This window comes from Solidesulfovibrio carbinoliphilus subsp. oakridgensis, from assembly GCF_000177215.2.
GTDB classification, from domain to species: domain Bacteria; phylum Desulfobacterota; class Desulfovibrionia; order Desulfovibrionales; family Desulfovibrionaceae; genus Solidesulfovibrio; species Solidesulfovibrio carbinoliphilus.
In genome coordinates this window covers 3,220,780-3,277,978 of sequence record NZ_CM001368.1, presented here as the reverse complement: position 1 = coordinate 3,277,978, position 57,199 = coordinate 3,220,780, and the positions used below count along the sequence as shown (strand labels likewise).

Below are 57,199 nucleotides of genomic sequence, written 5' to 3'. Positions count from 1 at the left end.
GCCCTGCCTCCGGTGTGGCCTGGCACGGCTGCCTGTCCTCGGTTTCTCCCTGGGCCTCCAGAAAAATGTCGAAGAAGAGAAACGAGATGCTCAGCGCCAGGGGTCCATACAGCAGGCCCAGAGGGCCGAACAGGAGGATGCCGCCGAGAATCGAGACAAACACCCACACCAGGGACATCCGCGCCTGGCCGCGCATGAAAAGCGGCCGCACGACGTTGTCGACCGAATTGATGACCAGCAGCCAGTACAAGGCGAGGAAGATGGCCATTTTCCATGATCCCGTGGCAACGAGATAAATAATGGATGGGATCAGGATCAGGCTCAAGCCCACCACGGGAATGAGCGAGGCGATGACGGCAACAGCCCCCCAGAGGAAGGGGGTTATCCCCGCGATCCAAAGTCCGACGCCGGTGACCAGGCCGATGGCTAGGCTCGTGCCGAGGCCTCCCAGGAGCACGGACCGGGAGACGGCTTTGAACCGGGCGATGATCGCATCCTCCTGATCCCGCCGCAGGGGGGAGGCCCGGCGCAGCCTCTCGGTGAGAAACTCCCCCTCGGCCAGGAGATAGAAGAGGAACATGACCAGGACGAACAACTGTAGCCCGATGTTGGCCACGCCCTTGCCGGCCCACAAGAACCAAAGCCCAATGTCTCCGCCCGAGGCCAACGCCCAGGCCTCGATTTTATGCAGGTCGATGGGCGACGCGACGAGGTAGGCTTTGGCCCAGCCAGGCAGGGGGAGCGTCCGGGCCCAGGCGACAATGTCGTGCAGCCCCCCGGCCTTGAACCAGGCCGCGGCCGTCTGGACGAATGTGACCGCCTCGCTGGTCAGCAGGGTCAGCAACCCCGCCAGGGGAAGGAGGACGAACAGGACCGTCAGCAGAGTCAGGGTGGTGGCGGCGAGCAGGCGCCGCGCCCTCATGAAACGCGGCAGCCACGCCCCCAAGGGGCGCACCAGGGTGGCCAGGACCAGGGCGATGACCATGGCATGCCGGAAAGGCCACAGAAGCGTCGCCATGATGCTGACGGCCGCGAGGAAGGTGGCCAGCAGGAACGGTCGGTAGAAGCCTGGTGTGTTTCCCATTGGCCGTGCACGCCCTTGTTGCGTTGCTGCCCTGGCAGGAGAGGTCCGGGCTTTGGGGAAGAAAACGGAGGCCTGCCCCCGGATTTCCGGGCCACTGCCAAACCGCCGCATTCTCCTATAAACGCCAGGCGCCTCCGGCCGTCAAGGCGCGGTGCAAGACTGCCACCGGCCAGGAGTTCCCGCGGGGATGCCGGAAAAGCGGAGGAAGTCCTTTCAGAGCGCACGCCCACGGGCCTTAGGAAGGATGGCAGCAGAGCGACAGAGTAGGAAACAAAGGGAAGCGGCAAGACCCTGCTTTTGCAGGATCTTGCCGCCATTGAAATCTTGGCGTCCCCAAGGGGATTTGAACCCCTGTTAGCGGCGTGAGAGGCCATCAATATAGATTCCCGCTCAATTCCCGCCCTTTCCCATCTATCCCTATAATATCCTAATTTACTGGATAAATTTCTCTCTCACCTTCCCCTTGACTCCTCCCCTGTCATCTGTATTTTTGCCTTAGCTGTTGGGTATAGTGTTGGGTACGAATTCCAGGGGGAGGTTATCGGCATGCCGGCGAAGAAACGCTTCAAGACTTCCTACCCGGGCGTCTACTACGTCGAGGGGCAGGCCGTGGCCACGGGGAAGCCCGAGCGGATTTATTACGTCATGTACCGCCGCGATGGGAAGCTCATCGAGGAAAAAGCCGGCCGCCAGTTCCAGGACGCCATGACCCCGGCCAAGGCGGCGCGGATCAGGGCGGAACGCATTGAAGGCAAGGCTCCGTCGAACAATGCCCGCCGCGAGGCCGAGGAAGCGGCCAAAGCTGCGGAGGTCGGACGCTGGACCCTGGCCAAGCTGTGGACCGAATACGCTTCCCACAAGCCGGAGAATCACGCGCTATCGACCGACCGAAGCCGCTTCGAGACGTACATCAAGCCCGCCTTCGGAGAAAAGGAGCCGGCCGAGGTTCTGACCCTGGACCTCGACCGCATGCGCTCCCGACTCCTCAAACAGGGCAAGTCCCCTCAAACCGTCAAGCACGTCCTGGCCCTGTTCAAGCGCCTTGTCCGCTTTGGCGTCAAAAAGGGCCTGTGCGACTCCCCCGACCCGCGCAAGCAGACGATCAGCATGCCACGGGTGGACAATGAGACGACGGAAGACCTCGACGCAGACGAACTGGCCCGACTTGTTCAGGCCATCGAGGACGAACCCAACATTCAGGCCGCCAACTTCATGCGGCTGGCCATGTTCACGGGCATGCGGCGCGGCGAGCTTTTCAAGCTCGAATGGCGGGACGTGGATTTCGAGCGGGGCTTCATCCATATCCGCCATCCCAAGGGCGGCAAAAGCCAGAAAATCCCCCTCAATGACGCGGCCAGGGCCGTGCTTGCGTCCCATCCCCATGTGGAAAATTCGCCCTACGTCTTCCCCGGTCAGGGCGGCAAACAGCGCGTGACCATCCAGGTCGCAAGCAACCGCATCAAGGCCCGGGCCAGCCTACCTGCGGACTTCCGGCCGCTGCACGGCCTACGCCATCTTTTCGCGTCCACGCTGGCCTCATCCGGGCAGGTGGACTTGCTGACCCTGCAAAAGCTCCTGACCCACAAAAGCCCGAACATGACCAAACGCTATTCCCACCTGCGCGACGACGCCCTCAAGCAGGCGTCCGGCGTAGCAAGCGACCTCTTGGGGAACATCGGCAAGCCTGGGGATTCCACGGGCTGCAAGGTAGTTTCCCTGGGAAAAGAGCGATGATAGAAAGGACCCAAGACCGCAAGCCGGCCATCCCCGTGATCGCTGGCGAGGAAGGTACTCCCGTGAACATCCGATACCAGACAGACGAACAAGGCAACCGCGTCGCTGTGGTCATCCCGCTTGACGAGTGGGAGGCCATTCGAGAACGCCTCTCCGGGCACGACGCCTGCGCTACTCCGATTGAAGACTTCGGCATGACCCCTGCCGAGGGCAAGGAAACGCGGTCCCGCCTGGAAGCCTTCGCCCCGGATTGGGATTCCTCGGACATGGACGCCTACGACCATTACGACGACGCGAGAAAGAACCTTGAAACGCGGTGACGTGGCCCTTGCCGTCTTCCCCAACACAGACGGCCTGACGGCCAAGTTGCGGCCTGTCGTCATCATTCAGGCGGACGGACTGGACACGGGTTTGCCACAAGTCCTGGTCGCCATGGTGACAAGCAACCTGCGCCGACAGGGGAAGCCCTATCGGGTGTTCATCCCCCTGGCCAGCGCCGAGGGCCGGGCATCGGGGCTGCTCTCCGATTCCGTGGTCATGGCCGATTGTGTGGCGACGATTGCGGTCAAGGCCGTCAACCGGGTCATTGGCCGCATGGGCCGGGAGGCCCTGGACCGCGCCTTGAAGGTGACGCTGGACCTGTAGCCGCCATGTCAAGGTCCAACCCAAGGAAGGCCACTACATGGGCATTCAATATTTGACGGATGAATCAGGACAGAAGACGGCCGTTGTCATCCCCCTTGACGAATGGGAAGCCCTGCAAGCCGAATTGCGCGGGGAGGCCCTGCTCTCCGCCAGCGATGAAGAGGACCGCCGCGAAGCCTATGACGCGCTGGCGCGGGGCGAGGCGTTGGACCTCGGCCGGGCCATGGCCGATTGGTAGCCGCCATGGGGCGTGCACTGGTCATCAGCAAAAAAGCCAACGCCTTCATTGTGTCCCTGCCCGAATCGCAACGGAAGAAAATCAAGGAGGCCGTCACACGGCTCCTGGCCGGCGACTTCGAGGGCTTGGACATAAAGAAGTTGCAACCGCATCCCCATGACTTTCGGCTCCGGGTGAGCGGGGTGCGAATCCTGTTCACCTCGGAACCCGAACGCCTTTTTATCTTCAAAGCCGGGCTTCGGGGCGATGTGTACAAATAGAAAGTCATTCCTGAAATTGCCCTGGGCCTCCTCCCCACAACCAACGGCCGTGTCCCGTTGTGGTCTGGTCTTGGGCAACTCCGATGGCTCATAAAAAATCCACTGTATACAGAAACGTCCTTCCAAGCATTCGTCGCACGGAATGGCTCCAAGGGTTCAACCCCTGAGTTGCCTTCCGGTTGTGTTGCCCTAGCCGACTACGCAGCCATACGACGACTCAGCCAACGTAGCGCGCCATTGGCCGCAAGAATAGCACCGTGTCGAAAGGTGCCTTCACGTGGCAATAGACCTGGAGACCGCAGGCTACTCCCAGCCATGCCTCACCGCCTCAGGGATGGTTCTTGACTCTTGAAGAGTGCTGTTTTGCGTGGTACGTCAATGGATCAACGACTATGATGGAATTCGTTTAGTGACGCTTAATGATAGCTTATGAAGCTTATCATATTGCCGCGTGGCAAAAAAAGTATCGGGATCGAAACTTTTACAAGATTATTCCCAAGGCTGTTTATAAATATAATTATCAAACAAAATCAGCATGTTAGTTTATTTAGAAACGAAAACCGGACCATCCGTAACCATATAAAATGATTAGAAAATAACCGGTGGTTCTAGCCCGGCAGCCCCCTTGACGATCCTTCGAAACCCGATAGGATTTTAAAGAAGGGAGTGCGAGTCCGTAGCCCGCAAAAGGAATACGGCCACTTTTCACGTAACAGACTGGAATAAATTTATAAATTTTACAACCTCACCACAGCCCAGAAGTCTTCCCGAAAATAGCCAGGGATTTCAGGGGAGAAGAAGACCAGTCCGCCCCCGCAAGAAACTCACTGAGAAGCCCAAAAGAGGGGACGCCGACCAATGAAGGAAACAGGAACCCGTCAAGTGGAAATCAAATAAAAAAACCGGGGCGAGGAAGTTCTTCCAGGCCCCGGCGGACTCGATGCGGACGGAAGCGCCAACTTCCGACAGCCCATACCAAGTGGTATACACAGCCTGAGCTGTACCGCACCTGCCCGCCCCCCGCAAGAACTTCGTAGCCACTTGTCTACCCTTGTCACCTCTGGGCATCTGCCTTGACAGGTGAACGGGAGCTTGTGCCCTCGCCCCCAAGCATCCCTTTTGGGGGAGAATCCATGACCCATTCTCAGATCTTCGGGGAGAAGGAAGCCGCTGCTTACGCCAAGGTGTCGGTGAAGACGCTGCAAGCCCGCCGGGCTGCGCACAAGGCCCCGCCCTACCTCAAGGTCGGACGGTCTGTCCGCTATCTCAAGGAAGACCTGGACGCCTTTCTCGCCAGTTGCCGCGTTGACCCCGAGGCCAGGAACTAGGGGGGGTGACGATGCGACATGAGAAAGCCTCTGCCAGGATTGGCCAGGGCAAGAAAAGTGTCGTGGAAAGCTTCCGTTCCACCCTTTGGGCCGCCATCGTCAAATTCTTTGTCCTGCTGGCCGCCATCGGCCGGGCCGGGGGTGCACGATGACTATCCCCAGCACCATGCCCCCCATCCCCGACGTTACTCCCGTCGCCGTCAGCATGCTTGAGCACGCCCTCAAGTATGCTGCGAGCGGTAAGTCCGTCTTTCCCTGTTGGGAGCGCGACGAAACCGAGGCCGAATATCAGGCTCGGCTGTCCACCATGCCCGAGGACAAGAGGGCAGCGGCGAAGAGGTGGGAAGCCAAGAACCCCCGCGTTGCCGGTGGATTCAAAGCCGCAACCACGGATGAGTCCAAGATTCTCTTTTGGTGGCAGCGGTGGCCGGACGCGGCAATCGGATGCCCGACCGGCCCGGCCCTCGGCGCTTGGGTGCTCGACGTGGACTTACCAAAAATCCCCGGCGAACCAGACGGACGCGATACCCTGGCCCGGCTTGAGGCTGACCACGGGGCGTTGCCAGCGACCGTGACACAGCGCACGGGCAGCGGTGGAGAACAACGGTTCTTCAAATGGTCGCCAGACGGGCCGGAGATCAAAAACACAGGCAGCAAAATCGGTCCCAAGCTCGATACCCGGGGGGCTGGTGGCTATGTCATTATGCCCCCGTCCCTGCACCCGGCCGGCAACCGCTATGCCTGGACCAGTAATGGCGTGGAACTGGCCGAAGCCCCGGCATGGCTGATCGAGCTTATCCTCGTCAAGCCGACCCCTGAGCCCCGGATGGAGCGTCAGGCCTCGACCAGGACCGCAACAGGCTACGGACGGGCTGCGCTTGAAGCCGAGGCGTCAAAGGTAGCCTCTGCGCCTCAGGGCCAGCGCAACGGGACGCTGAACGCCGCCGCCTATTCCTTGGGCCAGCTTGTCGCTGGGGGAGTGCTGGACCAGGGAGAGGTGGAGAGCGCCTTGCTCGACGCCGCCAATGCCGCCGGCCTGACCGATGGAGAGGCGCGGGCCACGATCCGCAGCGGCATGACGGCCGGAGAGAAGGAGCCGAGGGCCGCACCCACTCCGGCCCCCAAACCCGTTTCGAGAAATTGCGACAGCGACACCTGCGACAGTTGCGACAGTTGGCAGGAGCTGGAACCGCTTACCGTGGACACGGGTTCGCGACCATACCCGTTGGACGCGCTGCCGACCAATATTCGGGCCGCCGTGGCCGCCGTGATCGGATATGTGCAGTGTCCGCCGGCCCTGGCCGCCATGTCCGCGCTTTCCGTCCTCTCTCTAGTCGGTCAGGGCATGGCCAACGTGCGCCGAGGCCCGCGACTAGAGGGGCCGTGTTCCTTGTTTTTGCTTGGCCTGGGGGAAAGCGGAGAGCGTAAAACCACCTGCGACACGGCGTTCGTCGCTCCGATCCGCCTGTGGCAGGGCCACAAGCAGGACGAGGCTTCGCCCCGTGTCATCGCCCATGCGGCGGATGTGCGCTCTTGGGAAGCTGAGCGGCGGGGCATTGAGGAAGCCCTCAAAAATGCGGCCAAGGCCGGCAAACCGACTGACGAATTGCGCGCAAGGATGCGTTGTGTGGAATCGGACAGGCCGCAAGCGCCCCGTATTCCCCGCCTGTTTTATTCCGACGTGACCATAGAACGCCTGCGGGCCAAATTGGCCGAAGTCTGGCCAAGCGCCGGACTTGTTACTGCCGAGGGAGGCATTGTCTTCGGCGCGCACGCCATGAACGCGGACAACATCATGCGGACCATGGGCGCTATCAATGTCTTGTGGGATGGCGGCCGGTTGGAGGTGGACCGCGTGACCAACGGCGACTTGGTTGTGGAGTCCGCCCGCCTGACGGTCTCGCTCTTTGTCCAGCCGGATGTGATCCAGACGTTTATGGATAAAAACGCGGCCCTGGCCCGTGGTTCCGGTTGGCTGGCCCGTGCTCTGCTGGCCCACCCCGAATCGACACAAGGCAATCGGCCCTTCCAGGATGCCCCGGACGATTGCCCGCCGATTGCCGCCTTTCACGCCCGCCTCTCTCACATGCTCGATGCCATGCCCCTTCCCAACGCGGCCGGGGGCCTGGACCTGCCGTTGCTCGACCTCTCGCCCGAAGCCAAGCGCATATGGGTGGATTTTTACAACGCCATCGAGGTGGAGCTGCGGGCGGGGGGCGAATTTGCCGACGTGAAGGACGTGGCTTCCAAGACCGCCGACAACGCCGCCCGGATGGCCTGCCTGTTTCATCTGTTTGAAACAGGTCCCCATGGGCAAATCGGCGAATCGCACCTGGAGGGTGCCGCCGCCATTGCCGCTTGGCATCTGTACGAGGCCCGGCGTTTTTTTGGTGAGATAGCGCTCCCGCCCGAATTGAACGCGGCCGTCAAACTCGATGAATGGTTGCGGCGATACTGCCGCACCAACGGCGTACCGGCTGTCCCGACACGAGACGTTGCCCGACTTGGGCCTTACCGGGTGCGGCCGGAAAAGACTTTCCATGCAGCCATGGAGGTCTTGAAGGGCTTGGGCCGCGCCCGTTTGACGAGAGACGGCCGGCGCAAGCTGGTTCAGGTCAACCCGGCTCTGCTTGGGGGTGGTCGGTAATGCTGCGAGAACTGATTTCCAGATTCACCAGCCCGGGTCCGCCTCCGCCTGTCCTGTCGCAAGTGTCGCAACGCCCGCGAATCCTTCTTGCGAAGCCCGCAACTGTCGCAAAAGTCGCAACTGTCGCTGTCGCAATAGTTGAGAACTCCAAAATCAAGGGCACTGGTCAGACGGGGGTGGAGAGCAAGGAGGCTTCGGCCCTTGCCCCCGAGACGGGCCTTGACTGGTTGCCGGGCCCGCCCACCGATGACGGATCAGACGTGGCGGACTGGTCGGCCAGCTTCGACCTGTGCGACGTATGCCGCTCTTACGGCGTGCGAATCGTGCGGGCCTGCGAACGCATCCTTGCGGTCTACCCGCCCTCCCTCAACGCTGACATGGTCGATTACGCCGAGGGATTACTCGACGACGCCCGGTCCTCCCTTGCCGCCCATAGGGACAAGCTGCCGCATCTGACGCCGGCCGATGCCGCGACCGCCATCAACGAAATCATGCGCCAGCACAGGGGGCTTCGGTTTTGCCGGGGCGACGACGGGAGCCGATGGCCGCTCTATCCGACGACCTGGACCGCCGGCCAGAAGGCGACCGTGCAAAGCCTTTGGCTGGTGGCGGGCGATGCCCTGGACGCGGATTCCTTCGAGAGGGTGGAACCGTGAAAATCATCTGCGACACCAGGGAGCAAACGGCCCGGCAGGTCCAGCGATAGGAGCAACCGACGATGACCAAGAAGTCGAAAAAGATCCCGGCCCCGACTCCAGCCGTGGAGCCAACGCCGATGACCCAAGCCGAGACGGAACGCTACGAGGCGTTTATGACGCGCCGGCAGACTACGCCCAAAGCTGTGAAGTTCGTGGTGAAGGAAGGCAAGAGTGGTAATGGCTCCGTGACGCAAGATATGGCACATGGGCCAGAAAATGCCCTGGCGGCTTTTTCTGCGGCGGCTGGCTCGGTTGACTCTGACTTTTGCTGTAGGCTCATCAACCAAGCGGTAAATGCTTCAACAACTGGTGGCCTTGATACTGTAGGGCATTCCAACGCCATAGCAGCCACCATGACCGGGCTTGCACCGCAAAACGAGTTGGAAGGGATGTTGGCAGCCCAAATGACCGCTTGCCACAACGCGGCCATGGAGTGCTTGCGGCGTGCCTGCGTGAAGGATCAGACGTTCGAGGGGCGCAAGATGAACATGACCTTCGCGGACCGGTTCCTGCGGACCTTCGCCGTCCAGGTGGAAGCCCTCGGCAAATACCGCAAGGGCGGCCAGCAGAAGGTGGTGGTCGAGCATGTCCACGTCTACCCGGGCGGCCAAGCCATTGTCGGCAACGTCAACCAGACACCCGGGGGGGAGGGGGCAGAGCATGGAAATGACGGATCAACCCCATGTCAGCAAGCCCTTGCCGCACAACCCGACGCCATCCCGCGTCGACTTGGCGACGGTCAGGCAATGCTCTGCCCGGTCCAAAAGGACGGGGGAGCCCTGCCGGCAACCGGCCATGGCGAACGGTAAATGCAGGTTTCACGGCGGCAAGAGCACAGGCGCGCCTCGGGGGAACCGGAATGCCTGGAAGCATGGCGGCTATTCCGTCGAGGCCCAAGGGCATCGCCAGGAACTACGGCAACTGTTGCGAGAAGCCCGGCAAGCCCTGGACGACATGGAGGAAATGCAAAGGTAGGCGGCGGGTCCTTCCTGGCGGTTTTCAAGCGGATGCGCGGAGGCGCGATTTCTGCCCAGGCACAGAATGAAAAAAACAGTTGAATGTTGACACCCGAGCCGGGGCGAAAATTGAACAAAGTTCAACCGGCTGAAAATCCGCATGGTGTCTATGTTTCAGGGCGATTCAGAGACCGGGAAAGTGTGTTTTTTGCTTATGATTTGGGAAATATTTCGGAGGTGCTGACGTGGGCGGATTTGGAAGCGGACGGCCCGGCTGGCGGCCCATTGCCGAGCACATGCTGCGTCTGGACGTGCGCCGGCTTTATCGCGAGGGCTGGCTACGCCCAGGGCTGGCCTTCACATTGAAATGGTCATGGCGCGATGAGCCTGCCGGAAATATCAACATCGTCACCAATACCGATTCCATCCGCCTCATTTACACGCACGGCAGCGGCGAGAACCGCGAGGCCATGGACTATGCCGTGAATTTGGACCGGACCCCCTGCCACTACGGGGGGACGCGGACGTGGTTCCTCTGTCCTCGCTGTGGCCGGCGGGTTGGCGTCCTGTTTGGCGGCAAGCGGTTCCTGTGCCGATACTGCCAGGACGTAGCCTACGCCGTCGAGAACGAGAACAAATTGGACCGATTGCTGCGGCGGTCAAACAAGCTGCGGGAGAGGGTCAAAGCCAGGGCTGGCACGGCGTACCCGGTCACGTTTAAGCCCAAGGGGATGCACCAACGCACCTTTGACCGTATCAGGTGGGAAATTCAGGAACTCGAAGCGGGCTTTTGGCTGGCTGCGGCTGAAAAGTTCAATTTCACGGTCTGACTTGTCGTCCCGGGCGGCCCGGGGCTGCATGGGGATCACAGGCACTTCCAGGCCCTCTACCATCTCTGCCTTGCGGGGAAAGTGGTCACTCCGAAGTCGCCACATGGGTAGCCAGGCAATTCTTCACGCCAGGGTGGCGACTGCCGGGATGGGGGGGGGTAAAAAGTCTGGTCCCCTCCCCCTGCAAACCGACATGGCCCAATCACACACAGTTTTGGTCTGATTTTGGGGTGCTTTTTCTCGCCTCGGTCCTACCCACGCGGACCAGGGCAACGGGGTAGGCGCGGGGCCTCATGCCAAAAGGACCTGATCTGACTTGCCGGCCGCCCATGAGGCCTTGGCGGGCATTCCCGGCTGACAGCCGTGAGCCTATTGGGTATGACCCTGCCCATCCGTCAACGCTTTAAAAATCGGAATATTCCTGCCCCATGCCTACCCTGACCTGGCTTACCCGCGAAGAGGATTTGAAGGCCGCCGGCCGCGCCCCCTATCGGCTGTTGGAACCCGTGGAAACCTACGGCGACCCCGACACGGAGAATATGTTGATCCAGGGCGATAACCTGGAAGCGTTGAAGGCGCTGTTGCCGTATTATGCGGGAAAGGTGAAGTGCATTTATATTGATCCACCATACAACACAAAAAGTGCATTTGAACATTACGACGACAACATAGAGCACACTACGTGGATTTCAATGATTTATTCCCGCCTAGAACTGTTACGAGATCTTTTGTCTGAAGATGGAAGTATATGGATTTCTATTGACGACCACGAAGGACATTATCTTAAAGTATTGATGGACGAAATATTTGGTAGACAAAATTTTTATACAACATTCATTTGGCAAAAAGTCGATAGCCCAAACGACAACAAAGTCCCCATAACTCCCGATCACGAATTTATTTTATGCTACGAAAAAAGCAAGGATACTGCCATTTTCTTAAAAAAAGGGGATATATCCGTACTGAATGCATATTCAAGCACTGACCAAAATGGGAAACGATATAGAGACAGATTACTAAAAAAGAACGGAAAGAATAGCTTGAGACAAGATCGTCCAACGATGTTCTATCCTCTACAAGCGCCAGACGGAACAACAGTATACCCAATCCATGACGACGGAAGAGAAGCGAACTGGGCTTACGGGAAATATAGCGTAAATAAAATGATTGAGAATGGGACCTTAATATGGAAACAGCGCAACAAAAACGGTAACAATGTATGGGTGCCTTACACTAGAGAATTTGCACCCACAAATCCAGAACGTCCTCACCCAACAATTCTTCTTGATGTAAAAACGACACGTCAAGCAAAATCTCATCAACGAATGGTATTACCCAATGCACAACAATTTGACACAATCAAACCGGAACAGCTAATCCAGCGAATCTTTGAGATTGCATCAACTCAAAACGATCTCGTTCTTGACTCCTTCCTCGGTTCCGGCACAACCGCCGCCGTTGCCCACAAGATGGGCCGTCGCTACATCGGCGTGGAAATCGGCGACCATGCCGTGACGCACTGCATCCCGCGCCTGCAAAAAGTCATTGAGGGCGAACAGGGTGGCATATCCGAAGCCATAAACTGGCAGGGCGGCGGCGGCTTTCGCTTCTACCGCCTGGGTGAAACCGTCTTTGACGAAACCGGCGGCATACGCGCCGGCATCGCCTATGACCACTTGGCCGCCCATATCTTCTTTTCTGAAACCGGCACGCCGCTCCATGCCCCGGCCGACGCGCCGCTGCTTGGCGTCCACAAGGGAGTGGCCTACTACCTGCTTTACAACGGTGTGCTTGGCGACAAGCGGGCCAGCAGCGGCAACGCCCTGACCTCGAAAATCCTGGCCGGAATGCCGCCCCACGACGGCCCCAAAGTCATATACGGCGAACGCACACTTCTTGCCGCGTCCCGCATGGACGAACTGCGCATCACCTTCAAGCATACCCCCTACGACATCAAAGGGCGCTGACATGTTCACCCTCAAGAAATACCAGGAAGAAGCCCTAGAAGCCCTGAAAACGTTTCTGGCCCAGGCCCGCCTTATTGGCCCTGGCGAGGCGTTTGCCCGCTACGTGGCCGACAACCGCACCGACCGCAGGCCGCAGCGGTACAGCCCGATAAAAGGGCTGGAAGACGTTCCCTACGTCTGTCTGCGCGTCCCGACCGGCGGCGGAAAAACCTTTCTGGCCGCCCAAAGCGTCGGCATCGCCGCCAGCAACTCCATGGACCGGGACTATCCCCTCGTGCTCTGGCTGGCCCCGACCACAACCATACGGAAACAAACCGCCGATGCCCTCAAAAACCCTTCCCACCCCTGCCGCCAAGCCCTGAACGCCGCCTTTGGCCTGGACCGGGTGGCCGTGTTCGACATTGCCGACGTCAACAACATACGGCCCAAAGACCTCACCGACAAAGTGTGCATTGTCGTGGCGACCTACCAAACGCTGCGAATCAGCGACGCCAACAAGGAGAAGCGCAAGGTCTACGGCCACAACGAGAATTTCGAGGCGCATTTCAAGGCGTTCCCAAACACGGCTCCCGGCCTGGACCGCGACCCCAAGTCAGGGCAAGTCCTTTATTCTTTCGTCAACCTCATGCACCAGATGGGGCCGCTGGTCATAGCCGACGAAGCGCACAAGGCGATTTCCGACCTCTCCGAGGAAATGCTTCGCCGCATCAATCCGGCCTGCATCCTGGAATTCACGGCAACGCCCGTCGAGAGCAACATTCTCTTTCGCGCCTACGCCTCCCAGCTCAAAGCCGAAGAAATGGTCAAGCTGCCGTTCGCCCTCTCCGTCCATACCGATTGGGCGCAAGCCATTGCCCGGGCCATAGAAGACCTGAAAGGCCTGCAAAAAATCGCGGCAGATGACCCGGAATATATCCGCCCCATCATGCTCATCCAGGCACAGCCCAAAAATCAGGAACAAACAGCGGAAGTCATCAAACGGCATTTGATCGACAACGAAGGCATACCGGAATCCGAAATTGCCATTGTCACGGGCGAACAACGGGAACTTGACGACATCAATCTCTTCAACAAAACGCAGACAATCAATTACATCATAACGGTTGAAGCGCTCAAGGAAGGATGGGACTGCTCTTTCGCCTATATTCTTTGCTCGCTTAAAAACACCAAATCAGAAATCGACGTTGAACAGTTGCTTGGCCGCGTCATGCGGATGCCCTACGCCAAGCGACGCCAGGACGAAAGTCTCAACAAAGCCTATGCCCATGTCCTTTCCCAGGCTTTCCAGAATGCGGAAACCGACATGTACGACCACCTCACCCACATGGGTTTCAGCGAGGAGGAAGCCGCCGCGTTCATAGAGGTTCGGCCGGTCCTTCCCGGCGTGAATCCCTACGACACTCCGCTGTGGCGGGAAGTGCCGACCTTGACCTTGCCCCTGGTCAAGGAACCGTGCCTGGACGATCTTCCCGATGACATCCGCAAAGGCGTCAGCCTCAAGCGGCAACCAGACGGCAGCTTTATGCTGCGCACGGAAGTCGCCATGCCCCGGGAAGTCGAGGAACGCCTCATTGCCGCCAATCCCAAGATGGAGACGCAGATTCGCCGTAGCGTGGCCATGCACCGGGCTAATATTCGCCACCGCCAGGAGCGAACGCCCAGCCCGTCCGAGCAGCGCAAACCGTTCGCCATCCCGCTTATGCTCTTTGACTGCCTCGGGGACATGGAAGAGCCAACGCCCCGGGCGATACTCTATGCCGCCGGCTGGTCGCCGAGAAACGTGGATGCGCGACTTCGACCGGATGAATTTCGCTACGACGACTCCGCCCGCACCTTCCTCTTCGACCTTGAGGGCGAACAGATGAAATATCACGAGGTCAACCGGCAGGAGCAATATTCCCTGCTTGCCGGCTCGACGGATTGGGACGCGTTGCGCCTGTCCCGGTGGCTGGACGAACACTGCCGCCAGGAAGACATCTTGCAGCCGGACATGATGGATTTTTGTCGTCGTTGCGTGGAATCCCTGCTCAGTCGCGGCGACTTCGACATAACGACGCTGACCCGGGCAAAGTACGCCCTGGCGACCGCCCTAAAAGGGAAACTCGGCAAGCTGCGTCTGGAAGCCTTGAAGGCCGGCCATCGAACGCTGCTTTTCGACGTGAAAGCCAAGGTCGAGGTCTCCCTCGATTACGCCCACAAGTTCCCCGTCCACTCCTACGCCGAAAACGCCCCTGCCTATACCGGACACTATGCCTTCCAAAAGCATTATTATCCGGTTGTTCGCGACCTCAAATCCATAGGCGAAGAACACGATTGCGCAAAGGTTATCGACCGTCACCCTGAAGTGCTGTGGTGGGTGCGCAACGTGGACAGGAAACCGGGCTCCTTCAGCCTGCCCATTTCAAACGGCCACAACTTTTACCCGGATTTCGTCGCCAAGCTCAAGGACGGCCGCATCCTTATCGTGGAATACAAGGGCAAACCCTTTTTGAATGAGGACACCCGGGAGAAGGAAAACATGGGCCAGCTCTGGGAAGAAAAAAGCCAGGGGAAAGGACTTTTCCTCCTGGCCACCTGGATGGACGCGGAAGGCCGGCACACGCAGCGGCAGATTGACGAGAAAATCCGCCTCGAAAAATAGCGCGCCTGCCCCCTGCCGCGCCGATCATGCCCGCCCTGACCGGCGGATTTTTTTATCGCCATGGTCGAGAGCGTTGGCGCAGTCGCCGCCCTGGGCGGGGTCTCAAATGCTGGAGTGTGTTGGGTATAGTGTTGGGTAAGAAAAAAGGGTTTACGGTATTTCTACCATAAACCCTTGAACTTACTTGGCGTCCCCAAGGGGATTTGAACCCCTGTTAGCGGCGTGAGAGGCCGATTTATACGCCATACCTTTGAATTTCCTCAACTTTCTTGCTATACAGTCCTTCTCCAAAATTCTCATCTTAGGAGAGGTGTATGGCTACTATTTCTGATGCCTGGGAACTTTATGCTAACCTTGTTCTGTCATCTAGTCCAGCGTATTGTATCCGAACCGAGACAGGAAGATGGAACAATCACATCGTAAAATACTTCGGATCTACTCATCTTGTCGAAAATATTACGAACAAAAACTTGCTTTCTTTTAGGGCAGCTCTTGTCAAAAAGCGTCTAAGCCCTCAAACTATCACACACTGCCTTTCACTATTGCGGCGTGTATTACATCGTGCCCAGCAATGGGACCTTCTCGATGCCAAGCTACCAAATTTCGACATGCCAAAATTTGACAACAAGCGTGTCCGCTTTTTAACAAAATCAGAGGCGAATACGTTACTCGTAGAACTTTCGCTAAAATCTCAACTTTGGCACGACATTAGTTTGTTAGCACTTCATACTGGCTTACGAGCAGGAGAAATTTTTTCATTACGCCCGAGTCATTTCGATCAACCAAATTCAGCACTATACATCTTCGAAACAAAATCCAATAGGAATAGAAGCATTCCTCTTAACGCAACTGCACGGCATATCCTAAAGGCGAATTGCGCGGGCAGTACAGATTTTGTCTTCAAAGAACATGATCGGCAAATAAAAAATGTAAACCGGATCTTTTCAACTGCCGTTCAGACTTGTCAATTTAACACGCCGACCCAAGATCGGCGTCAACGGGTTGTATTTCATACATTAAGGCATACTTTCGCCAGTTGGCTTGTCCAGGCTGGCACACCATTAATCGTAGTCAGTCAGCTACTGGGGCACAAAAGCCTTCAGATGACCTCAAGATATGCCCACCTAGCCCCGACCCAGGGGGCAACTGCCGTTAAGGCCTTAGAACAGTTTGTCGATTATGTCAATATAGGCGGCCCGCTCTAACAACTTTTTGCCCCATCCACTTGAATCTACAGGTGGATGGGCAAATAATCGATACAGGCAGTTTACTGTGCTTCTTCGGCCAGAACCGAAAAAAAGCGCCAAAGCCAAAGATTAAAGCGCTTTACCATGTGAGCGACGATCACTGCGATTCCGAGGAAAACCAGCCCCCCTCGCCCTCCAAGCGGCCAAGCCGGATGCTTAAAGCCATAACATTCTTGAAGCACTGCAAGGACAATCGCCAACATCGTACAACAGGAGGAGAACAGCATAAAGCCTGGGCTTTTACACTGGAGTCCAAAATATATAAAGATCAACCCAATACAAAAAATGATAAACGAAATTGCAAATATTGTCCCGAATGTTGACAAATAGTAAGTGATTCCTCCGAATACGACTAATAAAAATATAATTCCCCCGGCAAAAAATCCTTCAATAAAAGCCACCTTCCACCTCCGAGCTGACTTACAAATTGAATCTGTTAAGCCCTCCGCCAACAACATAAAATTCTCAGATGCAAACTCAATATGTCACTATATGTCACTACATGTCAACACAAATTGTCTTTTATCCCACATTTTTAGATTGAATTTCTTCTTAAAATCTCCAGATGATTTGTCACTAGAGGAACATAATTTGTCACTATACGACAATTTTTTACATGTTGACATAAAACGTCCAAACACTGACAAAGGCAGCGGAGGCAGGACAGGTAAGGTACAAGTACCTTACGTCCTGCCCTGCGGGGCTTTGCTTATTCGCCTGCGGCTCAACGCTAGAACCGGGATGAAAATGCCATCGAAAAAACCTGCACTTTGGGCATACGTGACCATTGAGGAGCACGCTGAGATTCAGGCGAATGCCAAACGCGCCGGCTTATCATGCTCAACCTATATTAAACGGGTTTGTCTGGGCCTGCCGACACCGAGCCTTGAGAAGCAGCAATATCGGCTTGAACTACTCAAGATCAATGCTGATCTCGGCAGACTCGGTGGACTTTTCAAGCTGTGCCTTTCCGAGAAGGAAACTCCTCTTGACTCATTACACCCACAGGTACGCCACGTGCTCAGGGAGATCGAAGCCCGGCAGCGGGAAATGAAAGCTCTTATTTTAAGAATTTGAGCATAAGCCAGCGATTTTATGATTAGTCGTCACATTTCAAGCAAAGTCGAAAATGATGATTACCGACGGTTGGCTCGCTACATCAGGGCGGCCAACCTTGGTGACGAGAAATCACTCATGAGCTGGTGCGCCGGCTGCTGGGCCGAAGATGATTATGAGCTGGCCATCCAGGAGGTCACGGACACCCAGGACCTGAACACGAGATCCGCCAAAGAGAAGACTTACCACCTCATTGTGAGCTTTCGGCCCGAGGACGAGGCTAAACTCACACCGGAGACACTTAAGGAGATCGAACTCGAGTTCGCCAAGGCCCTGGGATTCGAGGAGCACCAACGGCATTGCGGGGTGCACAAAAACACCAACAATCTGCACATGCACGTAGCCTACAACATGATCCACCCGGAGAAGCTGGCCCGGCATGAGCCCTACCGCGATTACTACCTCCGGGATCACGTCTGCCGCGAATTGGAAAAGCGCTTCGGCCTAGCCATCGATAATGGCCGCACCATGGAAAACGCGGGCCCGAAGCTGACGCCCGTGGCGGCCACGGTTGAGGCCCAGACGGGGCAACAGTCCTTTGACGGCTACGTCAAGGAGCGGAGGGAACCAATCCTTGAGACCCTAGGGCAGGCCGCTGGATGGCAGCAGGTTCATGCTGCCTTTGCCCGGTACGGCCTGGAGATCAAGCCACACGGCAACGGCTTGGCCATCAAAGATCGCAACGGCAAGCACGCCATCAAGGCCAGTAGCTTGGATCGATCCTTGTCCATGATGAACCTGGTCCGGCGGTTTGGAGCCTACGCCCCACCCGACCGGGCGAAGACACACTCTCCCGGGGATGAGCGGTACACGGCCAAGCCTGTACAGCGCGAGCCCAATCGGGGCGCTCTCTATGAGGAATATCAAGCCGGGATCGGCACTCGAAAAGTAGCCCTGGGGGACCTTACCAACCGAGCCCATGCGGAGCTTGAAGCCGTCCGAACGAGGTGGGACCAGGAACGCCAAAAAATTTCCCGAGAATTTTACGGGCGCCATCGGTTTGAGCTCCTTAAGATAGCGCGCCTACATGAGGCGGAGCACAGGCTCAAGGTTCGAAAACGGATCAATGCGGAACGGGAAACGGTCAGACAGGAAACGCCCTATTCGAACTGGACGAATTTTTTGAGATGCAAAGCTGGACAAGGCAATGAAGTGGCCCTGGCCATCCTTCGGTCGAAGGCTCAGCTGGTTGAACCTGAGAGCGAAACTTCACGCCGTGGACAGCGGGAAGACATCCAGGAGAAATGGCTCAAAGAGCAACTGGAGATCATGACTTTCGTCGGCGTGAGCTCGCGGGCACGTCGAGGCCTCCTTGCCGTGACGAAGGCCGGTGAGCTTGCCGAGATGGAGACTTCGAACCTGAATAGGAAGCGCTTATTCTCAGGCTTCACGAGTTCGATTGATACTAAAGGGACCGTATTCCTCAGATTGGCCAGTGGCGGGATGATACGCGACACAGGAAAACAAATCATTTTCTCGACTGATGAAATTACCCGTGAGGCAGCTTTGCTTTATGCAAAAGCCAAGTGGGGAAGGAGTATCAGCTTAGCTGACAATATTGTCAGCTATTTCAAGAGGGATCAAGCAGTTGAGATCAATCACTAACGATTATCGCTGAGGCATTTTAGTATGTATATGAATGACGTTATAGAACTTCTCTCTACCGGGCCTCCTTGGCAGGCACCACTCCAACTCAGCATATTTTGGTTCTTCGACGCGTAACGTGGAATTGACTGAGCCCTCGGACAGACGGTAGCCGTCCCTTGAGGGGGGCGGTATGCGCACAGAGGACATCTTCGCTCTTGGCCTGGGGCTGACACCGCCCTGGCAGATCGTCAGTCAGCGGCTCGACATCGAGAAGGTGCCGCACGAGCTCCACTTGACGCTTGGCTCCGTCCGGGGCGCCAGCCATCCCTGTCCCCAGTGCGGTCGGATGTGCAAGCCCCATGACTACCAGGAGTTCACTTGGCGCCACCTCAATTTCTTTCAGCATTACTGCTATCTGACCGCGCGGGTGCCGCGAGTCGATTGCCCTGACCATGGCACCCGCCGAGTCACCGTCCCCTGGGCGCGGCCCGGCAGCAGCTTCACCCTGCTTTTCGAGCAGGTGGTCATGACCTTGGCCAGGGAGATGCCGGTAGCCACGATCGCCTCCTTTGTCGGCACCACCGACAAGCGCCTGTGTCGGGTCATCAACCACTACGTGGCCGAGGCCATGAACCGTATAGACCTCAGCGCGCTCGAGGCGTTCGGCCTGGACGAGACCGCCTGCCGGCGTGGCCATCGCTATGTGACCGTCTTCATTCATCTGGGTCGCGAGGAGCGGCCAGTGGTCTTCGCCACTGAGGGCAAGGGGAAGGAAACGGTAAAGCGTTTCCGGGATCACCTGCGAAGCCACGGCGGCCATCCGGAACGCGTGCTCGAAGTCGTTAGCGACATGTCCGGCAGCTTTGTGGCGGCGGTCAAGGAGCACTTCCCCCAGGCCGAGGTGACCGTGGACTGGTTTCATGTTGTCCAGCTTTTCACCATGGCCGTGGATGCGGTGCGAAAGGCTGAAGCGCGGGAGCGGGCGCTGCCGGTGGGGACGCGCTGGGGCGTGCTCAAGGGCCGCGAGACGGCCAAGACGCAACCGCAAGCCGAGGCCTTGCGGGAACTTGAGACGGAAGCTTTCGCTACAGGCGTCGCCTATCGCGTCAAGGAGCAGCTTCGCTGGATTCGCCGGGCCGAGACCAGCCAGGCCGCGCGGTGGCGTTCGACCAATTTCCTGAACTACGTCCGGGACAAGATCGAAGGCGAACCGCTCCTTGCCCCGGTGGCCAAGGCAATTCGGACCTTCGAAAAGCACCTCGAGCGCATCCTGGCCAGGTGGCAATCCTGGCACACCAACGCTCGCCTCGAAGGCCTAAACGGCCTCTTCCAGGCGGCAAGGGCCAGAGCCAGGGGCTACCGGAACGTCGCCAACTTCATCACCATGATCTACTTGATTGCCGCTCCGATCGGCGATCTCATCAAAAAGTAAATTCCATTTCAAACGTCGAAGAACCAGTAGAAAGGAGCGTCCCCGAAGACGCCAGCGCCGGTGGCAGGTTGGGCGCGCGCTGGCCGGAATCGTCCCCTCGAAGGAGAACTACAGCCTGTCTGAGGGCTGGGTCAATTTCACGTTGCGCGTCGAAGAACCTAAGCTTTGTAAGTCCCCTGCAGAGCCGGGGGTTTACTCGTTATTATTATGGATGAAAAAAGGCTTAAAAGCATATTAATAACGGATTTGTAACCCACGATAATCTATCAAGAGTAATTTAACGTCGGGATCATAGGACGTTCAGCCATCATCAAGAGAGAACACGCAGCAGAACTGTTTAACACACAATTTTATAGAAATAAAATCGGCGGAATAAAAAATGGAAAATAATCGATGAAGAAAATCGAACGGCCAATTAATTGAATATATACTTTTAAAATCCTACATTCTATCAAAACAATATTTAAAAATACCTATCCCCATTTTTTGCGTTAAAGTCAACTTTGAAATTGATTACGGATTAGATACATACTAATTCTCCTCTTTCCAAATGCCTCCCTTTTAAGCAAGCTTGCAACCATGCCTCAGTACTCGAGTAATAATCGAGGAAGAATTTGAAGATTAATTGGCCATAAAGTGAAAGAAAAATTATTTCTCATTCCGAGACAATCTCAACTTGTTACACAGAGAGTCGAGACTAACCTCTCTTTTCCATCTCACTAATTTGTACTACATTTGTTAGAGAAGTATACGCCGAAGTCTTTTTAGGCGCTGATGAAGCCGGGCCAGTCGATTAATAGTTAACGTGAAAGGCTTTGATAAAATACGGATTGCGATCACTCTCCTCCTTTAATGGTTGATCAGAAAAAACAAATCAATATCAGAATAATAAACTATCCGTTAAAAATCAAATAATTCTAGTTGTAGAAACAAGTCTAATCTTGTCACCATATCCTGGTGGTCTATTTTTAAATAATCCTCTTCGTGGTGCAGACGATGACTGAGCTTCATGCAAATCGAAAACGGGTAATTGAACGACTTGTATTGTAAATAGTCCAGAACCTTCATGGCGATAAATAGTTCTTCTGTATGGGTCATAATAAGGAGAAATAACCAGAGACCCACCATAGTGACCAGTATTACAAAGAACAACATTGCAAAAGATAGTTCTAGAAAGTGATTCCGCCAAATGGTAAAACGATGTAGAATCTCGGTTATAAGCTAGCACAAACAAATGATGTATCTTTCCGCAGTATATTGCGGAACGCTCAATATCCATAAAATCATAGCAGATGCATACTCCTATGTGTCCAAAGCTGTCAGAATCAAATAACCATAGCGTCGGATCTGGTTTAAATCTCAAGCCGAAGTTTGAAATTGTTTTTTCCTCGAATGGCGCTGGATAGGTTTTACCCACGTAAAAAGGAGTACAATATTTTCCAGTTCCTTTGGGCCAGTTTTGGGGGACAACGACCAGCGCTTGGTTTGATACTGTTGATTTATCTGAATCTACAAGATAATCTACTCCAGTGATACCAATTACACCCAATTCAGCACAAATCCGTTTGAAATCTCTTATATGGGGACGAGGGAGTGCTAACTCGGGCAAAATTACAATATCAGGTTTAAATGGTGACGAATTGATACTTGCAAGACCTCTTTGGATTTCATTCCATGCTCTGATCTCCTCACTTAGTTCCATCCTTGGAGCTTTTGTCCAAGCAACGTTATTATCTAGTGTAGTTTGAATTAACCCAATTCTTAAAAATTCAGAAAGGTTGCTTCCGTTAGTATTTTGACTATCGCAGTTAGTCATCCGTTAATTCCTTATTCCAGTTATCTCTCGTCATCTGGGAAAGTTTTACAGGGATAAGTTGGCGAGGCTGATGATTTGAAACAGCTACCTGGTATTTAACAAGAACATTTTGAGCCTTTGTTACAAACCTAGAAAGATCGCCAATATTAGAAATTGGGGGTGGGTCAATTGTTGTGTCGTCGTCGTTTTTCATTTCATTAAATATTGGAGACAAAAGAAATGTTTCGCGCGAACGGGGCAATAGGCATGAAGATAAAATCGCGCTAGTCCATGAGGATACCGGGCATGACCTTATATATTGTTTTGCAAGATAAGACTGAGCCCTCTGAAAGCCTCTTGGATTCCATGAGGAAGGCCATCTAAATGTTCCACAGACCATTCCCAATAAAAGCATTCCTAAGCCTCTAACAGGTGCCCACTCTGTATCCTTAAGATGTCCTTTTATCCATGAAGGTGTAAGCCGCTCATCATGTATTAAATTATCTTTTCTTAAAACAATCTTATGTGAATGCGCGATATTTCGCCAAGCCTCCCAAGAATTTAGTTGCCCACCAGAACATCCCCAAGCTTTAGGAATTTTATAATTTGACGGATGTATATGTGTTAATGCTGTCTTACGATTGGAAATTGTTTCAAATGATGAAAGTATACCGCAAATCTGACGTATAATTTCAAGGTACGTCCACTCTGAATATCTGGGGTCAAAGATAGATCTATTATTATCATTTTGAAAAGACACTAACCAATCATCGAGAGTGACAAAGTCAACATCCTTGCAAAGAGACTTAAGAACATAATTAATTTTAGGAGGGTGTTTATTTTTTGTATATATAGAACTGTTTTTTGGTCTAGATTTAATGAAATCATATATCCAGCCATAGTCCACGGCTGACTTATTTTTTCTACTGAGAATCACCTCTTCAATTTTAGGTACTAATTTTTCAGGAATGTTGTAAGGGTATTTAGAGATTAAGGACCATGATGTAGCGTCTATATCTTCCACAACGTTAATGAAATAGTACCAAGTAGGACTTGGTACGGTTGACAAGGGCCCTGATGCCAACGACTCAATCCACCAATGCCAAGTCGATAATTGGTAACTTGTCGCATCAACCCACTGATACGGTTCAGTACAATATAAATTTAACCCAAGCTGTTCTACTAATCCTTGAATTTTTAGCGCAAATGATTGAGAAAACATGCCAGGGGAACCATTAACAATGACTAATACAGAACAAAAAGCGCACTGGGCAAGGTTAAATGAAATTTTTTCGTAATAATAGCAGCAGGTATCTTTCGTCGAATTTAAAAATTTTATAGCATTAAGTATGTAGCTTTCAGCAAATTTTTTTTGTATTATTGATCTTTCTTCTGAAACCATTGTTTTAACGCTTATGAACATTTGTCTTGCAATAATTAAATGAATGTATGCTGCAATGTATGCAGCAGTCAACTTACATTCAGACCTAATTTTATTTAGTTCATTTTCAATAAAAGTTAATTCATGCCCGGTATTGGCACAAAACTTTAAAGTCTTTTCCCAGAGGCGTAATTTTTCTGGATGGTCACGGATTGCTTTACTTAACAAAGATGAAATTCTGTATATTTCTTTATCAATTCTTCTATTGTCATCGTCTTCGCACTTTTTATATTTAAGCTGCAAGGTTTCTATCTTTATATTTAATTCGTTTTTTTTCTCAATATCAATTTCCTTTCTTTCACAAGAATTTTTATAAATTGTCTTGAAGCTGCTCAAAATTTTTGCAGCATTAGCAGTCTCAATAGATGGATATAGACGTCTAGGAGCAAATCTAGAAATCATTGACGCAGCAAAAGATATTCTGGTCCCTTCACGTATTTCAGCATTTGGAAAATCTGTCACAAGCAGATGCTCCAAGTCATTAAATAAATGATCTTGTTCAGTAGGGTGTAACAGGTCGAACTTTGTTTTAGCTATATTAGACACAACAGCAAGAGTTTTAGTCATTAATGGCGAGGGGAAAAAAGGATCAAGTCTGGTTTTTTTTGATGCAGCATCCATAGCATTGTTTAAATTATTTATATCAATACCACACCCACTAGAAATATTATTGAGTACTTTTCCAAGTTCTTCAGGCTCAGTTTTTTCCAGATTAATCTCGGCACCTATATTTTCTAGTGCGAGGATATTTTTGTACTCTTGTATCCATGTCAATAGCTCATTGAAGTCAGAGGCAATAAAAACATGATCATCAACAAATCTAAAATGAGCTATTTTTTTACTTTCAAGTTTTTCCATTATTATCTGATCAACAGATAGCATGGCAATATTGGCCAAAAACCCCGAAACAAATAAACCTGTCGGAAGTCCAAAAAATTGGTCATGCCTTTTAGAAAGGCCTATTTCAATCAATTCAGGCTCGGTGTATTCAACATGTTTAATCTTAAAATTTAATAACCCATCAAGCAATAACCCCATATCGGGCGGCAATTTTCCCTTTAAATTATCTGTAATATTTTTAGATATCACTTTTAAATTGATGTTGGGGTAAAACTTCTTTAGATCAATGCTTGCCCAGTAAAGCTCCTTAACCCCTCCTGGCCAATATCCATCTTTTAGGTAGCCTAACTTATAATTTTCGGAGAGTTTTTTTTCAGTTGTTAGTATTTGGCTTTCCTCGGGATCCAGATCGTTTATCTCACTCCAGGGTTTCTTCCCTTTTGTCATTGCTTTAATTGTCAAATAAATATGTCGCCTATATATGGGCCAGCTTTGCTGAAACTTTCGATAAAGTTGTCCAGAGGAATGTCTATAGTTACCGAATTTTAAATGGCTACCTTCCTGTTCTTGGTCAAACCATACAGATCTAAATAGCCTATGGCCATAACTCCAGGCAGGCATTATTCTGTCAATCCATGGCCCAACAACGTTGATATAAGCTATCCATGCAACCTGATCTCTTATTGATATATCAAAATATTGTCTAAGTTGTTTATTTCCATCGGCGTCCACTTTCTTAGGGTGCGCCATAGGAATAATTGGCTTTGTAGTATAAGTTTTTAAAGAAAAATCTTTTTCGATAGAATGTAGATTATTTGATAGATTACCTTCAAATTTTGCCAATTCAAGTTCGTTATGCCAAGCATCAAAATGCATATACATTTTTTTTGCTTTTTCCCACGCCCAATAGAAGTTTTCTGGCAATAGTAGTTGAGAATTAAAGTCCATAGTAGTTTAGCGCCTATGTTTTTCGGTGAGAAAATCGTTTAGATCGCTTCCATTTGGAAGCTTAACAATTTGTATGACTTTAGCCATTTTTGCAAAGACTTTCTGAACCTTGAGCCCAAACGCTTCACCTGCTTCGTCCGCATCAGGAATTATTACTATATTAAAGTTAGCAAAAAGGTCCACCCATTCATCTTTGAAACTACCTACTCCAAGTATCCCGACAGTATTTAATTTAAATTGCCATCCAACGATGCAATCAAAAACCCCTTCGCATATATAAACACGCGACCCCGGCTTGAGTTTTCTCAATATATCTAAGTTAAACATTGGTTTTTGAATATTTGAAATATTTATGTACTTTGGACCACCTTGTTCAAGACGCCTTGCTTGGATGTAGGTCACGTGCCCATTTGACATAAAAGGAATTATAATATTATGCCCCCACCAAATAAATGAATGTGTTTTGTTCCGATTAATGCGCGTGAGACCAGCTTTGTGCAGTCGCTCAAGACCCCATGCTTTAACTGCTTCCATAAATAATTTATTTGGACTTACTATGTCGCACAACTTAAAGTAACTTATAGTCTCTTCTTTTAGGCCTCTTTCCCGAAGATAATTTTCTCCTTCTGGCGAAAGTTCAAGTTTTTTGATAATCCATTCGTATAATTCAAGATCAGCTTTATATGTATCAACCTCTGCCGTTGCTTTTTTTATTCCTTGACGTACGGCCACTTTTTGTCGATTATACAATTTATCATGTGTTTTTCGGAAGTTAAAAATGTTTATTCCAAAATTTGTTGCAAACCACTGCAGTGATTGCTTGAAGGTACATCGAAGAGATTTTTCTACTAAGTCTATATTGTTTCCTCCTAGCCCACAACCAAAACAATGCCATAAATTTTTACCTGGAGTGAAACTTAAACTTGGCGTTTTGTTGTCATGTCCCCCAAAACAATTCGCCTTATTCCCTTTAACCTTTATCCCTAGTTTCAAGGCTACTTCTTTTATTGGTATGCTTTTTATATCATTAATCATTTTATTCATAATCCATCACTATCCTTAGTCGTTTTGATTATCTTATTTTTAATTTATCGTCTTTATAAATTTATCTTTGCTAAAATAACTAAATTTGCTTTGGATAACTATATTAAAAATATATTATTAAACCGCTTAACCTTATCAAGCTTGATTCGATTGCTCGCCATATGTATCGGGCAAGTTTAACCCCATATCCCCCGGACGGCAATCAGAAAGGAACGCTCACTGATACCCTGTAGAGCGAATTTCTGATTTTACATGCTTAACAACCCTCCTGACAAGCCACCCAGGAACAAGCCCTGTGCCCTGCTCAAGATTAGCCGCCGACAGTACAAGGCGGCGAGGCCCTGGGAAAAATATCAGGATCGACCAGCAGGATTTCCACGAGATCCTGGCCATTCTGCCAGAGGGATTCATCGAGCAGCTCCAAGGAATCAGACGCCGAGCGCCTGCTCGCGGTGGTCCTTGGCAGCAGCAGCGAAGACTGAGACCGCCCATCCCCTTTTCGGCGAAAAATCAGGACAGAATTCTTACTTGCTCGGGGAATAGATATTACTGAGAAGTCTTCCTTGCTGGCACCGATACGATCTTCCGAAAACATCGGAGGCGCTGGGTACAGGATAGCGTCAGCCCTTTCCATCAATGGTGGTGAGGCATTGGCGGGGTACATCATGAGCCCTCCCGTCTTGCGAAAACATTCGTTTGTGCAAGGGTTCAGGCCACGCAGCCATTTCAAGGGCTTGCCTTTTGCATAATTATGTTGCCAAATGCCGTTAAATGGCAACAAGAAAAGGCAACAACCCTATGCTCCTTGGCTACGCCCGCGTCTCCAAAGCCAACGACCAGCAGACAGCGCCCCAAATCCGGGCGCTGAAGGATGCCGGTTGTCAAAAAATATTTGAAGAATCCGCCTCGGGTGGCCGCTGGGATCGGCCCGAACTTCACCGGCTGCTTGGGCAATTGCGCGAAGGCGATACGCTTGTTGTCTGGAAGCTCGACCGCCTGTCCCGCTCGCTCAAGGATTTGTTGATGATCCTCGAAAAGGTCGAAGCCGCCGGGGCGAAGTTCCGCTCTTTGACCGAGGCCGTCGATACCTCAGGACCGGCCGGTCGGATGGTCATGCAGATGCTTGGGGCCTTCGCGGAGTTCGAACGCGCCATGATCCGGGAGCGCACCAGGGCCGGGTTGAAGGAGGCCCGCGCCAAGGGCCGCATTCCAGGCAGGAAGCCACGGCTCACAGCCGCACAAGAGAAGGAAATCGTGGACGCCGTGACGTCCGGCCGGAAGGTGGCGGCGGACATGGCCCGCCTGTTCAAAATTCATCCCTCAACCATATCGCGTTTGCTTGCACGGGCGCGTGCCGGGAGCTGAGCCGTCTGCGAATTGTCGTCGCATTTGGGCTATGACCCGCACACAAAATGAATTGAAGTATCTCATGTTGAAAAATAAACGGCAGAGTCAAACTGACTCTGCCTTTCAGTTAATAAACACAGGAACTTGAAATAAGCCTTAAACATCCTATATGCAGCAAGACCTACCAACCCTAAACAAAAATGATATAGTTCAGGGTTCGGGTATCAAGCAGCAATTCAATATTATACGCGACGTTTGATGACGGCAAACCAGGTAGACCATTCTACATCAGGGTGTTTCTCTGCTATTTCCGGAGTAACTTCTGCCATAAATTCTTTGATTGATTCAAATTTCCATCCTTCTGAAAAAGCATCCACGAGTTCATCGTGACTGTAACCGGAAAGAGCGATACTACCTTCCGGCTGATCTTTCGCCGCCAGTAGGTAGAGCGTCCCGCCCGGCTCGATGACGTGCGCGAGTGCTTCGACATACAGGCGCTGCCGTTCCAAATCACGAGCGAAAACGTGGAACAAACCACTGTCAATAATGCTGGGGAACCGCCAGTCACTTTCAATGAGGGTAAATGCATCTTTGACCTGAAAGGACACATTAAGGCCCTTTGCAGCCGCTTTTGCTCTGGCGCGCTCAATCGCTTTGTCTACAAGGTCAATTCCCGTAACGGTATTTCCTTTTTCAGCAAAGAAAACTGCAACGCTTCCTGATCCGCACCCCACATCAAGAATTGGGCCTTTTATCCTATCTGCAATTTCGATGAACGGAGCTTGCGGCTTCCCAATATCCCAAACCGGCCTGCCTTCCTCGTAATGCTCGGCGAAGCCTTTTTTATATTCGGCGTTGTCAATAGTCATTTTGTCACTCCTCATTTTTTGGTTGTATTCCGTCACGTATTCTTTGGAGGCCTGTAGCCGGTCTTGCGCTTCTCGCAGGTCTGGAGATTCCTGGCGATTTTGGGAACTTGCAAAATGCATAAAACCTTCTAAAGCTCTGCGAATGACAGCTCCCATTGGAACTTCAATCCCTGTTTGAGCCTGAAGCTTTTTCTGCCAGTCGTTAAAAAACGTATACTGTTCATCTGTGAGCCTGACAGTGACAACTTTTGTCTTGCTGGTCATAGATTTCTCCCTTGTCTGAATGTATGATTACAAAGATTACATTGATTGCACGCGCTTGGCAATGGATTTTAGAAAAATTTATCAAGCTACGATAAATACCTTAGATTATTTAAAAAAATTACTATAACTGGACAATTTTTCAGCTTCCATCGTCAGACTGAACGAAGACCACGGCCGCGCCGCGTCTCCCAGCTCGACTCGTTGGCAATACTTTGCCAACTACAGCTCCCCCTGGAGTAGCCCCCATTTGGACCGGACACCCTCTTGAACCTAGGAGATAGGTCTAGAGGTATGTCCAGACAGAGTGCTAACGAGATTCCCACGGTCGAGATGGTCAACATGGTTGAGCGCCGTCGTTGGCCGTTGGCGGAGAAACTGCGGATCGTGGAGGAGTCGTCCCGGCCAGGGATGAGCGTTTCCTATGTGGCCCGCCAATACGGCGTTGCGCCAAGCCTCCTCTTCCGCTGGAGGAAACTCATGAGCGAGGGCGGCAAGGTAGCGGTTCAGGCAGACGAAGAGGTGGTCAGCGCCTCTGAGAATCGCGCGCTCAAGAGGCGGGTCCGGGAGCTGGAACGACTCCTGGGCAAGAAGACGATGGAAGTGGAAATCCTCAAGGAAGGCATCAAGATCGCGCGCGAAAAAAAACTGATCTCGCGCACGCCGTTGCCCTTCGAGGAGGATTCCCTGTGAAGCGGGTGGCAGAGGCGTTCGACGTGGCCCGTTCGCAGTTGTCCGAACGACTGGTGACCGGACCAAGGAACCGCTCTCCCCGTTATTCCAAGGCCCAGGACGAAGTCCTGCTGCCTTTGATCCGCGAGATCGTCGACGGGCGGCTGACCTACGGCTACCGGCGGGTGTGCGCCCTCCTGAACCGGCGTCTCGTGGAACTAAGGCAAGCACGAGTGAACCACAAACGCGTGTACCGGATCATGCGGCTCCACGGCCTGCTTTTGGCCAGGCACACGGGCAACAGGCCCGAGCGGTCGCATGAAGGCAAGGTCATCACCCTGCGGCGCAACCTGCGTTGGAGCGCGGACGCTTTCGAGGTCGGCTGCTGGAACGGTGAGAAAGTCCGGGTGGTCTTTGCTCTCGACTGCTGTGACCGCGAGGTCATGGGCTTCACGGCATCGACGTGCGGCATTTCGGGCTCGATGGTGCGCGACCTGATGCTGGAATGCGTGGAAAAGCGATTCGGAACGAGCCGAGCGCCACACCGGGTCGAATGGCTGACCGACAACGGCTCCTGCTTCGCGGCCAAGGAGACTGTGGAATTTGCGTCCTGGCTGGGGCTGGTCAGCCGGTTCACCCCGGTCAGAAGCCCGGAGAGCAACGGCATGGCCGAGGCGTTCGTGAAGACCTTCAAACGCGATTACGTGTATGTCCATGACCGCCCGGACGCGCAGACCGTCCTCAGCCAATTGGCGGCCTGGTTCGAGGACTATAACGAGGTGCACCCCCACAAAGGGCTGCGGATGCTCTCACCCAGGGAGTTTATCCGCTTGTCAGCAACTGCCGGGTGTCCGGTTTCTTCTGTGGCCCCATGTCAACCCTGGCTATGACCGGTTACTACGAGACGCCATTTTACAGCCGATGAGCAAAAATCCAGTTTCTTCTTCGCGCCTCAAGCGCCTGGTACCGGATACGGTACTTTAAGATCACGCAGTTTAGCGGCCGCCGCTTTTTCGGCCCTCCGGACTCGCGTCAAAAGACTCTGCTGCGAGAAGATCAAGCCATGGCAGGCTCGTAGGCTCTTTTCTCGAGACTCAGCCTCCACAGAATGATCGCCAACTTCCTGGCCACGGCTACGATGGCTTTCTGAGGCACATTTGTGCGGGAGACGATTCGGCCATAGAGGTTGGCCGCCCATGGACAGTAACGCTTCACCGTCCATGCAGCCTCTACCAAAATGCTTTTCAAGTATTTCTTGCCGCCAGGAGCAAGCCTGGCCTGGCCAGACCGCTCTCCGCTCTGCCTTACTGTCGGCGCAAGCCCCAGATAGCTCGCCACTTCCTCGCCCCTTTGAAACCGCTGCGGCCGGAATACCTCCGTGACGAACGTGGCGGCAACAACCGGCCCCACACCAGGCACCGTCTGGAGATACTCTGCCGCCGAGGCTTGATCGCCTTGCGGAAGTTCATCTCTGGAAGATTTGCCGATGGCATCATCGACAAGGTTGACCTCTTGCTGGACGAAAGTGTGCTCGCGGAGCAGACTGCCCAAGGCACTTGCTATCGCAGGGCGCAGGGGAAGAGCGTCAAGTCCCGCCAACGCCTTCTTCGACCAGTTCTCCAGCCCTCGGGGTTCCAGGATTCCATGGTAGAGCAGCAACGACTTTATACGTTGCCTCACCTGCCGGCGCTGAGCCGTGAGGGTCTTTCTCCGTCGAACAAGCGTCCTGAGAGCCTCTTCCTCTTCGGTTGGAAGGGCAATTGGCGTGAGCATGTCCTTAGCGGCATAGTCAGCAAGCCTTCTGCAATCGAGGCTGTCGGTCTTGGCCGAGGCACTAATCGGGCGCGGGATCTTATTGGGAGCGATGACAATGGCCGGAAGGTTCGCTGCCAGGAGCACACGTGCAAGCGTATAGCCTGTTGGCCCTGCTTCGTAGGCTATACATCTAATAGATAAGGAAAGTTCTTTCAGGCGAATGGCCAGAGCAAGAGGATTTGAAGGAGCAACCCATACATGAAACTGCCCATCTTCTCGTGGTAAGGCGATGTGGTAGGAATTCTTGTGGACATCGATACCAACGGAAAAGGGTTTGAATTCAAAACCACGGATGAACGACTCAAGCCTTGAAGTCGAACTTTTGTTCATTGTGGCCTCCTTGTCGTTGCGGGCACGCGCCCGGACCAATTGTCCGGATCGTAGCCTGAGCTAGGGGGATGGCCAACATGGTATTTAGCGGGGGCAACTCCACCCCCCTCCTGCTCCAACCTGCCTGCTCCAGCGCAGGGGCGGCGGGACCAGCTAGCACCTCCCCGCCCGCCCTTTTCACCTTTCTCTCAATGGCAAACGCTAAAATGCACATTTTAACACTTGCCATTATCAGCAGATACGTATATATGTATTTTTGTTAAAACGCAAAAGGGGAAAACCACATATGCGGATAATCGCTTTTGCTAACCAGAAGGGCGGTGTTGGGAAAACGACCACCGTGCAAAACGTTGGTGCTGCCCTGGCAATGTTCGGTCGGAGTGTGCTCCTCGTGGACCTGGATGCCCAGGGGAGCTTGACTGCTTCCTGCGGAGTGGAACCTGAGGAGCTTGAGAAAAATCTTTATGATGTTCTTGATGGTCGGGCCACAGTCGGACAAATCAAACGTTCAGTGGAGGGCCTGGCTGGCATTGACCTGCTCCCTGCCGGCATGAGCCTAGCGCAAGCGGACTTAGCCTTTGCAGGCAGAATCGGGCGGGAAAACATGCTCAAAAAGGCCATGTCCCAGGTGGAGGGCTATGACTATATTTTACTCGACTGCCCACCCAACCTGGGGCTTGTGACCGTTAACGCCCTGGTGGCGGCCGGGGAACTTATCATACCCGTGCAGGCCGAGTTTCATGCGCTTCGGGGCCTTGAGTTACTCCAGAGCACCGTGGCCATGATCCAAGAACTCAACCCGACTCTACGGGCTGCGGGCATCGTCGTGACTCTCTACGACAAACGCAAGACACTGAATCGTGATGTTTTCAATGAGCTGCGAAGAGCCTTCCCTGACCTGATTTTTGAAACTCGAATTCGAGATGCGGTGGCACTTGCCGAAGCCCCAAGCCACGGAAAGGACATCATGGCCTATCGGCCGGGAAGTGCGGGTGCCGAGGACTACGAAAGACTCGCAAAAGAAATTGAGAAGAGGGGGGCTTAACCATGGCCAGCGGACTTGGGAAGGGACTTAAGAACGGTGAACTTTTTAAAAAAACAGAATCATTTCAGGCATCAACTAAGCAAGAACTGCCCTTAGACAATAGCGCGGATGATGGAAATCACAAAACAGCAAATGCACAAACACACAAAAATGCAGGTGTGAGAAAACACATTGTTCTGCCCGAACCCCTTGCAGAACGGTTACGCCTGTACTGCTTTAAACGGCGCGAGAAAGATGCCCGAGTGGTACGTGCGGCCTTGGAGTTATTTTTAACAAAGGAAGGCTTTTAGCGAAAAGCCCCGCCGAGGCGGGGCTTTTCTTTATAACTAAGCCCTGAAAAAAAGAAGCTCACGTCAACCAGTTGCCTGAATAGATGCAAGCTCTCCTCTGTAGCCGAAAACTATTTTTTCTTGTTACCCTTGGCATCTTGAGCATCGACTTCTTTCAGCAACTCAAGAATCCCGACATTCTTTTCCTTGGCGGCAGCAACAAGCCCTTTCAGACCGTCAAAGCCCTTCTCGATAACGAAGCTCTTCACCTCTCCCCTCTTCACTCCAAATTCCTGCATGATCATCTGCATCTGCTTTAGAGGATTATCTTCGCCAGTGGTGGTTTTTCTGGTGCTCTTGACGGACATGTCCTTCTTGGACACCACGAATTTGTCCATGTACTCTTTGCGGGTCAGACCATGGGAACGGGTATGCCGCTCCGTCAAGGTCTTGACTTCTTTCCCGCAAATTGCACACTTCACGTACTTTTTGGTCTTCTCATGCTTTTGAGTGGCCTCAAGCTGCTTCGGTCCCTCGACTTCGATATCGATGACAGGACCACACCGGAGTGAACAAAGCTTTTCGTAGATGCTTTTGGTCACGACTTCGAGTTCGCTGAAATGAACCTTGCCATGTCGCAGCTGATCTTTCGCCAGATTCAAAGCTTCCGCCCAAATTTCTTTATCGATCATATGAAACTCCTTTTTATCAAATTGATCTTCCTTTTGGAGGAATAAAATTTCATATGATTCATGTCAACGGCTTTTCTCCTTCCAGCTTGTGCAACAGACAGAAGACCAAATGGATACTGCGTCAGGTCAGGTTTGGCGGAATTTGGGAATTGGTCGGGCAAATCGGACGGATGCCGGGGAGCCATAAGCCGATCCGGTGGGGCAAGGCGCTGCAAAGCTACTGCAACACCACATCTCTGCGGTGCGCCACGTGCACCTGTTTGACTGTGGGAGACGGTGCGAGACAAGCGTGTGGTTGTCTACCCCTCTGACACGCCCGACCCGCAATCGGGTAGGAGGGGGGTCTCTAGGCCCCTCCTACCCGATACTTGGTGTTGAGTGACCGGCACACCGCTGCGTGGGCTTGGCGCTCAACTCCGGCAAACATTTTGGTGAGATTTTACTTTTAAAGAGGTGGATGCCGGTACATCACCCTGCGTAAGAGCAAAGTCGTAAATCCGGGGGCAATTTCTTCATCAACACCGACGTTGCGGCGGAGCTTCAGAGCACTTAGCCGCCTAGCACTGACGCTCCAAGGGCGGAAAGCCAGCAGTACGTTACAATCAGCACAATATAAAAATTCTTATGACAAACAGAACAAATTATCTGGATACTTGAAAGGAATCTATCAAAAAAAACTCATGAGGTAAACTTATAAATACCTAAAGGAGTCTAAGGGTATAAATTAAATACATTAAAAATTATTTCATATTTTCTAGCAAAGCATCCAGAAACTAAATAGCGCCCGCCACATCACTAAATTAACCATGTTGCTACATTAACAGAAGATAGCCCCAGCACTGCCTCTTAGCCAGGAAATATAATTTGGATTGCAACCTCTAGGTAAATGCAGAAAGACTATTTTCATTTTCAGCACTATTAAGGATATCGCAACTTATTCCAGTACAAGTCAATAAAGACTATCAACTATTTTTTTGAATGGAGCTGGCAAAAGCACTTCAGGAGGATTATCTATGAACGTTGCCCATTGATTAGTGGCTTCAATCAAAGAGGAAGAAATAAGTCTCTTTTGGTCAACTTCATAAACATCAACTTGCACTGACGCCCTATCTAGTTTTCCAGACCAAGGAGTATTACGATCTTCCCAATGCAAAATTTTAGGGATTACAACATAATTACAACCAACATCTTTAGCCATTTGAAGATTTCTATCAAAAGGAAGCGTCGAAACAGCCATTTTACATTGTACGGATTTTTCAGAAAAAGCTAAACAAAGAGAAGAAGCCACCTTAGCACCACTACCATTATAAACAATAGATCCAAAAGTACCGTCACGTGGCAAAGCCACATAGACGCATGAAAATTTATCACTGGACAACTTTCCCGCAACAATCATTTGTGAAATCTGTTTTTTTGCACATCCTGAGCAAAATAGTGATATACTAACCAACGACAAGATAAAAAACTTATAGATCCTCGCAAAAATATATATCGATGAAGAGGCATTGTCCATACATACAATTCCATCAGTAATAATTACTTGGGCACCAGCCATAATCGCCTCCAAAATAATAACAACCATCTAATTTTTTCAAAACTGTCAGACATCAGGGACACTTCCATATTGTGTTTATTTTATAAAACTATCGGACAGAGGTATAATGTAACTGAACTCTAAACAGTGCCTCATCGGTCAGTAATCGAAAATACTCTGTGTTTCATAAAAAACTCAAGGCCGGTGAACATAAAATTTCTGAAAGAGGATTTTCCCCTGCTATATCCCATGTCGTAGTCTACCATCCAACATTCAGAGACCCACCCAAAGGAAGCGCCGTATATGCCAAGCTCATGCCCAGGACGGCTCGAGTTGTTGTCATGGGTTGTCCTTGGTTGCGGGTTCCTAGTGGGATAGATCCCAGTCCGCATGCTTGCCGAAGGCGTTTCTGGGAACGGCTGGGCCGAAGGTGAAACTTCTAGGGATTTCGGGGGCACCAAGTCTGTTTATCAGATACTCTCGCAATGCACGAATGATGGCAGGGGGTGCGGGAGCCGCAGCCGCCGCGACAATAAAGGCCTTGAGCCTATCGCCCTCCTCCGGACGCATGGGGCGCACGGCGGCATCGGCCACCAGGGGATGCTCGATAAGTACCCGGCGCACCTGTTCGGGGTACACGTTCACCCCGGCCACCTGGACCGCCTTGTCCTTGCGGCCGACGGGTCGGTACAGCCGCTCTCCTTCCCAGACGAGTTCATCCGGAAACGCGAAATATACCGGCGCACCCACGAGAGGATGCGTGCGATGCAACACGCCGTCTCCGTCACCGATGAACCAATGGTCCATAAGGCGGTATGGCTCCCTGAAGCGAAGCCGATATCCCAGGCCGCCAGTTTCAGTTGAGCCGTGAATTTCCGCCATACGGGCAAGCCCGAGATCCAGTGACTGAATGATCACTTCCGGAGGGCAAGGACCGGTGGAGGTGACACCTGTTATTGCGGATGGATAGCGCACACCGATCTCTCCCGCCTTCTTCCACGACAAGGGAAAGCCAATCACGACATCCCCTGAATGGAGCAGTCCGGAGAGCGACGCCAGGGACAGGGGGTCCAGGTCCACGACCGGCACCCCGAGCAGTTCAGGCAGCAACACGGAAAACAGGAACCCGTAGATGTGGTGCGCCGGCACCAGGGCGACCACACGCCGACTATCCCGGAACAGTCCGGCCAGAAAGTGCGCCTCCTGGACAAGCCAGGCCACGTCCTGGACGCACTCTCTGGGAACGCCCGTGGAGCCGGAGGTCCGAAACACCAACCGCTCTCCGGTCCAGCGGGCCTGGATGTCAGATGCCAGGGATTCTAGTCGATGGCTGTCAAACGGTGCCAGGATATCCCCGATGTCTGCTGGCGGCTGGTCCAGCCCGAAAAGCGCCGCCGCTCGCGAGGTCAGAGACTCCCGCCCCGAGGACGCGGTGGTCCATTCCAAGCTTCTCGCCAAGCTGGCAAGCATGCGCGCGATCCCCCGGCGCGACGAGATCACGACCTGCCGCCCGGAATCGCGGACCGGACGCGGATGGTCGCGGCCAGACCGTCCCAGGATTCCTCGACAACCACCTCCCGGCCCCCTTGTGCCGGGTCCAGAGCCGAGAGCATCCCCGCCAGGACGTCCACCGGAGCGGATTCGTATGGGCCGACGAACGCGCGCGCACCTGACGGCTCGGGAAACCCGACATCCAGCACGTCCAGGAGACGGTCGCCACCATCCCGTGCAGTCAGGACCGCGAACAAAGCGACGGGATCACCCGCCGTCTTGTATGAACCGTCCCCCGGGAAGAGGAAGCGGGAGAAGGCCTGACAATCGTCCACCGCACCGAATAAGACCGTATCGATCAAGCCCTGGACAATCCAGGACCGGGCAGTGAGCAACGCACCGGAACATCCGAGCCCCGGCTGACTCACGGACAGAGCCGGACCCTGACAGCCCAGGAACATAGATACGGTCGACGCCGCAAGATTGTGCACGGTCTGAGAGAATGCCGTGGGTGACGCCCCCCGGGGGCCGAAATCCAGACAGGAGTCCATAAAGGCGTTGGTGGCCGGGATAGGTCCGTAACCGGTGCAGACGACCAGTCCCAGATTGGCGGGCGCTTCGCCGCATGCCTCCACGGCCAGTTTCGCAGCCAGGAGCGCCGTCTGAGCGTAGGCATCGAGCCTACGCAGCTTCAGCGACGGATAATGCGCTCGTAGCGCCTCGGTCACGATCTCAGCACCGCCCAGGACGGCGCGGATGCCGGGAAGCCCGGACCAGGCCTCATGGCCGGAAAATGCTTCGGCTGGTCCGGCGATGCCGCAGGCGCTGACCGCAAGCCTGTTCACGACCGTTCCCCCCCGAGTACGAGGGCGGCGTTGCAGCCGCCAAAGGCAAGGGAGTCGGACACGGCGATGCGGCTTCCGAGCGCCAGGGAACGCGTGGTCGGAATGACCGCCAGCGCTGGATCCGGTTCGACGAAGCCCGGCGAGGCGGGGATGGTCCCCCTGCCCAGACAGCCCAGGGTGATGGCCGCCTCGATGGCCCCGGCCGCGCCCAGAGCATGCCCGGTGGCTCCCTTGGTGGCCAGCACGGGGACGCCTGGAAACATGTCCCCGAGGACCAGACCTTCCACTTTGTCGTTGTCCTGGGTCGCTGTGCCGTGGGCGTTTACGAAGGCCACGCCCCGGGGCGCGACTCCCGCTTGGCGCAAGGCGGTCTTGAAGGCGCACCTCAGACCCCGGCCGTGGGGATGCGGGGCTGTGGGATGGTAGGCATCGCCGGCGGTGCCGTAACCGAGCACCGCCCCGGCCACGGACCGAGTTGTCCCGGCCGGTTCGAGCACGAGTACCGCCGCGCCTTCACCCAGGTTGAGTCCGTTTCTGGCACGATCGAAGGGACGGCAAGGCTTGGTGTCTGCAATCATGAGCCGGATGAAGCCGAGGTAGCTGACGGAGGACAGGCTTTCCGCCCCTCCGGCCAGGACCAGGTCGCACAGGCCGGAGGCTATCCAGGTTGCGCCGACGCCGATGGCGTCCGTGCCCGAGGCGCAGGCGTTGGCCACCAGTTGGCAAGGTCCGACGAGGCCCAGGCGCTTGGCCAGAGCCAGGGCGTAATTGGAACACCTGAATGCTTCCAGAGGCTCGACAGGGACCTGCTCTCCCTGCTTCCAGGCCTGATAAAGGGGAAAATAGTTGATGGCGAATCCCACCGAGGAGCCGATACACACCCCCACCCGTTTTCCGGCCAATTCACCAGGAGAAAGCCCGGCGACGGCCAGGGCCTGGAAGGCACTTTCCATAAGCAGAGTCAAACCGTGATCGGAAGGTGGGTTGGGGCTCGCCTCGGTCTCGAACACGGGATGGGACTCCCCAAGCCCGGCAAACCGTCGCGGTGGCGCGGGCACGGGCGGGTTAGCCTCCAGATTGTCAAGAACTGCCTCCAGGCAATCGCCGGCGGCGCATACGCACCCGATCCCGGTGACGGCGGCCAGAGCCGGTTGTCGTGGCATGGCTACCGACGCTCCTCGATGAACCCGGCCAGGGCGGTCACGGAAGCGAAGGCCACGCGCCCTTCGTCCATATTCTTTATCTCCACGCCGAAGCGTTTCTGCACGAGCACCACCAGTTCCACGGCGTCCAGGGAGTCCAAACCTAGGCCGTCGCCAAACAACGGGGCGTCGTCCTCGATATCCTCCGGAGTGATGGACTGAAGGTTCAGATCCTCTATCAGGGCCTGTTTCACTTGCTGACGAAGGGGCATCATTTCCTCGGCGTTAGATGTTTTCGTCTCGCGGACTGGACGCGGCCAGGATTCCCGGTGACGCCCAAAGGTCATAGAAATTATAAAACTGGTAGGGCGCGTCGCGCGCAAAATCCTCCAGCGCCCGGGCGAATTCATCAGCCATTACCATGGGATCAGACCCGTGGGTGTCCTCGAATACTCGGGGCACCAGCACCCGCGCCCGGCACGCACCGGTTCGCGGCACGAAAACCAGGGCCATCGGTGTCGCAAGTCTGGCGGCTATGAGAAATGGCCCCAGAGGCAGGCGCACCTTCCCGCCCAGCAGAGTAGCCTCCACCGTGTTGCCCGCGTCCCCCAGGACGCGGTCGCCCATGGCGCAAACCACCTCTCCGGCCCTCAGGGCGGCCATGACCTCAATAACCCCGCCGAAATCGGAACAGGGATCGATAAAGCGCGGCCCGTCGTCCCCTCCGACGTGTTCGAAGTACTGCCGGTCCACGTCGCCCGTGTCGCGACGGTAGAGCACGTGCATCCGCCGTCCAGTGAAGGAAAGCTCGGACATGGCCCACTGCCAGGCTCCGACATGGGCGGTGAGGACCAAAAGTCCCCGCCCCATGTCCAGCAACCGGGTGAATCGGGCCATCTCCTCCCTGGGGGCGTCCACCTTTCCCTGCCCGGTGATACCCCGCGCGGCCCGGTCCACCAGGACCTTGCCGAAGGCAAGATTAAGCCGGAAGGCATGCAGGAACATGGAAAGCCGCCCCGCCCCCGGAAAGCGCCGGGATAGATAGGGGCGTGAGCGCTCCCGCACCGCCGGACGGAGGGTGTAAAAAAGGACCACCGTTGCCAGCACCGCGTAGGCCAGACGCCATCCCCCCAGCCAGATACAGGCGTAGAAGAATTCGTGCTGCAACCTAGAACCGAGACTGCGGCTGGACCATCGGGGAGTGCGCGTCATGACTTCTCCTCCAGGGAACGTCGCACGGGCAGGGCCAGGAGAAACACCAGCAGGCCGACGGCCATGGCCAGGGTTGGCGCCACTACCAGGGAGCCGAGCACCCATTCGAAAAGGCGTTGTCCGGCCTGATAGCCCAGGGTTTTCACAGAATACTCGGTCAGAAAGCGGCCATGGCGCAGAAAGTACCCCGTCAGTACGCAGGCGGCCTGCACGAACGGCGGGATACACAATTGGTTGGCGGCCAGAGCGGCATATTTGTTGAGCCGCAGCCATCCAGAAGCCAACAGGATGATCATGCACGAAAGTCCCGGCAGGGGCAGCGCCCCCACCAGACAGCCGAACGCGGCCGATCGGGCCAGGTTCATGGGCGTCTCCTTCTGAGCCAGGAGCAGGCGCAGGGACTTAAGTGGATGGATCGCGCTCACGCTCCCCTGGTCGTCCAGGCACAGCTTCCTTTGGGGCATGGGCATCATGGCCCTGGCGGTCAGCTTGGTGTTGAGCAGGCTGATGCGCACGTTGTCCATAAAGGCATTGAAATGGGAGACCCTGGCTTCGCGCGGCGGATAGAACACGGATATGGGGACCTCACGCAGGAGAAACCCGGCCCAGGCCGCCTTGACCAACACCTCCACCTCGAAGGAGTAGCGTGTCTCGCCCAAGTCGAGGGCCTGGAGCACGGCCAAAGGGTAGGCCCGAAACCCCGACTGCACGTCATCCAGCACCTGTCCGGTCTGGACGCGCAGCCAAAAGTTGGAGAAGCGCCGACCGAATCGCGAGGCCCCTGGCACGTTGAGGGTGTTGAAATCGCGGGCCCCCACGACAATCGCAGCGGGCTCCGCCTGGATGACGGGCAGAAACGTGTTGGCGTCCCTGGGATCGTGCTGCCCGTCGGCGTCCAGGGTGACCACGTGAGTGTAGCCGAGGCTTACGGCCCAGGCCGCGCCAGTCATGATGGCCGCTCCCTTGCCTCGGTTGTTCCGGTGCGTCACCAGGTCGACGGGAAGATCAGCCAGGGTGGCCGGACCGCCGTCGGTCGAACCGTCGTCCACCACCAGCACGTGGGGAACGACGGCCAGGGCGCGCTCCACCACGGCGCGCAGGGTGGCCCCGTGGTTGTAGACTGGAATGAGCAGGCAGACGCGCGGATTAACGGTCATGAGCGGATAACGCCATGTTTGTAGGAGGCAAAGGTCGGGAGCGTGTCCCACAGCAGCCCGGAATAGCCCATGCGCCGCAGCACGCGCATGCGCAGATTACCCTCCTCGGGCGGGAAGAAACGGTCGCGCCTTCCGGCAAAGGCTCGGCGCAGCCGATCCTCGACCAGGGCCGGGTCCAGATGGGAGGAAAGATAGAAGGTCGGTCGGAGTAACGCATCCCCAGCCTGGATACGACCTTCCTGGACGGCTAGGCGATGCAGCCCGGTGCCCCGGTGCAGCCGCAGCCCCAGGAAGGCGAAGACGCAACCGCCCTGCAGCCTGTCTAGGTTGGCGAGCCCCTCTTCCAGGGTCTCCATGGTCTCGTCCGGACCGCCGAAGATGACAAAATGAGCGCAAGGGACGCGGTGGGCGTGGCACATCTCCTGAAAGGTGAAGACGTCATCCATGCTGTGCGGCTTGTTAAGGCCTTCCAGGGTCCGATCGCATCCACCGTCCGTCCCGGCTTCAACGGCCATGAGCCCCGCCCGTTTGAGGAGCGTCCATTCAGCGTCGGTGGTCCGGCGCGGCTGGAAATAGGCGCCAAAGCGCACCCCCAGATTAGCACGGACCAGGACCTCGGCCAGATGGAGATGGCCCCCCTCGGGGTCATTGAACACAGCGTCGGTGAAAAAGAATTCCCTGGCTCCGAAGCGGTCCCTGGCCAAGCGTAGGTCCTCCACCACCTCCAGGGGGTCGCGGTGGCGCACTATGGTCCCTTCCACCAGGGGATACCCGCAGTAGAGACAGGCATTGGGACAGCCCCGCTTGGTATGCAGGCCCGGCACTCCGCCGCGCTTGAGATACTCGGGCAATACCGAATCGTCCCACGCGGCCGGGCCGATGACGCGGCGGGACGACCCAGGAGCCGCCACGATCCGGGGAGACGCTTTTCCGATCGACAGCCGGTCCAGCAACGCGGGCAAGGCGACCTCGCCCGGGCCGGTTACTCCATAGTCCGCCCCACTATGCTCCAGCAGTGCCTCGGGCATGAGGGAAAAACCGGGGCCGCCCAGGATGATCGGGGCTTTGCCGCAGGTTTTTAGACGCGCCACCAAGTCGCGCAGGGCATCCCCAGTCCAGGACGCTTCGGCGGACAGAGAATCCACATTGTCCACGTTGCGCACAGAAATGCCGATGCAATCGGGATCAAAAGCCTCCAGGACGCGCACGAGAGCATCTGGGGAGGCCTCCAGCGCCAAGTCGTGGACAAGGGTCGGATACCCCGCCTGCCGTAGCGCTCCGGCCACCACGGATGCCCCGAGAGGATAAACCGGATAGGGATCCTGGCAGGTGTTGGAGGCGATGACGAGTACCCGTTTCACGGCTGGACCAACCCTCCCGCGCGCCATCGATCGAGAAAATCCCGATAAAAAGCCGGGATGGTCATCTGCAAAGCCATGTTGTCATTGACCAGCAGGTGCACGGTGCAGCCCGTGGCGCGCACCTCGTCGTCCTGGCCGCGCAAGATGAATTCGTAGTTCAGGCGCATGGCCGCGGACCAGTGCAAGATGGCTTCCACGGTGAATTCTTCTGGGTAGGTCAGGGGGACGAGGTAATCCACGATCAGTCGCCGTAGGGGGATGCTGTAGCCCTGGGCGAAAAAATCGGCGTAGCCGATGCCGTGGGCGTTGCCCAGGCATTCGCGAGCGTCCTCGAAATAACTAGCGTAGCGCCCGTGCCACACGATGCCCAGGGGATCGGCCTCCTCAAAGCGCACCCGCCGGGATACCTTGGCCCGAAGCGGCGACGGCGCCGAAGGATCGGAGGGAAAATAGTGATTTCTCATAGGCTGGTGGAAAATCCGAGGGTGAAGGTGGCGGCCAGTCGGTCTCCCAGCAGGACCCGAACAACGGCCGCGTCCGGGCCCTGGGCCCTAGCCTGGACGGTCACGGCCACATCCGGCGCAATCGGGGCCAGGAATTTGGCGTTGCTGACTGAACGGACTTCCGGAATCCGGTCCAGCCACCGCGACGCGAGGCTTGCCCCGGCCAACATCTGGACCATGGCCGGCAGGACCGGACTGCCCGGAAAGTGTCCAGCGAAGCCTGGGAAATCATTGCCGAAGACGAATTCGCGCCCATACCAGCCGTCCTCATCTGCCCGGACGTCTCCCTGACCCGCTGCCACGACCGCCTGGAACAATTCACTCATTTCCGGAAAGTTCCTTCAATTTGAAAAGGATTTCAAGGCCGTCGCCCTGATAGACGATTGCCTCAGGTGCCGTCTGGGGGGAGGACGTAGCGTCGTAGCGCATGACGACGCACCAGGTTCCCCGGTCGTCGCGTCCCCTTTTCCCAGTCAGTCGCCCCGTGTCGGCATCGAAGGCATAGTGGACTTCCCGCTCCTGGGTCTTGGGGTCGGCGAAATATCCTGTCCGGCGTGGGGCATGAACATCCTCCGGCCGTGGCCAGACCAGGAACACACGCCCCAGTGCCCGGGACAGCCGGAAGCCGAGTTTCGGTATGCGAGCAAGCATGGGACTCAGACGCGCCGGGGCCGGGTCATCAAGAGTTACCGAGGCCTGGGCCAGGCGCATGCCCCAGTCGCTCAGGCCCACGAATTCTAGGCGGCCCGAACCGTCCGTCGAAACAAACGCCGTCAGCGAAACCTTGGCGAACAGGTCGCGCACGAGCATGCCCGCCTGAAACCGCGTTTCCCCGGCCCGTTCGAACCAGTACGTCCGCCCGGATAGAAGCATGGCCGTTTCCTCGGCCGAACGCGAGGCAGCGACACAACCGCCCCGGCAGCCCGACAGCACGGACATGGCGCCCAATACAACGGCCAGGACAAGCGAGCCCGGTACTGCGCGCCTCATCCGCGCCTCCCTAGGGGAACCACGAACAGGCAGGAGGCCAGCACGGACCCGGAAATGCCGATCAACACGGTAAGTCCGATGGAATGGAGGGCCGGATGTCTGGCCAGGGCCAGCGCTCCGAACCCGACAATGGTGGACAGGCCTGCCACGACGACGGCGCGCATGGTGGTTCCGTCGCGGCCGCCCTCCAGGGCCATGAAGATGCCGTAGTCCACTCCGATGCCGATGACCAGGGGGATGGCGATGACGCCGAAAAGATTCAGATCGACAGCTAGAACTCCCATGGCGCCAAACAGCAAGGCTAGACCGACGGCGGTGGGCAGCAGGGACAGCAGGGTCGACCGGACCGAACGCAGGAAGACGTAAAGCAGGACAAGGTTGCCGCCCAAGGCCAGCAGGATGAAACGTGTGAAGTCGGATCTGACGGCCGTGGTCAGTTCCCTGGCGAACGTGTTGCGGGAAACGACCCGAACCCCGGCGGGCAAGCTTTCGCCCACGGCGATGATGCCGGCGTTGTCCGACATTAGGCTGATGACCAGAGAGCCGCTTGCGTCACTGGTCAGCAGCAGATCAACCGCCTCGCCCAATCCGATGGCGCGCAGTCTCCCGGGTGTGGCCCGCGCCGGGGCAGGGTCATCCAGAGCGTTCCAGAAGGGGTCGAACGCGTCCAGCGTAAATCCGAGAGATGCCGCCTCGGATGCGACCGTGGCACGAAGCCCGGCCACCTGTTCGGGAGTGAACAAGGCCCGCCATCTGGCGACATTGGCGGCTTGCACCTGCCTTGGCGGCAGTATCGGGGCGAGGCTTATGAGGCCAGTTGCATCCGATTCCCCCGAAGCTTGGTCGAAGAATTCCCGGTTGGCCGCCAAGGCGTCATCCAGACTGCCCCCCTGGGCGAAGACCATGGTCCGATCCCGCATGCTCCCCCAAACGGAATGCATCATGGCCTCGTCCTCTTTAATGTCGAGACCGGAGGCGGAAAGCGAGCGCAGATCGGAATCGAAGCGCACGCTCCCGCCCCAGTACGCCCCGATGGCAAGGACCAGGGCAACCAGGACAAGCGCCTGCCACGGGGTGAGCAGCGGCTTGGGTGGAAGCCTTGGCGCTTCCCCGGCCGGGACGCCCCCCGGACCGATCAGGCAGGGCAGAACCACCAGTGCCAGGATGAGCGCCAGGGAAAGCCCGCTCAGGGAGAAAAAGGCCAGCTCCCGCACGCCCGGCATGGCGGAAAACAGCAGAGCTGCGAAGGAAACCAGGGAGGTACTCGCCCCGTACCAGACCGGTGCGGCCACGCGGCTCAGAGCCGTCCGGGCGGAATCCGGAGAGGCGCGCAAGGCGAAATAGACGTAGATGGAGTAATCCGCCGCCACTCCCATGAGCACGGAGCCGAAGCCAATGGTGATGCCCGAGATGGATCCGAAGACCAGTCGTGTGGCCAGGGCCGCCGGGGGCAGGATGGTCAGGGGCAACAGGAAGGCGAACAGCCCGGCCCTGGTGCGCAGCCAAGACAGAAAGATGAGGGCGAGCCCGAGGGATGACGCCGCCAACACCATGGACATATCGGACTTGATGGCGGCGACGTTGGCCTGGGTGTGCCTGTAGCCGCCGATCAGCGTGGCCGTGTAGCCCGGGGGCAGTACGGCCCGGGCCTGGAGGAAGGCCGTCATGACTTGGCCTGCGCCGTCGGAATCGGTCATTTCCGGAGCGGGACGGGCGATGAGGAGCAGGTGCCGCCCGTCCTGGCTCATGAAGCGCCCCTGCTCCATACGCAACGCATCGGACAGGCGCAGGTGGACCAGTTTGGCCAGGGCCAGTTGACGAAAGCCCAAGGGATCTCTTCGAAGGACTTCCTTCATGCCCAGGCCCTCGGGGGAGGTCAGGGTGCGCACGCACTCGCGCAGGGACCGGCGTATCGCTTCCGGCGTCAGCCGCTTTTCGATCTCGCGCCGGTCCCGCTCGGTAAAGAGCGCCGGCAGAAGGTCGAGCATCCCGGAGACAAAGGTCGCAGGGTTCCCTATTTCCGGCCCATCACGCACTTCCGGAAACAGGACGGCCGGCAACGCCGCCGCCAGGGCATCCCCAGCGGCGGCCAGATCCGTTGAAGCCGCTCCCGGAGGCGCGGCCACGTCGATGAGCACGCGCCGGGTGAACGGAGCCTTTTGGATGAGCCTAAAATCCCCGGCCAGGCCGGAGCCGTCGTCCGGGATCATGGAGGCGATGTTCTCCACGGGTCGCAAGAAGACCATGCCCGTCAGCCCCGCCACCAGGAAGAGCCCCAGGCACCAGAATCCGACCCGTCTGTGAGTCGCGAACCACCGGTTCAACCGCATGATCAGACAGGGGAATGTCATGGCCGCGTGAATACTCCAGGATCAATGTCGTCGTTGAGCCGAGTGCCGTGGAAACGGATCGTGGTGGAGTCGCCCTGCCCTTCCAGGATTTCGATCACGGCGATGGCAGCATCGTCAGGCGTGAAGGTGATGCACAGGCCGGCGATGGGTCCGACCTCGGCCGCACGCGGCGTGAACAGTAGGACCGCCGGAGCATCCGACTTGACCGCGATCGTATAGGTTCTGGAGAGCGCCTTCAGATCCAGGGTGGTCCAGAGGAGGATCTGGCTGGACACTAGTTGCATGATTGGATCCTTGCGGACCGAAAAATCCTGGGTCTCACCCGCCAATTCGTTCCAGCGCTTGCCCGAATCCCCGTGGAGGATGAAGCCCGAGCGCACTGGCTCCAGATATTCCCACCGCAGAGACCTTGGCCTCTGGAAGGCGAACTCCCCCTTGGAAAGCAATATCTGCTTGAAAATGCTCAGCCGCTTCTCCTGGGTGAACTCGGTCTGGATGCTGCGCACCTGTCCGGCCTTGGCCGCGAGACGCAACAAGGTATCCCCTGGTGAGCCGGCGGCTAGGGCCACGGACGCCAGGGCCGCGAGTCCGACAGCCAACAGGGTGGTCAACGGCAACTTCATGTCATGCGCCCGTGGTTGGTTCTTCGGGATGATAGGCCTTAAGGCTGGCCTGGGCCACCGCGTGTCCGTCCTGGCGAAGCACGCCTCGAAACAGATGGAAGCCGCCGAACGCCTTGTCCAGGGTCATTGCTATCTCCATGGTTTTCCCGGCTACGGCCTTCCCGAGGACCTCGAAGCAGCGGACCCCGACCAGGAACACGGCGCGTTTTCCCCGGCCGGCGTCCCCGGCCAGCCAGCCGCCATAGGCAGCGCAGGCCTGGGCGATGATCTCCAGCAGGATCAGGGGCTCCACGGTTCCGTCCGAACGGACGAACGGGGAGCCGACCTCGACCTGCGCCTGGGCAAGGGCGCCCCCACTGTCCGCCTGCTCCAGACTCTCCACAATGGCCATGGGCGGGCGGTGGGGGATGAGCAGCGATGCGGCAACCGGGAAAATCCCTGAAGACGATGCGGTCACAGACGATCCGATTCAGTTTTTTCTCTGAACATGAAATTCCATATCCTCATTGATCTGGTTCCTGATGAAGTCACCCAGACGACTGACCCACTTGTTGTAGTTCGAATGGATCTTTTCACCATTGAATTTCAAATTTTTGCTGTCCCGATAGGTGATATTCCAGGTAGTCGCCGAATACCGAACATCCACTTGCGCTTCGTGCGTCCGGACCTGGATGGTCCCGACGATGAGCCCGGGCTCGACCTTGCGCATGCTCCAGCCAGCCTTGTTACCACCCATGATGATGGCACCCGCGACTTCGTCCTGAGTAAGACTCATATATTGCGTTGTCGGGATGCTGTTCATGGGAATATTACGAATCGGCGCCGTGCGACAGGAGACGAAGGTGGCTGTCAGGATGACAAGTGCCGCAAGAAGAATTCGACGGGGGATCATGCTTGGCTCCATCTGGGTCAAGAGGTTGCAGGGGAGGGCATGCAGGCAGTGCTTATGCGTTCGCGCGCGTGGCGGCGCATCGCCACGTGCCCCAATACTTCGCCTGTATATGGAGCTGGAGCGACATCCTCCAGCACGTTCACGCACAGTGTTCCTCGGCGCATCTTCCAGACACCCGGAGGAAGAATCCAGCCCGAGCCCTCGATACGCACGGGCCGGACCGGAATGCCTGTCTCGATAGAAAGCTTGAAGGCCCCGGAGCGGAACCGCCCCATCGCTCCGGTGCGTGATCGGGTTCCCTCGGGGAAGACGGCCAGGCTGACCCCCTGGCGCAAGAGCTCCCGGGCTCGGTCCAGCAGTTCTTCGACCGAAAGCCGCTCCACGTTGACGTATTGCCCCAGTCGCATGACTGGGCCGAAGAGGGGCACCGAGAAAGGCCACTGCCGGGCCAAGCAGGCCGAATCTGGTGGGGCGGCCAGGGTGATGAAGAAAAGGTCCAAAAACGATGTGTGGTTAAACACGAAGATGCACGGCGGATCCCCGATACGGCCAGGCCGTCCGTGGACGAAGACGGGAAAGAAAAGGCCGAGCATCCGGGCTACGGCCCTGCCGTAGGACCAGATGCACCACCGGGCCAGCCTGGGCCAGGGGGTTCGGGCGGTCAGACGGATGACCAGACAGACAGGAGGGGCGAGAATCACGAACCCCGAGGTGATGAGCATCAGGGCGGTCCACACCGCTAGGCTCGCGACGCCCCGGCCCGTCATGGGTCCGGCCTTGAGGAAACCTTGGCCAGGATGAAGACGTGCAGATCGTCTAGAGTCCTGATGGCCTGGATGCCGTCATCCTCCCGGATCTTGATTCTGAACTGCTGTTCGAGGACCACCACCATGTCCACGGCGTCCAGGCTGTCCAGTCCCAGTTCCCCGTAGAGTCTCGCGCCGGGAATGAGTTTCTCCTTGGGGATCTCGAATTCTTCCTCGAGTCCCTCGTTGATGCGCTTGATAATTTCCTGATCGGTCATGAGATAAAGCTCCTAAATACCGCCACGGCATTCACACCGCCAAGGGCGAAATTGTTCTTGACCGCCGTGGTGATCGGCTTGCAGATCGCTTGCCGAACATGCTCTATAGCGCCGCAGGAAGGATCGGGGTCGTCCAGGTTGCGGGTCGGAAGGAGGAGCCCTTCCCGGAGCATTTCAAGACAGACGATGGACTCCAGGCTTCCGCTGGCGGCCATGGCATGACCGAAATATCCTTTCAGGGAGCTGACCGGTGTCCGCGAACCGAAAACGTCCTCGATGGCCAACCCCTCGGCGGCGTCGCCCTGAATTGTTCCGGTGGCGTGGGCGTTGACGTAATCCACCTCCTCCGGTCCCATGCCCGCGCACTGCAGGGCCAAGCGCAGGCACTCAGCGATACTTTCTCGGCTGGGATGGGCGATATGACCGGGATCGAGATTGGACCCGTACCCCTTAAATTCGGCCAGGATGGGCGCACCCCGCTTCTCGGCGCTTTCCAAGGCCTCCAGCACCAGGACGCCGCTCCCCTCGGAACAGACCACACCATCCCTGGCGCAATCGAATGGCCGGGGACTTTTTTCCGGGAAGTCGTTATAGAGGGTTGACGCGGCATTCATGATATCAAAAGTGGCGGTTGTCAACGGATGGTGCTCGTCGGTTCCCCCGCACAAGACAACATCGGCTTGGCCCGAAACCACCAGCATTGCCGCTATGCCCAGGGCCTGACAACCTGTAGCGCACGCGGCCGAGGGGGCGAGGAGCGGTCCGGTCGTGCCCAGTGCCTGGGCTAGGTTGGAGGCCGCCGAGTGGTTCATCACCTTAAAAAACAAAGTAGACTTGACCGCGTCCACCCGGCCGGTGGTGATAAAGGGTCTGAAGAATTCTTCCAGTCCGTCCACGCTGCCGATGGTGGAGCCCAGCACGATCCCCGTCCGCCCTCCGCGAAGGAGGCTCTCGGGCAGTCGGGAAATGTCCAGTGCCTCCCTGGCGGCTAGATAGGCATACTGTGACATGCGGCTCATGGTCCGCCGGTACTGCCTGGGGATTTCCCGGGACGGAAAGTCGTCGACCCTGGCGCAAAGACGACTGCGGATGCCGACCTCGCCCAGCCCATGCTCATCCGCAACAACGACGCTTCGCCCCGCAACCAGGCCGTCCCACAGGGCACGGACTCCCAGTCCGAATGGGGAGACCGCCCCATAGCCGGTGACGACCACCCGGCGCTTCAGCATTGGCGCAATTCCGTCAACACGTAGTCTGCCCCAAGCAGGACGTCCACGGCAACACAGGCCGAGATGACGGCACCGGCGATGCCGGGAGCCACGACCGCCTGTCCGGCGAGATAGAACCCCGGCAGTCTGGTGCGGGGCTGGGGAGTGTGCGCCCCCATCGCATGTTTCGGGCCGTAATAGCTGCCAAACGGCGAATTGGCGTAACGCGCGAAGGTGGACGGGGAGGCGGAGTCCAGAAAGTGGGCATTCCGGGAGAGGCTGGGCAGCCTTCGCGTGAAAAAGCCGATCATACGTTCACGGGCATCGAGCTTCGAGGACTCCGGGTCGCAGCAGGCGGCCAGTTCCAGGCCGACCAAACCATCGCCGCCGAGAGAGGCAGAGATCATGACGGACATGGCGCCGGGCTCCGCGCCGCCCCGCTCACCCAGCCAGCGAGCCGGATCGTGGCTGTTCAGAAACAACCACCAGTCTCCGGACTCGCCCCCACCTCCGCCGGGGATCGTGCCGAACACCATGGCGGCACGAGGGGTCTCCGCGAGCCTGGCCAACCGATTCAGATAGGCCGGCCTAAAAACCCCTTGGGGGACGACCCCGGCCAGCAGGGCAGGATGCATAGTGCCGAGACAAACCTCCGCCTCCAGCACGCGTCCGTCCCCGAGGCGGACTCCACTTACGGCCCCCGCTGGCGAGAGGGTGATCCTGTCGACACCGATGCCCGTCTCCACGCGGACTCCGGCACGATCAAGAGCGCCTTCGAAGGCCTGCGCCAGATGCTTCCCACCGCCCCTGACCCCGTGCAGGGACCGCATGGCGGCCGCTCCGACCCAGGCATGGAACACGAAGGGCACCTCGGCGGGCGGCACGCCGTGGTACAAGGTCTGCGAGGCCAGAAGGCTTTTGAGGCGGATATCGCGGAATAGTCCGTCAAGCACCTCGGCCAGGGTGGCGTCCGGGTAGGGAGCTGATGGCCGGTCGGACGTCCCGGGCGCCAGATAGGGAGAGCTGTCCTGGGCCGCCCGCACCGCGTCCAGATAGACCCGCAGCGCGTTGCGTTCCCGGGGAAAGCAGTCCCCCAGGACCTCCAGCAGACGGTCGAAACCGGAAGGCATGGGATAGCCCTCCCCTGGCCCTTCGTCCACAACCACCCGCGGGTCGTTTTGCGGACCAAAGGGAAAAGACGCCAGTTCCGTCATGCCCATGAGCCTGAAGGCCCGATCCAAGATCTCCCCTGGCCCTAGGTAGCCGGTATGGTGGAAGCCGGTGTCGAAATGCAGGCCCTGGCGGGAAAACCCGCGCACCAGGGGAGCGAGCCTGGGGGCCTTCTCCACTAGGGTGACGGCAAGCCCCTGCCTCGCCAGCAGGATGGCGGCGCTCATGCCGGAGATTCCCCCGCCGATAACCACGCAGGAACGCTTCATCCCTCGAACCCCAGCACCAAGGCGGCATTGGTGCCGCCGAAGCCGGCCGCATCGCAAAGCGTCAGTCGCGGGCCGTGCGGGATGGTCTCGCGGATGATGTTGAGCCCGGCGGACAGGTCGTCAGGCTTCTCGAAATTGATGTTCGGGGCCAGAAAACCCTGGCTGGCCATGAGGACGCAACCCACCGCCTGGGAGGCTCCGGCCATCCAGAGCTCGTGGCCGGTCATAGACTTGAGCGAGGAGACTGGGGGCCTGGCTTGGCCAAACACGTCCAGAAGCACCCGGGTCTCGACTGCGTCGCCGCGCGGCGTGGACGTGGCATGGGCGCAGACATAGTCGATGGCCTCCGGATGGACCCCGGCCTGGCGCATGGCCAGCCCAATGGCCCTGGCCAAGCCGTCCCCGGAAGGCACGGCCAATTTATCGCCATCCGAGGCGAAGCCGAATCCCCGCACTTCGCCCAGGATGGGGGCGTTCCGCCGGATCGCCGACTCTCGATCCTCCAGCACCAGGGCCGCCGCGCCGCCGCTGGGGACCAGGCCGTCGCGCCTGGCATCGAAAGGTTTGCTGGCCCGGACCGGATCGGCGGTATCAAGACTGAAGGCGCCAATGGCATCGAAGCTGGACGCGGCCTGCCAGTTGATCTCCTGGGCGCCGCCGCAAAGGATGCGCCGCTGCTGCCCCAGGGCAATGAGCTGCGCCGCCTGCCCGATGGCCAGGGTTCCACTGGCGCAGGCGGCGCTGACGGTCCAACACGCGCCCCGCGCGCCGAGCACGCATCCCAGATTCATGCTGACCGTGGAATTCATGACCCCGAACACGGCGGATCCGCCGATGGCCTTGGTCTCGCCGGATGCGCGCACGATGTCCACCGCCCGGATGGCCGGCTCGCAACTGGAATCCGCCCCGAACACGATGCCGGTCTCCGATTCGCGGACATCCTCCGGGGAGAGCCGGGCCATACCCATGGCTTCTTCCACGGCCGCATAGGCTTGAAGGGCGCAATCTGGCATGGTCTTACGCTGTTTCCGGGTCAGATAGGCCTGCCGATCGAACCCGGAAATCCTGCCTGTGAGCGGGCTGCGAAAGCCCAACGCTACTCGCTCTGGATCGGCGACGATGCCGCTTTTCCCTTGGCGAAGCGCCGCTCCCACGGCCTGTGCGCCAATGCCCAGACAGGAGACGATGCCGACACCGGTGATGACGACCCGCCGGGTCACGACACGCCCCCGTTGACACCGATGACCTGGCCGGTGACATAACTCGCGCTTGGGGAACAGAGAAATCGCACCACGGCGGCCACTTCCCCGGGCGTGCCGAACCGGCCCATGGGAACCATGGGCAGCACTTTCTCCTTAGGAATCGCCTCGGTCATTTCCGTTTCGATGAACCCGGGCGAGACCGCGTTGACCAGGATATTACGTTTAGCCACCTCGGCCGCCAGGGACCGAGTCGCGCCAATGAGTCCGGCCTTAGCCGCCGAGTAGTTGACTTGGCCGGCCACGCCCCGCTCTCCAGAAGTGGAGACGATCGTAACGATGCGTCCGCCGCGAGCCCGAATCATAGACGGCAACACAGTCTTAGTGACATGGAAAAATCCGTTCAGATGCACGCCGAGTACATCGCTCCACTCCTCGCGTTTCATCCAAACTAAGAGGACATCACGGACGAATCCGGCGTTGTTGATCAGCACGTGGGGTGTATATTGTTCCAGCAGCGGTGCAAGAGCATTCGAAACCATGTCTTGGTCGGTCACATCAAAGGGAAGCAGGTGACATTTGCGCCCCATCTCTTGGATTGATCTGGCCACGAATTGGGCTTCATGATGTCTGCTCTTGTAGTTTAGCCAAATGTCGAAGCCATCTTCTGCAAGCCCCAAAGCTATGGCCGCTCCAATTCCTCTACTGGCTCCGGTCACCAGTGCAAGGGGTACTTTTTGAGTCATAAAAAAGAGACCTCACAAACTGAATTATTACTATTTAAATTAATATTTTATGACAAAAGTTTATACATCTTGAAATTTACTACGCCCCATCAACACGAAGTTCAATTGTTTAATTTATATATAAAAGTTAGATAATAAAAACATCAATTTTATTGCAATGAATAACAGCCTGGAAGACCAAATCTTCAATTGTCTCCTGGTCATCTTAACCGGTTTTTGAACAGGCATGCACCGACCAGAGCCATCAACCCACGGAATGCTGACAATCCTACCCATCAGCAACATCCCTCATCCTATTCCCTTCTTGGCCTTCCCTTCCTCCTGAGAGACTGCGGAGGATGGGCAAGTTCTCGCCGCCAGCAGCGATCGCAAGGCAAAACCCACGTATTTCCCATACACGACGTCTAGGATAGGTAACCGCCTAACGTGCTGTCAATCGATCGTTACCTGTTGTCAGGCGACAGGATAACCTGATCCTCTGGCGAAGCGACCGTGAAAATCGGTGGGCACAAGACCAGAGTACATCTGTTCGTGTCACGCTATCGAGCGCGTCCCAAGGGCAAGGACGAAAACGGCGTGGGCTACGTGAAGGAAAATGTCCTGGCGGGATATCGGTTCCCGAACTGGGAAGCGTTTGAAGTCAGCCTGGACCGCTGGCAGCGGGAGATCAGCGACGAACTTGTTCATGGCACCACGGAGGAGGCACCACGCCTGCGCTTCTCTCGCGATAAACAGATGCGGCCTTCCGGCCCGGGCCAGGAAAAAGAAAAGCCCCGCCGGGGCGGGGCCTGGACGATGCGGAGGCTACCGTCGCTCGATGAGCTGCTCCGCCGCCTGGACCAGGAAGCCGGAGCGGGTCATTCCCATTTCCTTGGCTGCGGCATCGATGCGCTCCAGGCGGTTGCGCGGCACACTGATGTTTACCCGGATGGGCTCGCCGTCGAGAAAGGACAAGTCCACTTCGACAAAGGCCAGGACGCCGCCTTCGGCCTCGGCCGTTCCCAAGACCTTCGTAGCCGGGCTGGCCTGGGGCGCTTCGTCGGCGTCGAACAGGCAGGCTTCCACCGCTTCCTGAACGCTGGCCAGGGCCTCGTCCAGGGTTTCGCCCGTGGTGAAGCAGCCGGGCAGGTCGGGAATGGTCACGCCATACCCGATGCCGTCATCGGTATGCAGGATCGCCGGATAGCGTCGCTTCATGGTTTTCCTCCTTCTCGTGGCGGCCAGGGCCAAGCCGCTTGCCGGAAGATGTTTCGCAAGGTGCCGGCCGGGATGTCCTTGCAGGGGTCTTTGACGACTACCCGGCGGCCGTCGGCATGGCCGAAGACGTGGTGGCTGCCGTTGACACGCAGAAGCGTAAAGCCGCTGTCCTTGAGCCGGCGGATAAGTTCCTTGCTGTCCATGTGCGTATGATACACACGAGAGGGCGGGAGTCAAGATTTTTTGCGCACAGTACACATTAAAAGGGCTTTGTAGCCGAACCCACTGCCCTCCTGGCCATCAAACGAAGGGAGATCATCAGGAGTGGGTCACGAAAGGACGAACCGGACCGAGGCGAAGTCGGGCCGGCGATGCCGGCCCGCTCCACCCCACAGATCATCAATACTGCCGAACGATTTCTGCGTCTTGCTGGCCCGATGGACAATGATGAGCAACACCACATTCCAGCGCGGCGAGATCCAGAGCGACCTCACTTCACGGAATAGCACGGATCAAGTATCGGACCTTGGTATGTACCGGAGCTGTTTCCGATCCGCCCGTTTGATGTGTGTAGCCACCTCCGGCATAATTAGTCACGCCATTGATCGTTCCGCCAGAAGTATTCCCGGAATAATAAAGAGTTGGCGTGTAGCCACTATAAGTACCTGTTGAAGTGACTCCCGAATAATTACTCGCGGAAGTATAACCGTCAAATGTTCCTCCGGCGGTGACTCCCGAATAGGACGTCGGCGCGGTATATCCGTCAAATGTTCCACCAGCAGTCGTGCCGTGGCCTGTATAGTGGGTGATGCTCGAAACGGTATCGATATAACCTGGAGTACCGGTGGCAGGCCACCATGTGCTTCCAGCCGCCGCGATGTCATATATGTAGGCTTGCCCCGAAGTCGAACCCGTTACGTGCTGGCCGGCAATGTTACCACCGTAAGCTTGTCCCGATGTTGCTCCTGTTATATGTTGACCAGCGATTGTTCCGCTGTAACTTTGGCTTGACGTGCTGCCACTGATAGAGACGCTGGCGATAGCCCCCCCATACGATTGCCCTGACGCCGTACCGCTGACGGTATGCTGATGCGCATCGATGAGATGATCATGGGCACGGGTCGAGTCAGCGACCGTCTGCCCCACTTCGCTGGATACCGTCGTTCCTCGCAAGAATTGCCCGTTATAATTAGGGATTGGCTTGCTTCCAAGCACGACGCGCAGTCGGTCATACTGACTGCCTGAGGGCACGGCTTGACCGTTGCATTCCAACCACCTCGTCGCATCCGCCGGCATTGACGTAGACGGCCACGGAATGACCGTCCCAACCGGAATGGTCCCCTGGCTGGTGATCGGGATCGGGACAGGGTTGAAGCTGGATCCATCGCCAGCCAGGCTATGCCCAGCGGAAAGAATGAACGAAAGGAGAAGGATAAGGGCTTGCAGCATTTTCATGACTTGTCTCCCTGCATGTCAGGCCGGTCGCCGGCATCGGGAAAGGAGACTTTGCAATTGGGGTAACCCGAGCACCCCCAAAAATTATATCCCTTGGCTCCTTCCTTCATGCGGTGGACCAGGGGCTTTCCGCATTCCGGGCATTTGACAGCGCTGAGGGGAAGCTTCTGCCGGGGCTCTATACGACCTCCCGGCTTGCCATCTTCATTGGCAAAGGTCGCCCGGCAATCCGGGTATCCCGTACATCCCCAAAAATCATATCCGCCCCGGCCGTCCTTGCCAGATGCCTTGGATATCCGCCGCAGAGGCTTTCCGCATTCGGGGCAGGCATGGTTGATCGTGGCCAAAAACGCGCTGAGTTCCCCGTCGAGCCCGGAGGTGAACTGGCGCATGACATCGAGGTACCGGGCTTGCCCGGCAGCCAGGGCGTCCAGGTTTTCTTCCATCCCCTTCGTGTAGGAAAAATCCACGAATCCGAAGCGGCCAAGCAGCGCATCAACCACGTCCTCACCAGCCGGGGTGGGGGCCAGCTTGCGCTTTTCCAGCCGCACGTATTCCCGGCGCAGGATGTTCTCCAGGATGGCGGCGTACGTGGATGGACGTCCGATGCCGCGATCTTCCAGGGCCTTGACGAGTGATGCTTCGGAAAAGCGCGCCGGGGGCTTGGTCTTATGGATCGTCACCTTCCCCTCGCCTACCGTCAGTTGGCTGCCGGCCTGGAGTTTAGGCACAGGATTTTCCGCCTCCTCTTCTCCTTCGTCAGCCTGATCCCCTCCCAGGACAACTTTCCAACCGGGACTGGTCAGGGTCCGCCCCTTCGCCTCGAACTCGGGGCCCCGATCCTCAACAGGATTCCCGACAAGCCGCACGGTGCGTACGGCAAAAACCGCATCCACCAACTGGCTGGCCAGCGTGCGCTGACGGATAAGCGCATAAAGGGCCTTCTCTCCCTCGGTTTCGCCGGCCTCTTCGATCTCGATGTGCGTTGGGCGGATGGCCTCATGGGCCTCCTGCGCGCCTTCCTTGCTTTTCCAGTGCCTGGGCTTGGCCAC

Annotated in this window: 55 protein-coding genes and 2 tRNA genes (2 of these 57 running past the window's edge); 21 read left to right on the top strand and 36 right to left on the bottom strand. The window is 56.4% G+C overall.

Annotated features, from left to right (window positions below; genetic code table 11):
* Positions 1 to 1,084 carry the 5' portion of an AI-2E family transporter gene (locus DFW101_RS14270; RefSeq protein ID WP_009182237.1) on the bottom strand. Its footprint begins 20 nt before the window's first position, so only the first 1,084 of its 1,104 coding nucleotides appear in the window; the start codon lies at positions 1,082 to 1,084; its stop codon lies off the left edge, out of view.
* Positions 1,085 to 1,409: 325 nt separating this feature from the next.
* Positions 1,410 to 1,482 (bottom strand) — tRNA-Glu (locus DFW101_RS19570).
* 148 nt (positions 1,483 to 1,630) lie between these two features.
* On the opposite strand from DFW101_RS19570, the gene DFW101_RS14265 reads away from it, so the two are divergent.
* From DFW101_RS14265 to DFW101_RS14205, 13 genes are all read left to right on the top strand, one after another.
* A complete protein-coding gene (locus tag DFW101_RS14265) occupies positions 1,631 to 2,818 on the top strand; it encodes a tyrosine-type recombinase/integrase (RefSeq protein ID WP_009182236.1) in 1,188 nt (395 codons plus the stop codon).
* Positions 2,819 to 2,880: 62 nt separating this feature from the next.
* Positions 2,881 to 3,138, top strand: a complete 258-nt coding sequence (locus DFW101_RS14260; protein ID WP_157137652.1) for a hypothetical protein — start codon at positions 2,881 to 2,883, stop codon at positions 3,136 to 3,138.
* A complete protein-coding gene (locus DFW101_RS14255) occupies positions 3,125 to 3,463 on the top strand; it encodes a type II toxin-antitoxin system PemK/MazF family toxin (protein WP_009182234.1) in 339 nt (112 codons plus the stop codon). The genes DFW101_RS14260 and DFW101_RS14255 overlap by 14 nt, the downstream gene beginning before the upstream one ends.
* Before the next feature lie 37 nt (positions 3,464 to 3,500).
* On the top strand, positions 3,501 to 3,701 hold the full coding sequence (locus DFW101_RS14250) for a hypothetical protein (RefSeq protein ID WP_009182233.1): 201 nt from the start codon (positions 3,501 to 3,503) through the stop codon (positions 3,699 to 3,701).
* Between the two features lie 5 nt (positions 3,702 to 3,706).
* Complete coding sequence (locus tag DFW101_RS14245; protein WP_009182232.1) at positions 3,707 to 3,961, top strand: type II toxin-antitoxin system RelE family toxin; 255 nt, start codon at positions 3,707 to 3,709, stop codon at positions 3,959 to 3,961.
* A 1,133-nt stretch (positions 3,962 to 5,094) separates the two neighbouring features.
* Positions 5,095 to 5,289 carry a helix-turn-helix domain-containing protein gene (locus tag DFW101_RS14240; protein WP_009182231.1) on the top strand — a complete coding sequence of 65 codons (195 nt, stop codon included), beginning with the start codon at positions 5,095 to 5,097 and terminating at the stop codon, positions 5,287 to 5,289.
* Between the two features lie 205 nt (positions 5,290 to 5,494).
* Complete coding sequence (locus tag DFW101_RS18700) at positions 5,495 to 7,936, top strand: DUF3987 domain-containing protein (RefSeq protein ID WP_198285075.1); 2,442 nt, start codon at positions 5,495 to 5,497, stop codon at positions 7,934 to 7,936.
* A 260-nt stretch (positions 7,937 to 8,196) separates the two neighbouring features.
* Positions 8,197 to 8,592 carry a hypothetical protein gene (locus DFW101_RS14225; RefSeq protein WP_050805042.1) on the top strand — a complete coding sequence of 132 codons (396 nt, stop codon included), beginning with the start codon at positions 8,197 to 8,199 and terminating at the stop codon, positions 8,590 to 8,592.
* Positions 8,593 to 8,654: 62 nt separating this feature from the next.
* Positions 8,655 to 9,443, top strand: coding sequence for a hypothetical protein (locus DFW101_RS19565; protein WP_009182228.1), 789 nt, complete (start codon positions 8,655 to 8,657; stop codon positions 9,441 to 9,443).
* Entirely contained in the window at positions 9,331 to 9,609 is a 279-nt protein-coding gene (locus DFW101_RS20300) for an HGGxSTG domain-containing protein (RefSeq protein WP_419187166.1), read from the top strand. The genes DFW101_RS19565 and DFW101_RS20300 overlap by 113 nt, the downstream gene beginning before the upstream one ends.
* A 226-nt stretch (positions 9,610 to 9,835) precedes the next feature.
* On the top strand, positions 9,836 to 10,420 hold the full coding sequence (locus tag DFW101_RS14215) for a hypothetical protein (RefSeq protein ID WP_009182227.1): 585 nt from the start codon (positions 9,836 to 9,838) through the stop codon (positions 10,418 to 10,420).
* A gap of 428 nt (positions 10,421 to 10,848) precedes the next feature.
* A complete protein-coding gene (locus tag DFW101_RS14210) occupies positions 10,849 to 12,387 on the top strand; it encodes a site-specific DNA-methyltransferase (RefSeq protein ID WP_009182226.1) in 1,539 nt (512 codons plus the stop codon).
* Position 12,388: 1 nt separating this feature from the next.
* A complete protein-coding gene (locus tag DFW101_RS14205) occupies positions 12,389 to 15,028 on the top strand; it encodes a DEAD/DEAH box helicase (RefSeq protein ID WP_009182225.1) in 2,640 nt (879 codons plus the stop codon).
* Between the two features lie 185 nt (positions 15,029 to 15,213).
* Here DFW101_RS14205 and DFW101_RS19560 read toward each other — a convergent pair.
* Positions 15,214 to 15,276 (bottom strand) — tRNA-OTHER (locus DFW101_RS19560).
* A gap of 66 nt (positions 15,277 to 15,342) precedes the next feature.
* On the opposite strand from DFW101_RS19560, the gene DFW101_RS19175 reads away from it, so the two are divergent.
* Entirely contained in the window at positions 15,343 to 16,233 is an 891-nt protein-coding gene (locus DFW101_RS19175; protein ID WP_009182224.1) for a tyrosine-type recombinase/integrase, read from the top strand.
* Positions 16,234 to 16,295: 62 nt separating this feature from the next.
* Here DFW101_RS19175 and DFW101_RS19555 read toward each other — a convergent pair whose 3' ends face one another.
* Positions 16,296 to 16,676 (bottom strand): hypothetical protein, encoded by a 381-nt coding sequence (locus DFW101_RS19555; RefSeq protein ID WP_157137651.1) that lies wholly within the window; start codon positions 16,674 to 16,676, stop codon positions 16,296 to 16,298.
* 190 nt (positions 16,677 to 16,866) lie between these two features.
* Between DFW101_RS19555 and DFW101_RS19170 the strand changes: the two genes are divergently transcribed.
* The 3 genes from DFW101_RS19170 to DFW101_RS14195 all read left to right on the top strand — a co-directional run bounded on the left by DFW101_RS19170 (position 16,867) and on the right by DFW101_RS14195 (position 20,410).
* Entirely contained in the window at positions 16,867 to 17,352 is a 486-nt protein-coding gene (locus DFW101_RS19170) for a plasmid mobilization protein (protein WP_232286059.1), read from the top strand.
* Between the two features lie 18 nt (positions 17,353 to 17,370).
* Complete coding sequence (gene traI / locus DFW101_RS14200; protein WP_009182222.1) at positions 17,371 to 18,996, top strand: TraI/MobA(P) family conjugative relaxase; 1,626 nt, start codon at positions 17,371 to 17,373, stop codon at positions 18,994 to 18,996.
* Positions 18,997 to 19,168: 172 nt separating this feature from the next.
* Positions 19,169 to 20,410, top strand: coding sequence for an ISL3 family transposase (locus tag DFW101_RS14195; protein ID WP_009182221.1), 1,242 nt, complete (start codon positions 19,169 to 19,171; stop codon positions 20,408 to 20,410).
* Between the two features lie 907 nt (positions 20,411 to 21,317).
* Here the strand turns inward: DFW101_RS14195 and DFW101_RS18690 are convergent.
* The 4 genes from DFW101_RS18690 to DFW101_RS19550 all read right to left on the bottom strand — a co-directional run bounded on the left by DFW101_RS18690 (position 21,318) and on the right by DFW101_RS19550 (position 27,145).
* Complete coding sequence (locus DFW101_RS18690; RefSeq protein ID WP_009182220.1) at positions 21,318 to 22,226, bottom strand: carbon-nitrogen hydrolase family protein; 909 nt, start codon at positions 22,224 to 22,226, stop codon at positions 21,318 to 21,320.
* Positions 22,219 to 25,434, bottom strand: a complete 3,216-nt coding sequence (locus tag DFW101_RS19165; RefSeq protein WP_009182219.1) for an RNA-directed DNA polymerase — start codon at positions 25,432 to 25,434, stop codon at positions 22,219 to 22,221. Before DFW101_RS19165 ends, DFW101_RS18690 begins: the two co-directional genes overlap by 8 nt.
* A gap of 6 nt (positions 25,435 to 25,440) precedes the next feature.
* On the bottom strand, positions 25,441 to 26,478 hold the full coding sequence (locus DFW101_RS19160; protein WP_009182218.1) for a CHC2 zinc finger domain-containing protein: 1,038 nt from the start codon (positions 26,476 to 26,478) through the stop codon (positions 25,441 to 25,443).
* A 310-nt stretch (positions 26,479 to 26,788) separates the two neighbouring features.
* The gene (locus tag DFW101_RS19550) at positions 26,789 to 27,145 is read right to left on the bottom strand and encodes a hypothetical protein (RefSeq protein WP_157137650.1); all 357 of its coding nucleotides are present in this window, start codon (positions 27,143 to 27,145) and stop codon (positions 26,789 to 26,791) included.
* A gap of 131 nt (positions 27,146 to 27,276) precedes the next feature.
* On the opposite strand from DFW101_RS19550, the gene DFW101_RS14185 reads away from it, so the two are divergent.
* Positions 27,277 to 27,843, top strand: a complete 567-nt coding sequence (locus tag DFW101_RS14185) for a recombinase family protein (RefSeq protein ID WP_009182217.1) — start codon at positions 27,277 to 27,279, stop codon at positions 27,841 to 27,843.
* A 224-nt stretch (positions 27,844 to 28,067) separates the two neighbouring features.
* Here the strand turns inward: DFW101_RS14185 and DFW101_RS14180 are convergent, their stop codons facing one another.
* On the bottom strand, positions 28,068 to 28,958 hold the full coding sequence (locus tag DFW101_RS14180; RefSeq protein ID WP_009182216.1) for a class I SAM-dependent methyltransferase: 891 nt from the start codon (positions 28,956 to 28,958) through the stop codon (positions 28,068 to 28,070).
* A gap of 291 nt (positions 28,959 to 29,249) precedes the next feature.
* Between DFW101_RS14180 and DFW101_RS14170 the strand changes: the two genes are divergently transcribed.
* Positions 29,250 to 30,517, top strand: a protein-coding gene (locus DFW101_RS14170) for an IS3 family transposase (RefSeq protein WP_085929881.1) whose coding sequence is annotated in 2 segments (ribosomal slippage) — positions 29,250 to 29,595 and positions 29,595 to 30,517 — 1,269 coding nt in all. Because the reading frame shifts where the segments join, the coding sequence is not laid out codon by codon here.
* 166 nt (positions 30,518 to 30,683) lie between these two features.
* Here the strand turns inward: DFW101_RS14170 and DFW101_RS14165 are convergent.
* Entirely contained in the window at positions 30,684 to 31,772 is a 1,089-nt protein-coding gene (locus tag DFW101_RS14165; RefSeq protein ID WP_009182213.1) for an IS110 family RNA-guided transposase, read from the bottom strand.
* A 286-nt stretch (positions 31,773 to 32,058) separates the two neighbouring features.
* Here DFW101_RS14165 and DFW101_RS14160 point away from each other — a divergent pair, with 286 nt between their 5' ends.
* Together DFW101_RS14160 and DFW101_RS19545 are read left to right on the top strand one after the other, a co-directional pair.
* A complete protein-coding gene (locus tag DFW101_RS14160; RefSeq protein ID WP_009182212.1) occupies positions 32,059 to 32,817 on the top strand; it encodes a ParA family protein in 759 nt (252 codons plus the stop codon).
* 2 nt (positions 32,818 to 32,819) lie between these two features.
* Positions 32,820 to 33,107 carry a hypothetical protein gene (locus DFW101_RS19545; protein ID WP_157137649.1) on the top strand — a complete coding sequence of 96 codons (288 nt, stop codon included), beginning with the start codon at positions 32,820 to 32,822 and terminating at the stop codon, positions 33,105 to 33,107.
* A gap of 110 nt (positions 33,108 to 33,217) precedes the next feature.
* On the opposite strand, the gene DFW101_RS14155 is transcribed toward DFW101_RS19545, so the two are convergent.
* The 26 genes from DFW101_RS14155 to topA all read right to left on the bottom strand — a co-directional run.
* Entirely contained in the window at positions 33,218 to 33,778 is a 561-nt protein-coding gene (locus DFW101_RS14155; RefSeq protein WP_009182211.1) for a MucR family transcriptional regulator, read from the bottom strand.
* A gap of 949 nt (positions 33,779 to 34,727) precedes the next feature.
* Positions 34,728 to 35,360 carry a DUF4823 domain-containing protein gene (locus DFW101_RS19155; protein WP_083838491.1) on the bottom strand — a complete coding sequence of 211 codons (633 nt, stop codon included), beginning with the start codon at positions 35,358 to 35,360 and terminating at the stop codon, positions 34,728 to 34,730.
* Positions 35,361 to 35,678: 318 nt separating this feature from the next.
* Positions 35,679 to 36,782: an AMP-binding enzyme gene (locus DFW101_RS14150; protein ID WP_009182209.1), complete on the bottom strand. Its 1,104-nt coding sequence runs from the start codon at positions 36,780 to 36,782 to the stop codon at positions 35,679 to 35,681.
* 26 nt (positions 36,783 to 36,808) lie between these two features.
* Positions 36,809 to 37,648, bottom strand: coding sequence for a beta-ketoacyl synthase N-terminal-like domain-containing protein (locus tag DFW101_RS18685; RefSeq protein WP_009182208.1), 840 nt, complete (start codon positions 37,646 to 37,648; stop codon positions 36,809 to 36,811).
* Positions 37,645 to 38,811: a beta-ketoacyl synthase N-terminal-like domain-containing protein gene (locus DFW101_RS14140; RefSeq protein ID WP_009182207.1), complete on the bottom strand. Its 1,167-nt coding sequence runs from the start codon at positions 38,809 to 38,811 to the stop codon at positions 37,645 to 37,647. The genes DFW101_RS18685 and DFW101_RS14140 overlap by 4 nt, the downstream gene beginning before the upstream one ends.
* Before the next feature lie 2 nt (positions 38,812 to 38,813).
* Positions 38,814 to 39,062: a phosphopantetheine-binding protein gene (locus tag DFW101_RS14135; RefSeq protein WP_009182206.1), complete on the bottom strand. Its 249-nt coding sequence runs from the start codon at positions 39,060 to 39,062 to the stop codon at positions 38,814 to 38,816.
* 13 nt (positions 39,063 to 39,075) lie between these two features.
* Complete coding sequence (locus DFW101_RS14130) at positions 39,076 to 40,002, bottom strand: lysophospholipid acyltransferase family protein (RefSeq protein WP_009182205.1); 927 nt, start codon at positions 40,000 to 40,002, stop codon at positions 39,076 to 39,078.
* Positions 39,999 to 41,159: a DUF2062 domain-containing protein gene (locus DFW101_RS14125; RefSeq protein WP_009182204.1), complete on the bottom strand. Its 1,161-nt coding sequence runs from the start codon at positions 41,157 to 41,159 to the stop codon at positions 39,999 to 40,001. Before DFW101_RS14125 ends, DFW101_RS14130 begins: the two co-directional genes overlap by 4 nt.
* Complete coding sequence (locus tag DFW101_RS14120) at positions 41,156 to 42,520, bottom strand: lipid biosynthesis B12-binding/radical SAM protein (protein WP_009182203.1); 1,365 nt, start codon at positions 42,518 to 42,520, stop codon at positions 41,156 to 41,158. Before DFW101_RS14120 ends, DFW101_RS14125 begins: the two co-directional genes overlap by 4 nt.
* Positions 42,517 to 42,984, bottom strand: a complete 468-nt coding sequence (locus DFW101_RS14115; protein ID WP_009182202.1) for an acyl-CoA thioesterase — start codon at positions 42,982 to 42,984, stop codon at positions 42,517 to 42,519. The genes DFW101_RS14120 and DFW101_RS14115 overlap by 4 nt, the downstream gene beginning before the upstream one ends.
* On the bottom strand, positions 42,981 to 43,349 hold the full coding sequence (locus DFW101_RS18680) for an ApeI family dehydratase (RefSeq protein WP_009182201.1): 369 nt from the start codon (positions 43,347 to 43,349) through the stop codon (positions 42,981 to 42,983). Before DFW101_RS18680 ends, DFW101_RS14115 begins: the two co-directional genes overlap by 4 nt.
* Complete coding sequence (locus DFW101_RS14105) at positions 43,342 to 43,896, bottom strand: hypothetical protein (RefSeq protein ID WP_157137648.1); 555 nt, start codon at positions 43,894 to 43,896, stop codon at positions 43,342 to 43,344. Before DFW101_RS14105 ends, DFW101_RS18680 begins: the two co-directional genes overlap by 8 nt.
* Positions 43,897 to 44,009: 113 nt before the next feature.
* Entirely contained in the window at positions 44,010 to 46,364 is a 2,355-nt protein-coding gene (locus tag DFW101_RS14100) for an MMPL family transporter (RefSeq protein WP_009182199.1), read from the bottom strand.
* Positions 46,361 to 46,987 (bottom strand): outer membrane lipoprotein carrier protein LolA, encoded by a 627-nt coding sequence (locus tag DFW101_RS14095; protein ID WP_009182198.1) that lies wholly within the window; start codon positions 46,985 to 46,987, stop codon positions 46,361 to 46,363. The genes DFW101_RS14100 and DFW101_RS14095 overlap by 4 nt, the downstream gene beginning before the upstream one ends.
* Position 46,988: 1 nt before the next feature.
* Complete coding sequence (locus tag DFW101_RS14090; protein WP_009182197.1) at positions 46,989 to 47,444, bottom strand: hotdog family protein; 456 nt, start codon at positions 47,442 to 47,444, stop codon at positions 46,989 to 46,991.
* Between the two features lie 12 nt (positions 47,445 to 47,456).
* Positions 47,457 to 47,879, bottom strand: a complete 423-nt coding sequence (locus tag DFW101_RS14085; protein ID WP_009182196.1) for a hypothetical protein — start codon at positions 47,877 to 47,879, stop codon at positions 47,457 to 47,459.
* A gap of 17 nt (positions 47,880 to 47,896) precedes the next feature.
* Positions 47,897 to 48,601, bottom strand: a complete 705-nt coding sequence (locus DFW101_RS18675) for a lysophospholipid acyltransferase family protein (protein ID WP_157137647.1) — start codon at positions 48,599 to 48,601, stop codon at positions 47,897 to 47,899.
* Between the two features lie 41 nt (positions 48,602 to 48,642).
* On the bottom strand, positions 48,643 to 48,903 hold the full coding sequence (locus DFW101_RS14075; RefSeq protein ID WP_009182194.1) for a phosphopantetheine-binding protein: 261 nt from the start codon (positions 48,901 to 48,903) through the stop codon (positions 48,643 to 48,645).
* Complete coding sequence (locus DFW101_RS14070; protein ID WP_009182193.1) at positions 48,900 to 50,132, bottom strand: beta-ketoacyl-[acyl-carrier-protein] synthase family protein; 1,233 nt, start codon at positions 50,130 to 50,132, stop codon at positions 48,900 to 48,902. The genes DFW101_RS14075 and DFW101_RS14070 overlap by 4 nt, the downstream gene beginning before the upstream one ends.
* Positions 50,126 to 51,550, bottom strand: a complete 1,425-nt coding sequence (locus DFW101_RS14065) for a phytoene desaturase family protein (RefSeq protein ID WP_009182192.1) — start codon at positions 51,548 to 51,550, stop codon at positions 50,126 to 50,128. Before DFW101_RS14065 ends, DFW101_RS14070 begins: the two co-directional genes overlap by 7 nt.
* Positions 51,547 to 52,770, bottom strand: coding sequence for a beta-ketoacyl-[acyl-carrier-protein] synthase family protein (locus DFW101_RS14060; protein WP_009182191.1), 1,224 nt, complete (start codon positions 52,768 to 52,770; stop codon positions 51,547 to 51,549). The genes DFW101_RS14065 and DFW101_RS14060 overlap by 4 nt, the downstream gene beginning before the upstream one ends.
* Positions 52,767 to 53,495 (bottom strand): 3-oxoacyl-ACP reductase FabG, encoded by a 729-nt coding sequence (gene fabG / locus DFW101_RS14055; protein WP_009182190.1) that lies wholly within the window; start codon positions 53,493 to 53,495, stop codon positions 52,767 to 52,769. The genes DFW101_RS14060 and fabG overlap by 4 nt, the downstream gene beginning before the upstream one ends.
* 804 nt (positions 53,496 to 54,299) lie before the next feature.
* Complete coding sequence (locus DFW101_RS14050) at positions 54,300 to 54,692, bottom strand: type II toxin-antitoxin system HicB family antitoxin (RefSeq protein ID WP_009182189.1); 393 nt, start codon at positions 54,690 to 54,692, stop codon at positions 54,300 to 54,302.
* Entirely contained in the window at positions 54,689 to 54,895 is a 207-nt protein-coding gene (locus DFW101_RS19150; RefSeq protein ID WP_009182188.1) for a type II toxin-antitoxin system HicA family toxin, read from the bottom strand. The genes DFW101_RS14050 and DFW101_RS19150 overlap by 4 nt, the downstream gene beginning before the upstream one ends.
* Before the next feature lie 292 nt (positions 54,896 to 55,187).
* On the bottom strand, positions 55,188 to 56,147 hold the full coding sequence (locus DFW101_RS19145; RefSeq protein WP_009182187.1) for a tail fiber protein: 960 nt from the start codon (positions 56,145 to 56,147) through the stop codon (positions 55,188 to 55,190).
* A protein-coding gene (topA, locus tag DFW101_RS14045; RefSeq protein WP_009182186.1) for a type I DNA topoisomerase crosses the window boundary here: on the bottom strand, positions 56,144 to 57,199 show its 3' portion. It continues 945 nt past the right edge of the window; only the last 1,056 of its 2,001 coding nucleotides appear in the window; the start codon falls outside the window, past its right edge; it ends in the stop codon at positions 56,144 to 56,146. Before topA ends, DFW101_RS19145 begins: the two co-directional genes overlap by 4 nt.

Bases quoted from the DNA above. Each gene is read 5' to 3' on its own strand.
- DFW101_RS14065 (WP_009182192.1), bottom strand. From the start codon at position 51,550: ATGAAGCGTTCCTGCGTGGTTATCGGCGGGGGAATCTCCGGCATGAGC.
- DFW101_RS19165 (WP_009182219.1), bottom strand. From the start codon at position 25,434: ATGGACTTTAATTCTCAACTACTATTGCCAGAAAACTTCTATTGGGCG.
- DFW101_RS14195 (WP_009182221.1), top strand. From the start codon at position 19,169: ATGCGCACAGAGGACATCTTCGCTCTTGGCCTGGGGCTGACACCGCCC.
- DFW101_RS14265 (WP_009182236.1), top strand. From the start codon at position 1,631: ATGCCGGCGAAGAAACGCTTCAAGACTTCCTACCCGGGCGTCTACTAC.
- DFW101_RS14100 (WP_009182199.1), bottom strand. From the start codon at position 46,364: ATGACATTCCCCTGTCTGATCATGCGGTTGAACCGGTGGTTCGCGACT.
- DFW101_RS14140 (WP_009182207.1), bottom strand. From the start codon at position 38,811: ATGCCACGACAACCGGCTCTGGCCGCCGTCACCGGGATCGGGTGCGTA.
- DFW101_RS18675 (WP_157137647.1), bottom strand. From the start codon at position 48,601: ATGCTCATCACCTCGGGGTTCGTGATTCTCGCCCCTCCTGTCTGTCTG.
- DFW101_RS19160 (WP_009182218.1), bottom strand. From the start codon at position 26,478: ATGAATAAAATGATTAATGATATAAAAAGCATACCAATAAAAGAAGTA.
- traI (WP_009182222.1), top strand. From the start codon at position 17,371: ATGATTAGTCGTCACATTTCAAGCAAAGTCGAAAATGATGATTACCGA.
- DFW101_RS19155 (WP_083838491.1), bottom strand. From the start codon at position 35,360: ATGGTTGTTATTATTTTGGAGGCGATTATGGCTGGTGCCCAAGTAATT.
- DFW101_RS19545 (WP_157137649.1), top strand. From the start codon at position 32,820: ATGGCCAGCGGACTTGGGAAGGGACTTAAGAACGGTGAACTTTTTAAA.
- DFW101_RS14085 (WP_009182196.1), bottom strand. From the start codon at position 47,879: ATGATCCCCCGTCGAATTCTTCTTGCGGCACTTGTCATCCTGACAGCC.
- DFW101_RS14155 (WP_009182211.1), bottom strand. From the start codon at position 33,778: ATGATCGATAAAGAAATTTGGGCGGAAGCTTTGAATCTGGCGAAAGAT.
- DFW101_RS18690 (WP_009182220.1), bottom strand. From the start codon at position 22,226: ATGACTAACTGCGATAGTCAAAATACTAACGGAAGCAACCTTTCTGAA.
- DFW101_RS14160 (WP_009182212.1), top strand. From the start codon at position 32,059: ATGCGGATAATCGCTTTTGCTAACCAGAAGGGCGGTGTTGGGAAAACG.
- DFW101_RS14210 (WP_009182226.1), top strand. From the start codon at position 10,849: ATGCCTACCCTGACCTGGCTTACCCGCGAAGAGGATTTGAAGGCCGCC.
- DFW101_RS14185 (WP_009182217.1), top strand. From the start codon at position 27,277: ATGCTCCTTGGCTACGCCCGCGTCTCCAAAGCCAACGACCAGCAGACA.
- DFW101_RS14250 (WP_009182233.1), top strand. From the start codon at position 3,501: ATGGGCATTCAATATTTGACGGATGAATCAGGACAGAAGACGGCCGTT.
- DFW101_RS14125 (WP_009182204.1), bottom strand. From the start codon at position 41,159: ATGACCGTTAATCCGCGCGTCTGCCTGCTCATTCCAGTCTACAACCAC.
- DFW101_RS18700 (WP_198285075.1), top strand. From the start codon at position 5,495: ATGCTTGAGCACGCCCTCAAGTATGCTGCGAGCGGTAAGTCCGTCTTT.
- DFW101_RS14095 (WP_009182198.1), bottom strand. From the start codon at position 46,987: ATGAAGTTGCCGTTGACCACCCTGTTGGCTGTCGGACTCGCGGCCCTG.
- DFW101_RS14150 (WP_009182209.1), bottom strand. From the start codon at position 36,782: ATGCTTGCCAGCTTGGCGAGAAGCTTGGAATGGACCACCGCGTCCTCG.
- DFW101_RS14240 (WP_009182231.1), top strand. From the start codon at position 5,095: ATGACCCATTCTCAGATCTTCGGGGAGAAGGAAGCCGCTGCTTACGCC.
- DFW101_RS14180 (WP_009182216.1), bottom strand. From the start codon at position 28,958: ATGACCAGCAAGACAAAAGTTGTCACTGTCAGGCTCACAGATGAACAG.
- DFW101_RS19150 (WP_009182188.1), bottom strand. From the start codon at position 54,895: ATGGACAGCAAGGAACTTATCCGCCGGCTCAAGGACAGCGGCTTTACG.
- DFW101_RS14105 (WP_157137648.1), bottom strand. From the start codon at position 43,896: ATGCTTCTATCCGGGCGGACGTACTGGTTCGAACGGGCCGGGGAAACG.
- DFW101_RS14050 (WP_009182189.1), bottom strand. From the start codon at position 54,692: ATGAAGCGACGCTATCCGGCGATCCTGCATACCGATGACGGCATCGGG.
- DFW101_RS14245 (WP_009182232.1), top strand. From the start codon at position 3,707: ATGGGGCGTGCACTGGTCATCAGCAAAAAAGCCAACGCCTTCATTGTG.
- DFW101_RS19550 (WP_157137650.1), bottom strand. From the start codon at position 27,145: ATGATGTACCCCGCCAATGCCTCACCACCATTGATGGAAAGGGCTGAC.
- DFW101_RS14130 (WP_009182205.1), bottom strand. From the start codon at position 40,002: ATGACGCGCACTCCCCGATGGTCCAGCCGCAGTCTCGGTTCTAGGTTG.
- DFW101_RS19145 (WP_009182187.1), bottom strand. From the start codon at position 56,147: ATGAAAATGCTGCAAGCCCTTATCCTTCTCCTTTCGTTCATTCTTTCC.
- DFW101_RS14165 (WP_009182213.1), bottom strand. From the start codon at position 31,772: ATGAACAAAAGTTCGACTTCAAGGCTTGAGTCGTTCATCCGTGGTTTT.
- fabG (WP_009182190.1), bottom strand. From the start codon at position 53,495: ATGACTCAAAAAGTACCCCTTGCACTGGTGACCGGAGCCAGTAGAGGA.
- DFW101_RS14205 (WP_009182225.1), top strand. From the start codon at position 12,389: ATGTTCACCCTCAAGAAATACCAGGAAGAAGCCCTAGAAGCCCTGAAA.
- DFW101_RS19175 (WP_009182224.1), top strand. From the start codon at position 15,343: ATGGCTACTATTTCTGATGCCTGGGAACTTTATGCTAACCTTGTTCTG.
- DFW101_RS18680 (WP_009182201.1), bottom strand. From the start codon at position 43,349: ATGAGTGAATTGTTCCAGGCGGTCGTGGCAGCGGGTCAGGGAGACGTC.
- DFW101_RS14075 (WP_009182194.1), bottom strand. From the start codon at position 48,903: ATGACCGATCAGGAAATTATCAAGCGCATCAACGAGGGACTCGAGGAA.
- DFW101_RS19565 (WP_009182228.1), top strand. From the start codon at position 8,655: ATGACCAAGAAGTCGAAAAAGATCCCGGCCCCGACTCCAGCCGTGGAG.
- DFW101_RS14070 (WP_009182193.1), bottom strand. From the start codon at position 50,132: ATGCTGAAGCGCCGGGTGGTCGTCACCGGCTATGGGGCGGTCTCCCCA.
- DFW101_RS14135 (WP_009182206.1), bottom strand. From the start codon at position 39,062: ATGCCCCTTCGTCAGCAAGTGAAACAGGCCCTGATAGAGGATCTGAAC.
- DFW101_RS14115 (WP_009182202.1), bottom strand. From the start codon at position 42,984: ATGAGAAATCACTATTTTCCCTCCGATCCTTCGGCGCCGTCGCCGCTT.